This is a genomic window from Nocardiopsis ganjiahuensis DSM 45031, from assembly GCF_000341085.1.
GTDB lineage: Bacteria > Actinomycetota > Actinomycetes > Streptosporangiales > Streptosporangiaceae > Nocardiopsis > Nocardiopsis ganjiahuensis.
In genome coordinates this window covers 1-48,963 of the sequence record NZ_ANBA01000037.1, presented here as the reverse complement: position 1 = coordinate 48,963, position 48,963 = coordinate 1, and the positions used below count along the sequence as shown (strand labels likewise).

The window sequence follows — 48,963 nt, the reverse complement described above, 5'->3', positions numbered from 1 at the left end:
CGCCATGGAAAGCCACCTCCCCACCGGAGAACTCGGCCTCGCCGAAGTCCACCTCCCCGCCGGAAAAGTGAGCGCCGGCCAGGTTGCCACCGTCGAAGACGGTGCCGGTGAAGTCGTAGTTCTTGCCCCGCCATCGGGTGTGCTCGCGCAGGTGGTTGCCGATGATGCGGATGACGGTGTGCCGTACCTCGCGGAAGGAGGTGAACTCCAATGCGCGCTCGCGGTGCTCGGCCCTCTGTTCTGGGGTGGCGTCCTCGGGCAGTTGGTCGGGGGCGGGGGTGTAGGGCATGCGTAGGTAGGCGCAGAGCACGTCGATGACCATCTGCACCTCTTCCTCGGAGGGTGCGTCGTCGGCCAGGTGGGCCAGGGCGTGGACGGCGCCGAGGCGCACGGCAGCGTGCTCGCTTCCCAGCTCGGTGTAGGCGGTGGTGAAGCGCTCGTTGAACAGCTTGGTGACCTCACGCTCAGATGTCCGCTCGGCGCGTTCCGCGTCGGCCTCGGTGGTTCGTTGGCGCCGGTAGGCGATCATCAGCAGCGCGACACCGCCCAGGCCGGCGACGACGGCGAAGGCTCGGGTGGCGATGGCGTCCAGGTTCTGGGGGGAGAGCCGGCCGATGTCTTCCAGGCCGGGGGAGCCCAGGACGAGCCAGACCAGGAGGACGATCCCCGCGACTGCGGCGATGGTGACCGCCCACGCGGTGAGGATCAGCCATCCCAGCCACACCGACTTCTTCTCTTGGGCTCCGGAACGGGCCAGGGCGGCCGTGGCCGCGAGCCCTGCGGCCAGGAGCGTGCCCAGCAGGATGCGTCCCACGGGTAGGGCCTCGGGCAGCAGACCGGCCAGGAACGGCAGCAGCGGCCAGGCGGTGATGGTCAGGGCGGGCAGAAGTAGAGCGGCCAGGGCGATCGCGATCCGTTGGCGGGGGGTGGGTGAGCGCACGATTGCCACGCTAGAGCGCCCGAACCTGAGGCGGGCGGTGGTTGCCGCATCCGGCCAGCAGCCACGCACCGTGACCGCACACTCGATCGGTCACGACAGGACCGTTTCATGGTTCCATTCTCTAATTCTCGACCATTCACCCCAAAGGACATTTTTCACTTCTCCTAGGCTTTCTCCAGGGCTTCGACAGAAGGCCTCGCCGGCAGTGGAGGAAGGGGAGAGGTGAGCCAGCCTGCGTTCGTCCGATGAGCATCGGCGTAGTCGACCGGCTCACCTCCCAGTCCGGCTCTTCCTGGATCGCCTGTGCCTCGAGGAAGGAGGCACAGGCCACCTGCTCGGGTTGGGACGTCGCGGAAAAGCTGATTACCGGCGTGCACATGGTGGTCGAACTCTCGCCTCGCCCGCTGCCCTGAACAGGGCATCGCTCCCAAGACCACAAGCTCCGCGCCTGGAGCCCTTCGTTGTCCGGCCGCAGTCCCGAAGGCACTGAAATTCAGGCACACCGGGACCTACCGATCAGGCACTATCGGAGCAGGATCCGGTTCCCGCTGGAACCATCGACCCAAGTGGAGTGATCGTGAAGTCGAGCGACTTCTTCGTGGCGCGACCCGTTGAGGCGGCCGCGGACGACCCGTTCGCCGCGCCGTGGGACTCTCCCCGGACCGTCACCGAGCTGAACGAAGACCTCCTCATATCGCTTCGCCACGGCCCGATCGAGGGCACCGATGACATCCGTGCGGCGCTGGCGCTATTGGATCTGGTGCGCGGCGAGTTGGAGGCCTTCGGCACCAACAGTGAGGAGGTCCTGACCAACCCGGAGATCGAGAACGCGATCCGGACTCTGGAAGCGATGACGCGCCGCGTGGGCGTGGATCTCAAGGTGCCCTTCCGGGACTTCGCCAAGTTTCGCACCTACTGGCTCCGCAACGATGGGTACGGCTCATGGGAGGCACGGCGGCAGATCCTGGACGAGCTGTTCGAGCCGCCCCGTGAACGACTCATCGCACTCGACGACGCCCGCCTCACCCCGATCCTGCCTGAGCGGTCGCTGGCGAACCTGAAGGATCCAGCCGCGATCCAGGAACACCTGCGGCGGATCCAACGCGCCATCGCAGATGACCCAGCCCAAGTCCTCGGGAGTGCCAAGGAGTTGATCGAAAGCACGGCCAAGATCGTGCTCGACGCGCGCGGCCTTCCCGTGGACGATCGAGCGGACTTCCCCGCGCTGGTCAAAGCCGCACAGCAGGCTCTGGGGCTGCATCCGTCAGCACACGTTCCAGGGCCTGACGGGCACAACGCCGTGAAGCAGATCCTGGGGGCGGCCTCCAGCATGGCCAACGCTGTGGGAGAGCTGCGCAACCGCTACGGCACCGGGCACGGGCCCGTAAGTGCACGGGCGGGGCTCGGCGCCCGTCATGCCCATCTGGCGGTGAACGCGGCGACCACCTGGTGTCAGCTCATGCTCGACACCCTCGCTGATGAGAAAGCGCCTTGGCGCAACCAGACACCAGAGGCTCCAAGCGCCTGAGAAGGGGAAGGGTTGGGCCACTTAGCGCCTGAGAAGGGGAAGGGTTGGGCCACTTGGAGTGGCCACCGGCTGATGATCAGTGCCCGACCGCCTTCGCCTCTTGCCAGCCCGTCCTTTCGAGGGCGGGCTTCGGTGTTTTTGGGACACAACATCCCTGGCCATCGCATACTCGATGACGAAGAGCCTCACATCGGGGGTGGGCTGTGGGCCGTGTCGATCCCGAGAAACGCGCATCGGCGACCGCGCGGTTGCGCCAGCTCGCCGACACCGGACACCTCACCTCCCGGCACGTGCGGCTGACGGCCGACGGGTGCGGGGTGAGCGAGCGCACCGTGTGGCGGTGGATCGACGCCAAGACCCGCGAGGCCGACGGCCGCGAGCGCCCCGGCTACCAGCTCACCGAAACCGACCGGGAGGCCTACACCTTCTACCGGGGCAACGCCGCGGCCGTGTACCGGGCTCGCCGCGCAGTGGTGGAAGGGAGCATCCCGCCGGCGGGCGTGCCGGTCCCCGACTTTCTCACCCAGGGCTGGCAGGGAGCGCAGCCCGTGGCCGAACGCACGCTGCGACGCGCCTTCGCCGACCAGGTCCCCCCGGCCGAGACCGCGGTGCTGCGCTCAGGGGAGAACGCCCGCCGCGACGCCGACGTGTACCTGTCCCGCCCGCCCAGCAGCCGTAACCAGGTCTGGGAGATGGACCACAAGCAGATCCCGGTCCTGGTCATGCCGCCCCGGGGTGCGGCGGTGCGGCCGTGGATGACCACGATCATCGACGACGCCACCCGCGCCCTGGTCGGCTGGGCGATCGCGCTGACCCCGCACTCGGGCACCGTGCTGACCGCGATCCGCATGGGCCTGGTCGAAGACGCCGAGCGGGGCCCCTTCGGCGCCGTCCCGGCGCTGGTGCGCATCGACCGCAGCCTGGAGTTTGCCGCGCGCCCGGTCACCGACGCGTTGAAGGCCCTGGGAGTGGACGTGCACCGGCTGCCCGCCTACACCCCGCACCGCAAGGGCAAGGTCGAGCGGTTCCACCGCACCCTCGAACAGATGCTGCTGTCCACGTTGCCAGGGTTCACCGGCGGCCCCCGCGACGCGGCCGGGCGCCTGCACGGGCCCCTCGACGACCGGCCCGCGGCCCGCGCAGCGGCCGAGACCGCCGACGTTCGCCCGATGGGCATCGACGCCCTGGTCGAGCGCGTCCAGGGCTGGGTGGGCTGGTACAACACCGCCCACCAGCACTCGGCCCTGGGCAGGCGTGCTCCGGCCCAGGCGTGGGAGGCCGATCCCACCCCGCTGGCCCGAATCAGTCCGGAGCGGCTGCGGCACCTGCTGCTGGCCGAGGAAGAGCGGGTGGTGGGCAAGGACGGCATCCGCTGGGACCGCATGTCCTATCTGGCGCCCGAACTCCAGGGGCGGCGCGGCCAGCGCGTCCAGATCCGGTACATGCCGCACGACAACCGCTCCATCGAGGTCTACGCCAGCGGCGAGTACCTGTGCACCGCCTACCCGCAGACGCACCTGACCCCCGAGCAGGTCGAGGAGTTCCGCCAGGCCCAGCGGGAGGAGACCCGGCGGCTGCGTGCCGCCCAACGTCGCAGTGCCCGCCGCTCCCGCACCGAGCTGGCACCGATGACGGGATCCGCTCCCGCGGCCGAGTCGCGCCTGCTGCCCGCCGTCGACGGCGACGATCTCGCCCGCCGCCGGTCCGAGCGCCGCCTGGCTGAACGGTCCAGCACCAGCCTGCTGGGCCTGGTCGATCCCACCATCCATCCCGTGGTCGAGGAGAACGAAGAACGGTGAGCGCACCCGCCCACTTCATGAGCCTGACCGGAGCGTCCACGCTCAACACCCGCTACTTCCAGCTCGCCCGCCACGCCGTAACGCACCTGGTCGCCCACCAGGCCACCGGCGTCATCTACGGTCCCGCCGGGACCGGCAAGACCTTCGCCGTCCACTCCGCGCTGGCCGAGCACGTCCATACTCAGCCGGTGGTGTTGGTCTTCCCCTCCCACCCGACCATGCGCGTGGTCGCCGACGAGCTGCTGTTCTCACTGACCGGCGAGCGCGCACCCGCGCGCCGCAACCGCTTCCAACTCATCTCCTCCCTGGTCGACCACCTCGCGGGGGCTCCCCGCCTCGTCGTGGTGGACGAGGCCCAGCGCCTCAACAGCGACTGCCTCGAACTCCTACGCCACCTGCACGACCACCCCGACACCCGCTTCGCCCTGCTGTACGTGGGCGGCAACGGCTGCTGGGAGGTGCTGTCCGCCGAGCCGATGCTGCGCTCCCGACTGTTTCGCATGGTCCCCTTCAAACCCCAGCCCCGCCAGGACGTGGTCGCCCTGATGCGTGCCTACCACCCCATCCACACCCACGCCCCCGAAGAGCTGCTGCTGGAGGTCGACGACACCTTCGCCCACGGCACCCTGCGCGACTGGGCCTCCTTCACCCACACCGCCGCGGCGCTGTGCGCCGAACAGGGCACCGACACCCTGAACGAGGCCGTGCTCACCAACGCCTACGCCCTCCTGGGCGGGGGCGCCGGTGGATGAGCGCCGCCGCGTCGTCGTGGTGCACAACCCTCGCGACGACCACGTCCTGGCCGCCCTGAACTGGACCACCGGCCAGACCGTGAACGCCATCGTGGTGCGGCCCACCCCCGGCGCCACCGACCAGGCCACCCTGGTCCACGACCTGATGAGCGCCCTGGGCAAGAACCCCTTCACCACCGAGGCACCCGCAAGCGTCGCCGACAGGTGGGGGATGTGCCACGCCTGGATGGCCGCCTCCGCCATCCGGGACGTGGTCGTCGACCGCGTCGAACGCCTCCCCAACGCCCACCTGCCCCGCCTTGCGCGCCTGGCGCACCGGGTCGGCGCCTCTCTGTGGCTGATCTGGAGCGCCCCCGACCCCGAACGCGCCGCCTGCGCCCTGGACGCGGCCCTGAACCAGGTCGACGCGCCCGCCCAGATCCAGGACCCGTGGCACATGTACCGGGACCTGGACGAGCGCCAACGCCGCTACCGCCTCCAGAGGGCGGCTCTCTACAGACACGAACCCAAACCGTGGCCGGCGTTGCCTCGCGTCGACTTCCCCCGTTTCCTGGCCACCTGCCGCCGTGCTCTGCCCGAGAGGCATCTCGTGCGGGTGCTGGCCGAGTACCGCGACGCCCACACCAGCGCTCGACAACGCTGGCAGGACGAGGTCGATCCGGCCACCGACCCGCACATCCAGCGTGCCCAGGTGGCCGCGTGGCTGCGCGATGATCTCCTGCTCGGCGTCACGGACGCCGAGCAGGCCCTGGTCCGGTTGCGCGCGGCCCAGGCCGCGCTCCTGCCGCTGGGGCTGCTGCTCAACCACCATGTGCACACCGCCGCCGTCGACCCCGTCCCTCACCTGGTCCCCGCCCTGACCAGCCAGTTGTGCCGGGCCATGGGGCGCACCCACCACACCGCCCCGCCCGCGCTGTTGGTCCTGGCCCTGCACCTGGGTCACGACCCCGGCTACCTCAGGGTGCTGCGGTGCCGCGACGTGGCCGTCGACGGTTCCACCGTGACCGTCACCCCCTGGTTCCACGAGACCTACCGCAGGCCGCCCTACGTGGTGAAGGTCCGCCCTGGCGACACGGCCCTGGCCGAGCTGGCCTATGCGCCCGTGCGCCTTCCGGCCTTCGCCCGTCCACTGCTGGCCGCGCACCGTGCTTACCGGCACACTGCAGGAGGGCGCAGCACCGTGCTGCTGTTCCCCTCGCCGCAGTCGTCCAAGCGGCCTGCGGCGCCGGTCGCGTTGCGCAACGCCGCCCATGAGCAGGCCCATCACCTCAAGGTCCACTCCCCTTGGGTCAAGCCCACCGGTGCCCTTCCGGGTCCGGAAACCACCTGGCTCCGGCACCGTGCTCTGACCGTGGACCAGCTCACCGACCCGCCCCACCCGAAGGGGCGCCGGGGGTGGGACTGGTGAACACCCATCTGATCGCGATCCGGCTCGCCCAGCGCGGCCTGACCCCGCACACCATCGCCGACCTGGTCGGCATCCACCCGCGCCAGCTCACCCAGGACACCGCCCGCGACCTGTCGGACCTGCCCGCGAGCGCGATCATCGAACTGGCCCGCCAGCTCGACATCGACCCCGACGACCTCGTGCCCGGCCTGAACCCGTCCCCAGCGCCGCCGCTGATGGCCGTGGATCTGGTGCTGGGGGCGCTCGCCAACGCCCCCACCCCGCTGACCACCGACCAGCTCGCGGCGGCCCTCCAGATCCCGCCTGAGGAGGTGCGCGTGGCGCTGGAACGCATCGGCCAGGACCCCGCGGCCGCGTCCCCGCTGGCGCTGCGCCGGGTCGGGGCGCAGGCCTTCCGGCTCACCCCCCGGCTGGACCTGATCACCGCAGAGCAGTACGAGCGGGTGCGCGCGGTCCCGGACGAGCAAAGCCCGCTCAGCGTGGCCCAGGCCCGCGCGCTGTTCCGCGTGGCGGCCGGGGAGCCGGTCGAGGCTGACTCCGCAGCGGTGCGCGAGCTCCAGGAGGCCGGTCTGCTCACCGACCAGGTGCCGCCGGAGCCGTGCGAGGACCTGGCGTTCGCGCTCGACCCCGGGGAGCCGGAGGTCACCGAGAGCGAGGAACGGCCGGACTACTGACATCCCCGTGGCCGATGTCCACTGACAAGTTGGTGGCCGATCCACTGACATCTTCGCGGCCGTCAACAGCCGCCACCGCCCCGAGCGACCGCGCACCGGAGCCCGCGGGTAGACCAGTGGAACCGGTGAGCCTTGGTATCTCGCAGAGATACAAGAGCTCACCAGAACCAAATACATCAGTGACGATAAAGTCCGCCGTATGGACCACACCCCTGAGCACCCCGCAGCAGACGGCCCTCCGGAACCCGAGGACACGGTGATCGAGACCGTCCGCGAGAAGCTGATCCGCCGTACCTGTGAGTGGTGCGGCAAGGAGATCTCACCCCGGGCCAAGGGGAAGGGGCGCAAACGGCGCTACTGCTCGCCCGCGCACCGACAGCGCGCCTACGAGGTGCGCACCGCGCGCGAGCGCCAGGAGCGCGACCAAGAGGCCGGCCTCGCCCGGCGCGAGGAGGAACCCGTCCGCGAGGTCATCGAGCGCACCGTCGTGCGCACCCGGCTGGTACCGGCCAGCCCGTGGGAACGCCCTGGGATGCGATCCGGCGGCCAGCTCTACCCGGGCATCGAACCCAACCCCGAACCCGAGCACCAGGAGGACCCTGGGGTTCGTCCCCGGGAGCTTCAGCGGATCCTGGTACGCACCGCGGCCGCGATCGCCCAGGGGCAGATGTCGATTCGCGAGGTGGAGCGGATCATGCGCGGGGTGGACGCGGTGCGGTCAGCGGGGGACCGGTTCTATGACCAGCTCGGTAGTGGTAAACGTCACTGACGGAAAAGGCAAGTACCCAGGTATCTGCGATCCGTCGTCTTCGGCGTGTCGCCGACGAAGGGCACCTCGGTGAGCGCCTGGTGGTACCCGGGGCTCGCCGCCCCGGGGCCCCGCTATCCCGGCCGGGAACCCGGCGCCCACCCGACGTGCGCAACTACTGGTTGCAGGCGCCGGAACCCCGTCCGGTCCAGAGGCTGGGGCCGTGGGTTCTGCTAGGTCCAGAGCGGGTTTGCGGGGGTGTGAGGCGAGCGAGCGTTAGTTTTCGTTACCCGGTCTAACCTGGTCATATGGCGGATCAGCGGACACCAGCGGCCGGATGGGAGGGCCTGCCGTCCCCGGGCGAACCCGGTTGGTCCGGGTGGTGTCGGCATTGGTTGGCGGTGCACAGCTCCACGACGCTCAACCAGCAGGCCGCCGCCGTCGACCTGTCCCAGCGTGCCCACGGCCGACTGCTCTGGCGGCACCTGGTCGACCGGCTCCTGGTTCTGGAGGCCGACCTCGGACAGGAGCAGACGGACGGGATCACCGACCGGGCGCTTCGGGCCCGCGAGGGCGAGCGGCTCCAGGAGCTCGAGGAGACCCGCGAAGCGCTTCGCATCCTGGAGCTGATCGGCCCGCACCTGCCCGGGGCACCCGGCCGGTGACCGGGGTGGGGGGTCACTCCCCCTCCCCCGCGCCCGGGAGAGTGCTGCCGCTGCCTCCGTGTACGGGTCTGGGGATTTTCAGCGGGCATCCTGGGGAGCATGACCGAGCATCCCGAACCGGAGCACCTCACCGGCCCCGACATCGAGCACCTGGCCGCCACGTTGCGCCGCCGCCGCGAGCAGTTGGCCGGCGCCACCGGGGTGCGGATCGGGCAGGGCAGCGTCGTGCACGGGTTGGCCACCCACATGTGGGCCGGGGTGGCGGTGCCCGCGGTGGCCTGCCACGCCGCTGTGGATCCGCTGCGGTTGTCCCCGGCGGCCGGGCCGGTGACGTGCCGCCGGTGTCTGGGCAGGGCCCGCCAGGAGCAGGGGCAGGTGCCGGGGCAGACCAGCCTCCTGGAGGAGTAGGCCCATTCGGTGAGGATCGACTCGGAGTGGAGTTCGACCGGTCGACGTGGTGGTCGACCACCCGGTTCAGCGGATATTTCTCCGGAAACGTGGCGGCGTTTGAACCGGGTCACCTACGTGGCTGTCGAGGGCCAGGCCGTGAGCGATCCGAACGCCCCTCCCCAGCTACGCCTCGTGCGCGGGATGGTTCCTGGCGCGGGCCGGTGACCAGCGCAGTGTTCCCAGGCCGTTCCCCGCGGAGGTCCGTGTTGCCCCCCCTGGTTGCTTGGTGGCGTTGAAACTGGCCGGTAGCCAGGGCTCTCCGCACGGGGTTTCCCGAGGCACACCGGTGGCCAGCCCGGTTTCCCCGCACGGTTTCCTCGTCGGCGGAACCGGAGCGGCTGCCCTGACGGCGTAGATCATCCGACCCGGTGAGGACGACCGGATTTGCTAGGGTTCCGCCAGGTTTTCGCGGGGGTCGAGCTGCTGCCTCGCGCGCGTGCGTAGGACCGGGTCGACCGATCGACCTCCCGTGGAAAGCTGGGCCGACCACCCCAAGCGTTGGAGGCCCCCGTGAAGAAAGACCTGTTGCAAGCTGCGATTCTCGAACTCTCTGAAGCACTGCAGCAGTTCGCGCTCGCCATCAACGACCAGGAGGAGTTCGAAGCTGCCCGGGTGAGGGTCCACCAGGCCTTCGAAGGGGCCTTCGCCTGGGAGAAGAAACGCCGCGGATGGCTCAACGAGCAGCACATCAGGATCGACTCGATGCTGGACGACCCCGACACCATGGCGCGGCTCAGGCGAGAAGCAGGCATCCCTGACGACGCCCCCTGAAACCCGGCCTCCAGCCCCGCACCAGCGCTCGGTGCGGGGCCGTTGTTCGTTGCGGGGTTACCCCGGGGCCATGTCCACGAACCGGGAGTAGTGGCCCTGGAAGGCCACGGTCACATCGCGCGGGAACCCGTTGCGGTGTTTGACCACCATCAGGTCCGCCTCCCCGGCCCGAGGAGACTCTGGATCACGCATATCGGGCCGGTCGATGAGGATAACGGTGTCTGCCAGATGAGCGATCAGGTCGGACTCACGCAGATCGTCAAGGGTGGGTGAGGGGTCGAACCGCTGCAAAGGCGCTCTGTTCAGGTGCGCGGTAGCCACGACCGGCACGTTGAGTTCCAGGGCGAGGTCCTTCAAAGCGCGGGTGATGTCGGAGACCTCCCGCTCCCGAGTTTCCCGATCCCGTCGAGGCTTGAGGCTCTGCAGTCCGTCAACCGCGACCAGCTCCGCCCCGCTCTCCTCAGCCAACTGGCGCACCTGGAGGATGTCCACACGTCTTCCTGCTTGAAGAAGCAGCGGCGAAGACGCGACCCTCCCCATGGCCACCGCAAGCCGTGCCCAGTCGGCGTCGGTCATCGTGCGAATTCTCATCACGTGCAGGGGGACTCGGGCTTCGGCGGAGAAGATCCGGTCCAAGACCTGTCGGTGTGAACTCTCCTGGTCGATCCACATCGTCGGAACGGCGTGGCGAAGCGCAGAGGAGCAGGCGATGTTGCCCAGCAGCGTGGACTTACCCGCGGAAGGGCGTCCTGAGATCACGGTGAGCGTGCCCGGTTCCAGCCCGGTGGTGAGTTTGTCCAGGTCCTGGAACCCGGTGAGCGCGTTGGGCCGCGGCGCCTTGCGTGTGCCCTCCAGCAAGTCGAGGTAGCCGGGCAAGGCGTCGAACATCCACTGAGCGTGCTCGGAGGCGATGGGTGCGGGGGTGAAGATGACCTGGCGGGCGTTGCGCTCAACGTTCTTGGTGTCGGCGGCTTCGGTGAGCTCGTGCAGGTAGATCGCCCCGCCGGCCTGTTCGGATTCCTCCCGAGCTATCAAGTCATTGTGAACGGCGATGGCATCGACCGGCTCGCCGCGTTCATACAGGCGCATCACGCTGGCGTAGATGAGCTGGTGGGCCGGTTCGCTGAAGCACTCGGGGCCGGCGCCCATGATGTGTGCGGCAGCCTCAATACTGTCCTTGGACAGCAAGGTGGCTCCGAGCACGGCGCGTTCGACCTGGACGGCGGGGTGGGGAGGGTCGGTCATCAGAGCTGCTCCATTCCGTCGCTGCTACTTCTTCGGCAAGTCAACGAACTGCGACCGGGCCAGGAGTGTGCCTAGGGCAACTGTGCCCCGGGAGGCGCCCGCAGGCGTCAGCACCTGGATGTCGGCCTCCAACGGCCGATCATCGGGGTCGTAGAAGTCGGGGCGGTGCATCAACAGGACCGTCTGGCAGGCCCGGGCCAGGGAACGACGCACCCCGAGGTCGGCGATCTGGGGTGCGCGCCCGTACTCCTGTGAGGGAACCCGGTTGAGCTGGGAGAGCACCAGGATGCTCATCTGCCGGGTACGGGCCAGGGAGGACAGCATCACCCCGTACTTGGCCAGTTCAGCCTCCTGAAGGTGATCAGGATCGGTGAGCGAGTCCACGTCATCGACGACCAACAACCGAGGATCGGTGTCTTTCGCCTGCTCCACAACACGGGACACGGGCCCGCTCACCTCGGAACCAAAGGTCAAGGGCGCAGCAGCAAGACGGTCCTTGGCTGCATGGACCCGTTCCATCTCCGCATCAGGGACAGGGCGCTGCTCCAAGACGGTGTTGTCCACACCAGCGGTTGCAGCCAGCATCCGCACCGCCAGGGCCTCCTGCCTCTCGTGCCCGGAGAAGTACAGGGTGGGCACTCCCGCCAAGGCGGCGTTCCTGGCCAAATCCACAGCCAGAGCGGTCTTGCCGATGCTGGTCCAGGACGCCAGCAAGGTGACCGTCCCGGCCTTGAGGGTGGGCACCAGCTCGCGCAGGCCGGCGTAGGGGATGTCGACGCCGGTGAAGGTGGGGGTACTCATGGCCTCTTCTCAAGGGGGTTGGTCGACGGGCCTCCAGGATGCCCCCTCCCTCCACCGGGCACGTCGCATTCCCTACAAACACACCCCCAGGCGAGGGCGGCCCCGCGCCAGTGGGTGGTGCGGGGCCGCCCCCCATGTTCGTCCTCAGCCCGCGGGCATGTCCCGGAACCTTTGGTAGTGCAGCTGGTGGGAGAGCAGCACGGTGCCGCCGGCCGGGCCCTCCCGGTTCTTGGACACCACCAGGTCCACCTCCCCGGCCCGCTCGTGCTCGGGCTGGCCACGGTCGGGCCGGTGCACGATCAGCACGCTCCCGGAGTCCTCCTCGATGGAGCCCGAGTCCTTCAAATCGGCCGAGGTGGGCACCGGGTCGGCGCGGTGTTCGGGGCCGCGGTTGATCTGGCAGACCGGCACCACCGCGATGTTGTGGTCCCGGGCGATCTCCTTGAGCCCCCAGGTGAACTTGCTGACCTCCTGGGCACGGGTTTCGATCCGCTCGGTGGAAGCCATCCGGCCGATGTGGTCCACGATCACCATCTTGGGCGGGGTGCCCTTGCGCTCCAGGGCCCGGATGCGGGCCCGGATCTTGCCGACCGTGCACGCCGAGGGGGTGGAGATGTGCAGCGGGGAGGCGGCCACCCGCTCGCGGGCCGCGGTCAGCTCCTCCCACTGGCGGTCGGTGAAGGACTTGTTCTTGAACGCGCTGTAGGAGATGCGTGCCTCGGCCGCGTAGATGCGGTTGAACATCATCATGCGGTCCATCTCCAAGGACACGTACAGCACTGTGTGCCCCTGGACGATGGCGGCGTGGCGGGCGAAGTCGCTGGCGCACACGCTCTTGCCCACCCCGGTGCGGCCCGCGATCGTGGTGAGCTCCCCCGGGGTCAGGCAGGGCATGACCTCGGCCAGGTCGGCGTAGGGCGGCACGACCAGCGTGCTGGGGTCCAACGGAGCCGACAGGTAGTCCCAGTACGCGGAGTCGTCTCCGACCACGATGGTGTCGTCGTCATCGCGTGCTTCGGGGAAGGCCGCCTTCTCCATGTCCTGGACGGCCTGGGCGGCGATGTCCTCGAGGTCGCCTTCAGCGCTACCGGCCATCTGGGTGGCTCGCACCCCGGCGGCCGCGATCGCCCGCAGCCGGGCCTTGTCCGCGACGATCTTGGCGTAGTAGGTCGCGTTGGCCACCGTGGCGACGGCCTTGGTGAGGGTGTGCAGGTAGCCGCCGCCTCCGGTGGCGGTGGACTGGCCGCGTTTGGTCAGCTCGTCGTTGACCGCGATCCCGTCATGGGGTTCGCCCTGGTCGGCCAGGGCACAGATGGCCTCGAAGATCATCTGGTGCGCGGGCCGGTAGAAGTCCAGAACGTGGACGAGCTCCTGGACAGCGGCCACCACCCGGGCATCACCCACCAGGGCTGCGCCCAACACGGCCTGTTCAGCGGCGATGTCGCAGGGGATGGGTTTACCGGTGTCGGGGTCCAGAACGGGTCCGGGCAGAGCTGTATCGGTCATACTGAAGGTTCCATTCCTGTTCAAGGGGTGGACGCGGCGGCGGGCCCGGGGTTGGTAGCCGGTGGGCCCGCCGCCTTTTCGTGTGTTCAGGGGTCAGCGCGCGCCGGAGAGCGCAGCGATAGCCGGGTGCGCGGCCAGGTCCGGGCGCTGCTGGGCAGCGTCGGTTCCGAGCGAGGCGTACAGGTCCACGATCTCCTTGGCATCGACCCCGCCGGCGTTCAGGTCGATCCGGCAGGCCTGGCACGGAGAGGGAGCGCTGTGCCAGACACAGGAACCCTGCCTGGTGATCCGGCGACGATCCTCGGACGCCTCCGCACGGGGCTGAGGCGCACGCTGGCGGCGCAGCAGCCACAGTCGGTGCTCAAGGTCGCCTTTCTCAGCCATGCGGCGGATCAGGCCGCCCAGGGACTTCTTGGCTTCGGGGCGCAGGATCTCGACGAGCTCCTGGGCTTCCTCGCGGGTGGCGTCGGTGACTTCCACGACCAGGTCCACCGGGAGCACACCCCGTTGTGTTCCAGCCGAAGGCGATCCCTCCTCCTCATCAACGGAGGCATCAGGGGACGGTGTGGTGCCAGATCCTCCTGAGGAAGAAGAGGAAGACAACAAGGAAGAAGACAAGGGAGGGTCGACTTCTCGCAGGTCACGCTGCGTATCGTGGTTCGTTTCTGAACCAATCTGGTTCGCTTCTGAACCAGACTGGTTCGTTTCTGAACCAATGTCGTCGCCCTGGTTAGTTTCTGAACCAGACTGGTCAGAGGTGGTCTTGGGCCAGGTGGCCGTGATGTCGAGGCCGGACGGCCCGAACCGGGGAGAGTCACCCTCTGTGACAATGGCGAGGGCGTCGTGGCTGTTGCGGGCGTATCCGCACTCGTGGCGGGGGTAGCGCCAGATCGACATCGAGACCCCGTTCAGCTGAGCCTTCTCCCCGCTGGAGAACGTCAAGGGGTTTCCGTCCGGGTCGGTGATCTGCCCCAATGACGCGAGGGCGCGCAACAGTCGGAGAAGGCCGCTGCTGGAGATGGTCTTCGGGTCCTGGTCGAGGCCGACAGCACCGACGTAGATCATCTTCTGGAGCGCGGCCGGGGTGATCTTGCGGACTTGGGTGTACTCCAGGGTGAGGTTGGTCAACACCCTCAGGAGGGTCCGCTCTGGGTGGTTCAAGTGGGGGCAGGTGTCCACCCACTGCAAGGCGCGGCCCGCGTAGTAGCCGTCGCCTTCGGTGCGCGGTGCATGCAGTTTCATCGGCTCGGAGGCCATCGGGTCTGCTTTCCAGGCAGTCCGCGCATGCCGAGGTCAACTCGCGGCGCCTGCACCTGTGAGGGTGCCCCCGAGGGCCAACTTTTGCCTTTATTCGGCTACAGTGGGCCCGACAATAAATCAGGGGTTGGACTACGCGAGTTGCCTACGGTTTTACGTAGACAGCCAGTTCATCGACTCTTCACGAAGGTCCGGGCGGCCACCCGGGCCTTCGTCATGTCTGGGGTGGATGGGGTCGTTGGTCTTTGGGTGCTTCGAGAGTACAGGCCGGTGACGCCACACCCGGTCTGTCCACAGCGCTTCCCGTCATAGCAAGCCCTGGGCGACGATCGACCGGTGTGCGCGGTTAAGAGAGCCGGCCGTAGGCCAAGGCCGCATCGTCTCCGGACTTGTACCGAGGCCACCGGACGCCGTCGGGGTCGCTCGCTTCGACCTGTCGAACTCGGGCGAGTACTGCGTTCACATCCTGGTCTGCCAGATCCAACAGGCCAGACCACGACGTGTCCTCGTAAAGTTCAGCCAAGCATGAGACGCCGTCACTCATCGCAGCCCACCGCAAGACCCCTTCTATCGGCCAGCTCTGCTCCAAAGCATGGTTGGCGGCCTCGGGGTTTGCGCCTGCGATCCAGTACCCCTCTGGCGTGTTGCGTATCTGCCGCTGGGCCTGAACGAGGTTCGCCAGGCGCTCGACCTTGTCCGGGCCCGGGGAAGCGGACAGGACCTCTTCACGCTCGGCCTGGAAGAGCTCGTCCACTCGATGGTCGACGAGCACATCAACGCCTGCTTCTGTATCCACGACCACGGGTGAGTCAGCCAACACCAGGGCATCCAGGGTTTCCTGGCCAACGCGAACTACGGCCACCGTTGATGACGGAGTGCCGCCGTGGCCCAGGTCGCAGGTGTGGGCATGTTTGAGTGCGGTCTGCTCGATGGACTCTCGAAGAGCTTCTCGCAGGGACTTGGCCGGATCGGATGCGTGGACCAGCAGCTCTTGCCCCAGTTCGTGCACATACCAAGGGGTTCCGTGGACACACCCACCAACTCCTTCAGGTGCGGAGAGGCCATCGAGCACCACAGCCAGATGATCTGTGGCTCCGACCCAGTCTTCGTTCAGCCGGTGGGTATCCCCAGGCTGCGTGACGGTGCTGATCATTCGTCGTCCCCCTGACGAAGGTAGATCGGGGCGACTCGCTCGGACTTAGTTACCTTGAGCGGCGTGTCTTCGTAGTCGCAGCGGATGAGAGTGCTGAACAGCTTGGTGGGGCCGACCTCCGCGTAGATCTCGTTGAGGTTGTTCGTGAGCCAGTGGGTTACCCCAGTAGCTCCGATTGAGTGGATACCGGCGATGTAGGTGAAAGAGCCCTTGCCATCAAGGCGAGGAAGGCGGCCAAGGTAGGCGTAATCGGCCTTGACTCCCTTGTTCATGGGAGAGCGGAAGACCTCCTGGGTCTCCCGATTTTCCAGGTACCAGCCCTGATCGTCATTGTCGAAGCCAAGGCGGGTGTCGCCCGCCAGAAGCTGGGCGACCACTGGAGAAAGCCTGGGTCCGCAGACCACGATCAAGCTGCTCCGGTTTGTGTCAAAGACGCCAGGGGGCTTGATGGCCTCGAAGCTGACCTCGAGCTTCAGGTCTCGGGCCAGGCGTCCCAGGATCTCGTAGGCCGCCAAGTCTTCGGTGGCTACTGCCGGCCCCGATTTGCCGCTGTCCTTGGGGGCCTCGATCTTCTCGCCCATCGCGATGGTGACAGTGCCGCGGCCGAAGAACGCTCCAGCTGGAGAGGGGCCGTTCTTCCCAATCTGCTCGATGCGCTGGCGGGATACATCAAGGTGGTCGGCGATCTCACGGGGCTTCCAGCCGTCGGCTTGTAGGGCCTCCACGCCTTCGCGGCGCAGCCGCTGAAGTTCGTTGGTTGCTTCCTGGAACCGCGACAGTTCGTGGTGCGCGGTCTTCGTCTTGGCCAGGGGATCAGCGATCTGCTGGATCCAGTCGAAGTCGAAAACGTCTGGTTCGTCCATGGCCTCTCCTCGTAGTAGCGGTTCGCAATACCTATTTCTAACACACTGGCAATGGGGGTTGCGAGCTTGGCCGCACCCCTCTACTGTTGGCCTTAGCGAGAGATGCAAGGCCCCTTGCTTATCCATCCGCAATGGGCCTTGTTGCAGGGGTGGGCCCTGCCAGCTATCAGGAGAGGGAGCGCAGATGTCGTCGAAGCAGTCGATGCTCGCCCAGGTCATCCAGATCACCGGCGCCACCAAGACCGACATCCTCCGCGTGGCCACCCAGGGCGGCGCCACCGCTCGTGACTGGGAGATCGCCGAGGCGATCGAGGCCGGCGGCGGCCGCCGGGCCGACGACATGATGTGCCAGCCCGAGCACCTCTGGCAGGCCGAGCACGAGCGCCTGCAGAACGCGCTGTGGCACCAGACCCGCGACGAGGACATCGAGTTCTTGCGCCACCACGCCGCCCAGGCCGGGATCAAGGACGTTGAGCTGCTGCTGCCCGCCGTGATCGAGGAGACCCCCGAGCCGACCGCTCCCACGAACCCGGCCGCGGTCTACGACCCCGAGGTCGTCATCTACCCCGAGCACACCAGCCCGGAGGAGTCCCGCGAGCTCATCGAGCACCACCCCCACACCGACGACACCGACGAGCTCCTGGTCGACGGCCCCGACGACGAGCCCGGCACGGCCGCCTGGAACGAGCTCAAGCACACCGCGGTATGGGCTGAGGCTGCCCGCCTCACCGAGCAGGACCCTGAGATGGTCACCCGCACCATCGCCCGCTGGAAGAGCGCCCACCAGGCCATAGAGGGCCTGTCGGCCCTGCTGAAGGCCCGCCGCCCCCAGCGCCCCCGCGTGTCGCTGGCCGCCTGAATATCTACGCCGTAAAGCTCCCATCTCTTGTCCCACCTGCGAAAGGACAGCTTCGCCATGTCTGAAATCACCGAAAACCCCGCTGTCGAGCACTCCGGGCCCATCACCCAGACCGACCTGGACGAGATCACCACGGTCGCGGAACTGGCCTCGGGTTCGTGCCGGGTCGTCTACAGCACGGCGCTGTGCCGCTCCGGAGCCGTGCTCCAGATCGGCTACGACTACCGCAGCGCCGCCCTGGAACTGGTCCGGGCCGCCGGCTACACCGCCCGCCCGGTCGCCGGCTCGATCGTGGTCACCGGAGCCATCGATCACCTGGTGCTGCTGGAGGCCCAGATCGCGGAGCTCACCGCCAAGCGCGACGCCGTGGCCGACGCCCGCCGCGCCGAGGAGCTCGAGGGCGCGATGGGAGGCCCGTTCTGATGGCCCGCACCGAGTGCCTCGACGCCCTGGACGAGATCGACCTGGCCGACACCACCCGATCCGGCGGGATCCGCGCCCGGGTGGAAGAGGCCGCCGGCCTCATCCGAGACGAGATCGAGGCCGCGTCCACCGGCCGCCCCGCCGACGTCATCGAGATCACCACCGCGAACAGGAGCGCCGCATGATCCGCCTGACCCACCGCCGCTGCCGGGACGAGGCCTCGGGCCTGGCCGACACCGCCGCCCGCCAGGCCACCCTCGCCGAGGGCCTGTACATCGAGAACGCGAAGCTCACCGCCCGGAATGAGGACCTGGCCGATGGCCTGCGGGCCACCGAGCACGCCCTGGACGAGGTCGTGGACGCCTGCCGGTCGCTGTCCTACGGGCTCGGAGACGAGGTCAACATCCCCGACGCGCTGCGCTCCCGGCTGCGCGACGCCGCCCAGCTCCCCGAGGTCCTGCACCGCCTGGACGAAGCCCAGGAGGAGAAAGACCGGATGGCCCGGGAACACGATGCCCAGCGCGAGGCGCTGCTGGTGGCCGCGCACGAGGCCGGCACGCTCGCTCGTACCTGGGCCCTGATGGCCAGGGCCGGTCACACGGTCGCCAGCTCGGGCGGGCCGGGGGCGCTGCTGAACAGCGTCCACACCACGGCCTGGTGCGGGTTCTCCTCCTGGCCCTGCGAGGAGGGCAGCTGCGCCGAGTCCACCCGCACCCTGGCCTGGCACCCCGACCACCCCGACCAGGCGCACCTGGCCTGCGAGTGCGGGCGCATCTGGCGGGCCGGGGCCGAGGCGGTCCAACGCACGAGGCGGGAGCAGGCCGACGCCGAGCGGTTCGGCACCTCCTACCGGACGCCGCTGCCGTGGCAGCACAGGTCTGGGGTCCTGCTGGAGGCCATCGACCGGGCCCTGCCCACCCCGGCCCAGATGTGCCGCGAACTCGCAGCCTGACCTCGCCCCTGGGGTGCCCGTCCTCACCAGCCCGGCTGGTGGGGTCCGGGGGACCACCAGGGTCCACACGAGCGCGAACAGGAGCGACCACACATGAGCTTCAGCATCGGCAAGGACGTCGTCATCTCCGACTCGACCATCGACCCGGGCACGGACAAGGACGGCCAGCCCCGCGACGTGAAGGTCGGGGACGGCACGACGATCTCCGGATCCGCGATCGGCAACGGCGCCACCAAGTAGAGGCCCCGCCCCCACCCGCAGTGAGCCCGCCCAGGGATTCCGGCCCCGGGCGGGCTCTGCACATCCATCCCCACCTGCGAAGAAGGAGATCGAACGATGTACGACAACGAGCCTACCTACTACGACCCGCTGGACGCCCTCGAGGACGCCCTCGCCATCGCCGCGCACTCCCCGACCTTCTGGGACGCCGACACCGGCGAGCAGACCAGCGTCGACCCGTGGGAGCACCCCTCCTGGGAGGTGCACGAGGACCTGGCCGCCGGCTGGGACGACCCGGCCGAGGCCGCGCTGCTCCTGGAGCAGACCGTCATCGACGACGCCCGGCTCACCCCGCTGGCCGACACCCCCACTGGCCGCCGCGAGGTGCACCGCATCGACGAGGTCCTGGTCGACGCCCCGGTCGGTGAGGAGCTCTTCCACGAGCAGGTGCTGGCGCTGGTGCCGGTGGCCACCGACGGCTCCTGGCCCGCCGACGACACCGGGTGGGAGGTGGCGGCGGCATGAGCGCCTGGATACGCCACCTGAGCTGCCCGAGCCAGACCTGCGCGTGCGGCCACCAGATGATCTGGTGCGTCGTGGCCGGGGGCTGGGTGTGCGGCTACTGCCCCAACCGGGCGTGATGCCCGTGAGTGCCCTGATCATCGTCGCCGCCGTGATCGCCGTGGTGGCGCTGCCCGTGCTGCTGCTGGCCGCCACCGGCGGCCCCACCGTCATCTACGCCGACCACCCGCTGCCCCAACCCGCCCGATGCTCCCGACGCGCCCCGAGGAGGGCTGACCGATGAAGCTCATGTGGAAGAAGACCGCCAACCCCGCCCACTCCGAGCCGCCGCTCGAGGCCGCCGCCCCGCCGGCCCCCGCACCCGCCCCGGAACCGGTGGTCGCCGACGACCAGACGCCCGAGCCGACCCCGCCCGCGGCGGCCGCCGCGGGCGAGCCGGGCGGCATCGACTTCACCCGCGTCATCGCATCGGTGGTCACCGCCGCATCGGCGGTCTTCACCGTCTGGTCGGTGTGGGACCTGGCCCGCCACGGCGCCGAAGAGGGCCAGGCCGCCCCGCACGCGGTCGGCCTGGGGGCCGGGATCGGTGTGGAGGCCGTGTGGCTGTGGTTGCTGGCCATCGAGTGGCAGCAGGCCTCCCGCACTGGCCGGGTGAACCCGGTGCTGACCCGCACCGGATGGGTGCTGGCCGCTGGGGCCTCCGTGGTCCTGGTCGTGCACGGGGTGATGACCTCCTGGCCCATGGCGTTGCTGGCGGTGCTGCCGCTGGCCGCCAAGGCCGGGTGGCACTGGCTGACCGCGCTGCGCTGCGAGCAGACCCGCACCCGCCTGGAGGCCGAGGGGGCCGCGGCCCGCGAGGCCGCCCTGGCCCAGCGCCGGGCCGAAGAGGAGGCCCGCCGCGAGCAGGCCGCCAAGGAGGCCCTCGAGAGCAAGCTGTCGTCGGACCTGACCGAGACCCAGCGGGCCGAGCTGGCCGAGCTGGAGCGCGAGGCCGCCTACGTCTCGGCTAAGACCGAGAAGGAGTTGGCGCTGGACGCCGCCCGGGCGCACGCCGAGCAGCAGCGGGTCCTGGCCCAGATCCGCCGCCAGGCCGAGCAGCAGATGACGGTGGACGAGGCTTCGGCTGACATCGAGGTGCGCCGGGCGGAGCTGCGCACCCGGATCCACTTGGCCACCCCGCTCTACACCGCTCAGGAGCTGCCCGCCGCCGACCACCACGAGCAGGTGCCTGACGACCCCTCCGGGTTCGGCGTGGCACCCGTGGCGGGGTTCGGTGCCGGGCTGAGCCAGGCCCGCGCCCAGGGTGGCGGAATTGGCCGCCAGGGTGGCGGGATTGCCCCTGACCTGCAGGGACGCCCCTCCCCGACCGTGGGGGGTGGCGGAATTGGCCGCCAGGGTGGCGGGACTGGCGCTGACCAGGCAGAACGCGCCCCGCACCACGCCGCACGCCTCGAGGTTGGGCGAGACACCCGCCAGCGGGTCCTGGAGGAGATCCGCTACGCGGGCGTGGGGGTCTCCAACGCCGAACTCTCCCGCCTGCTGGGGATCGGCCGCACCACGGTGCGCGATCACCGCAACGCCCTGCGCGAGGCCGGGCACCGCGTCTACCCCGACTCCGAGTAACCGATCCCGGCCCCCGCACTGCGGGGGCCGGCCACCCGCCCCGGCGGGTGAGCACACCCACCCCGCACTGGTCGGGGTGGGTGTGCTCACCACTCCGGGGGTTGTGCCGCTACCGGTGACGCACGGCGAGAGCGCCTGCGAGCCGTTTGCGAGCGACCCCATGTCCATCACCCCCTCACCCGAAGGAGGACCCGATCCACCACCGATCCCACGCTCCCCGCGCCCCTCCCGGGGCCAGCTGACCAGGGCCGCCACCCCGAACGCCGGGGTGGCGGCCCCCTTCACCGCCAACTCGGCCGCTTGGGCGGCCTGACCTGCACACACACCACAGAACAGGAGGGGCCGATGGCCCTGCCGAACGAGAGCCGTCGCGCCCCTGCCGGGCGCGGCCGCCGACCCCAGGACGCACCGCCCCTGCACGCGGTGCCCACCACCGACAACGCCCCCGAACCGGGGGTGGCGGGGCTGCCCGAGGCGGTGGCCCGCGCGGTCAAGGCCGCGCCCCCGGCCCCGGAACGGGACCAGGAGCCGGTCAAGGCCGCACCTCCCCCGGCCCCCGTTGCTGAAGAGGCCGACCCGAGCGCGCCCCCGGCCGGGCCGCAGGCGCCCGTTCCGGCGGGTGAGGACCTGGCCGTGGCCCAGGACGGGCGCACCGCCGCTGACGTGGCCCGCTCCCTGACCTGGTTGGGGGTGACCTACCGGCCCCCCGACATCTGGCGCCAGCGCCAGCCCAGCCTGCGCGAGGAGTTCGACTTCGTCATGGCCGGCGCCCACCTGCCCGAGCAGGGCCCGTGGCGGCTGCTGGCTCGCCTCTACGCCGCTCCGGCCATGGCGCTGATCGGGGTGTTGCACGCCCTGATCTGGATTCTGCGGTCCCCGGCCCGCCACGCCACCGCCTGGGCCCTGGGCCTGCTGGTGGTCGTCTCGGCCGCTTTCATGCTCTGACCTGCACCAACAACCAAGAAAGGAGCGGTTCTGTGTTCACCATCGGTTCGATTTTGTGCCTGGCCCTGTTCTGGGTCTTGCGCAAGAAGGTCCACTGGCTCATCTCGGGCTTCTTTGCCGTCATCGGCGGCACGTTCTTCGCGATGAGCTTCCTGGGGGGTTGGGCCACTGACCTGGTCCTGTGGGTCGTCGGTTTCTTGCTCTCTCTGATCCCCGACGCAGTCTCGTCCGGCACTGCCATCGCCGCGATCTGCGCTTTCTTGCTGGTTGTGGCCGGAGCGGACGTGTGGCGCGACAAGCGGCTGGACGAGCACGGCCAGTGGGCGGCGATCTGCCTGCCGGTGCTGCTGCTCGCGGCCGGTGGCGCGATCGGGGGCGTGGGCGGCGACGTCGTCTACAACGTGGCTGGTGCGGGCACCAACATCTTCGGCCCCCTGCTGGGGTGGTGACCTGTGGAGATGCTGATCCTGGCCATGGTCATCGCGGCCGTGGTCAAGAACGCCGCGGTGGACACGGTGGCCATGGCCACCGGCAAGACCCCGCCCAGCCACGCCTACCGGATGGCCAAGCTCCGGGCCCAGGAGGCCGAGGCCAAACGCCGTCTGGCCTCTGACCCTGACCACCGGGGCGGGGCCAAGATGCTGCTGCGCCACTGGTACCTGGACGCGTGTGAGGACGTGGACCACTGGCGTGCGCACCGGCACAAGACCCGGCCCGAGCGCCAGGCGGCCGCCCGCGCACGGCGCCGCGAGCGTGAGCGGCGCATCCGCGAGTGGGCGGCCCAGTACGTGCCCACCGACGAGGACGAGTCCGCCGCAGAGCGCGAGGACGAGGACATCATCGACGCCGAGATCGTCGATGAGGAGCCCGAACACGCCAAAACCCGGCGCCGGTCCAGGACCACCACGACCACCACGACGGTGACCGAGGAAGAGAGCACCACCCGCCCCGCAGGGGATGAGGTGGCGGTGCTCACCCCCGATGAGGAGAGCGTCAAGCCGCCGCTGCCGCACCGGCGCATGGTGCTGATGACCATGCTCGCCAACTCCGGCTATGCCCCCGACACCGAGGCCATCGCCCAGATGAGCTCCGAAGAGGTCGACGGGGCCATCGCCGCCCTGGTGGCGCACGAGCGGGCCACCCGCTCCACCGCACACCACTGACCCACACCGATGAAGGGCCGGCCCGACCCGGGCCGGCCCCGCTTCACCCAACCCCGAAAGGACAACTCCATGGCGAACATGGGCAACTCCGTGGCCACCAACGGCAACTCCACGCTGCGCTACTCCGACGCCTCCGGGCTGGACGCCCACGCCCAGACCATCACCGGGATCGGGTCGCTGGTCCAGCAGGGCAACCAGATGCTGGAGATCGTCGAGGGCCAGATGCGGGCCGCGGACATGGGCGAGGAGGTCACCTCCGAACTCGCGGTGCTGCGGGACCTGGGCACCGCCTACATCTCCCAGGCCATCAAGGCCCGCGCCAAGCTCGAGGAGGTCAACCGCAACGTCCAGGAGGCCTACGAGGCCACCCGCGGCCAGGCCGCGAACAAGGACTACCAGCTCGGCGGTCGCTGACCCCGACCCCGCTTTCGGGCCGCCCCGCACCTGCGGGGCGGCCCCCTTCATGCCCGTATTCGGTGACTGAACGTGATGAGACAGCGGTGAGACGTTCTCTCACGATGTCTCATCACGTTTGTCCCCGACTGCGAAGAATCCACCGATTTTTTGGTGAGACAAACCCCGGCCACGGGCCCCGATCCGGGGCCCTGGGGTGGGAGTGAGACATCGACACAACCCGCCCCTACCCCGGGCGTGGGCACGCACAGTAACCGATCGGAAGGAGGGCCGTCGTGGCCCGCAAGACCAAGAAGACGACCCCGACCACCCCCGCCCCGGGGACCGCCTCCCTGCCGCCCGAGGTGCTGGCCGCCCTGGGCCAGCCCCGCCAGGAGAGCGAGCGCTCCTTCAAGAGTGAGGGGGTGGGCGCGATCATCACCGCCGGGTGGAAGGCCGTGTTCTGCCCCGGGGAGGGGTCGCTGCGCCGTCACATGGCGGCCCAGTTCTACCCATGGAAAGTCGGCGCCGTGGTGTTGGCCGCCGGGGTGCTCGCCTCCCAGGTGGCGCAGGTCTCGGCCACGCACGCCATGGTGGTGGCCCTGGCCACCGGAACCGGCGCTTGGGCGGCGCTGCGGGTGCTGCGCACCGTCAAGGCCCGCCAGCACAAGGCCACCCGCCTGGCTTCGGAGTGGGCTGAGGTCGACCCGGCCCACGCGCGGGTGTGTGTGGCCGCGGCCGGGGTGTGGCTGCTCGCGGTGATCCTCATCCAGCCCGCGGGTCTGGCCGCCTGGTGGTGGGCGGGCCTGGTCGGGCTGCTGGCCCTGCTCGCCCTGGGATCGCGGTTCTGGGCTCACCACCGCATTCCCCGGGTCCTGGCCGCGGTGGATGAGTCCGGGCCCGTGCCGCCGGCGCCGCCGGGCGAGCACGCGGTGGCGCGCAAGTGGCGCACCCGGGTGGGCAACTCCTCGGGGTCGCTGCCCGGGACCAAGCTCACCGACCTGGTCGAGGAGACCTACGGGGTGCGCGGGCGCCTGCACCTGGTGCCCGGGCGCCAGACCCTGGACAGCGTGCGCTCAGCCCTGGGCTACATCGCCAGCGCTCTGGGGGTGGATGCCGCCGACGTGCTGGTCGAGCACGTGGAGCCCACCGAGGAGGACCCCAAGCCCGACTCCTCGATCCTGGACATCAAGGTCGTCACGGTCGGGATGCTCACCACGAAGGTGCCCCTGGAGGGTGAGCGCCTGGTCGTGGACGGCGAGGACGTCTCGATCCGGATGGGTCCCTACGCCGACGGTGACGGCCAGGCGCTGTGGCGCCTGTACACGAGCGACTCCATCTGGGGCGGGTTTGTGGCTGGCTCCACGGGTTCGGGCAAGTCCGGGTTGATCGACGCTCTGGCGCTGGGCATCTGGCAGACCAAGAACACGATCGTCATCTACATCGACCCCAAAAACGGCGGCAGCTCGCCGCGGATCTTCGACCGGGCGCACTGGTCGGTGGGCAAGGACCCCAAGACGTGGGAGGCGATCCTGGACGGGCTGATCGAGGTGATCGAGGCCCGCGGCCTGGAGAACTCCGCACGCCTGAAGGTCAGCGGGTTCACGCCCACCAAGGAGCGGCCCGGGATCGTGGTGATCGTGGACGAGTGCCACGTGGTCATCGACGGACTCAACGCCCAACGCTGGGGCCGGGTCGGCCGGGAGGGGCGTTCCGCCGGGGTCCAGGCCCTGTACGCCTCCCAGATCTACGGGCTGCAGACCTTCGGCGGCGACGACGCGGTGCGCTCCAGCGCCACGGCGGGCAACACCGTCGCCCTGCGGGTGAGCCGCAACCAGTCGAGCATGATCAACGACATCCCGCTGGACCCCAGCTCGCTCCCCAAGATCACCGGCGTGGGGCTGGTCGACTCCGGCCGGGAAGTGCCCTTCAAAGCCGCCTGGGCCCCCAGCGAGACCACGGCCGCGCTCATGGACGCGGCCCTGGAGCACGCGCCCACCGAGCTGGACCCGCTCGCGGCCGGGGCCTTCGACGCCGGATCCGGCGGCCTCTACAGCCGCCGCCACGAGATCGCCACCCAGCAGGTCGCCAACGCCGAGGAGCGGCTGCGCGCCTACGAGGGCGGCCGGGTGCCAGCGGCCCGCCAGAGCAGCGACACCGAGGTGGCCCTGCCCAACATCACCGGCCCGACCCTGTTCGAGATCCCCAGCATCGACCCCGAGCTGCTGCGCGAAACCGACCTGGGGTTGGGCATCCTCGCGGCCGCCAACCGCGACCCTCACCAGGAGCTGCTCGCGACGTGGTCGGGCGCGGCCCGCGCGGTCCTGGCAGCGCTCCTCGAAGAGGGGGTGCTGCGCCGCGGCGAGATCGAGCAGCACGTGATGGAGGCCGAACAGTGCTCGCGGGCCACGGTCGCCCGCGCCATGGAGGACCTGGCCGAGTCCGGCGTCATCCAGGCCCTGCCCAAGCGCAAGGGCTGGCAGATCGCCGCCTGAGCACGCTGCGTCACCGCCGGGGCGGGTGAGACACCACCACCGATGTCTCACCCGCTCCGTGCCTTCCTGCGTGTTTTCACCCGATTTTCGGGTGAGGCAAACCCCGCCCCGACCCCCCAGAACCCGGGGCCGGCCACCCACCGAGACAACGACACAACCCGCCCCACCCCCGGAGCGGACATCACCCACGGTAAGGAGCAAGACGCATGGAGAGCGGAATCGTGTTCGCCGCCCTGTTGGCCGGCCACTGGGTCGCGGACCACTGGGCCCAGAGTGACCACCAGGCCACCCGCAAGGGCGAGTGCGGCTGGGAAGGGCGCCGGGCGTGCGCCGCCCACACGGGCGGGGTGGTGCTGTGCCAACTCCTGGCCCTGGTCCTGGTCGCCGTCGCGGGCCACCACGAGGGAGCCCTGGGCGCCCTCCAGCTCGCCGCCGGGCTGGGGGTGAACGCGCTGACCCACTACTGGGCCGACCGGCGCCACACCCTGGAAGGTCTGGCCCGGGTGCTGGGCAAGCACGGCTACTACAGCCGGGGCGGGGCGCCCCACCTGGACCAGGCCTGGCACATGGGGTGGCTGCTGCCCAGCGCGCTGATCATCACCGCGCCCAGCGCGGTGGGGGCGCTGCTGTTGGCCGCGGCCGCCCTGGTGGTGCTGGCCCTCTTCGATCAGTTCGCGCGCATCGGCCGCTGGGAGATGAACCGGACCAGGCGCCCCCAGGTGGTGCTCTACCACCGCTGACCCGGGCGCTGGCTCTGCTCACCCCGCAACCGTTGGTTGCGGGGCGTGCGGGGGGACCGCCCGGTCCACCTACCGCGTGAGGAGAACATCGTGACCACCACGACCACCACCGCCCGAGCGATCACCCTGCCCCTGGGCACCACCCCCGACGGCCAGCCCCTGTCCTGGCACCTGACCGACGAGGACGGCCGCCCCCAGCACGGCCTCATCGTGGGCCAGACCGGGTCCGGGGGCAGCACCGTCCTGGCCCGCCTGGCCACCAGTGCCCGTGCCGCCGGGGTGCGCTCGGCCATCATCGCCCTGGACCACCCCCTCGACCCCGTCTGGGACCAGGCGCCCTGGAACGCCGCCCGCTGCACCGACGCAGGCGACCTGGTCCACGACCTGGACGGGCTCCTGGGCCAGGTCGACCCCGACCCGGCGGTGGGGCTGGTCCTGGTCGACGGGGCCCGCGCCCTGCGGGCCGCGCCCGGGCAGTGGGTCTCCCTGATCCGCCGGGCCACCCAGCTGGGAATCTCGATCGTGGCCCGGGTGTACCACCCCGGCCTGGCCGAGTTCGGCGACGACGTGCTGCGCTGCCACCTGGCCGTGCACGGCCAGTACCTGGCCCTGGGTCGAGTGCGGGGCACCACCGCGGCGGTGGCCGCCGACCTGCTGCCCGGCTACACCCCGCCGGAGCGGGACCAGCTCCCCGGGCAGGGCGTCTACGGCCACGCCGGAACCACGACCGCGGTGACCGTCACCGCCTGACCCGGGCACTGCCTCTGCCCACCGACCCCCGCGAACGGGGCCGGTGGGCGGGGGGACCGCCCGGTCCACACACACAAAGACCCGCCCCTGAACAGTTTGTCGAACCGGGACCGGGGCGGGCCACTCCCAAAGGAGCACCCCCAGTATGACCACGAAGACCATGAAGCGCTGCTGCGGCACGAGCGTGGGCGTCCTCATCACCGACGCCCAGGACCGGCTGCTCATGATCACCCGCGGCTGGTGGCCCAAGGGCACCGCCCCCGTGGCCGGCCACGTGCGTGACGCCCACACCGACGTCGCGGCCGCCCTGGTCGCCGAAGTCGAAGAAGAGGTCGGGCTGACCGTCACCGGGTCGGGCCTGCTGTGGGAGGGGCACCTGCCCAACCTGTGCGCGTCCCTGCCCGCCACCCCGCGCCCGGGGCACTACTGGCACCTGGCCAGGGCCACCGCCGAAGGCACCGTCACCGCCGCCCCGGGCGAGACCAAGGGCGCTGCCTGGTACACCCCGGACCAGGTTCGGACCATGGCCCGAACCACTCTGGCCCACTACCGGTCCGGAGGCGTAGCGGCCGACCAGCCCGACGCCTCCCTCGAGGCGGTCTGGCTGCGGCTGCTGTTCGAGGCCGGGCTCCTGCCCTGGCTGAGCGAGGACGACCTGGCCCTGGCCGAGAAGGCGTACAGCACCGCGCCGGGTGAGTACTGGCTGGGAGGGCGGCCATGACGACCTGCGCCAACCTGGCCTGCGAGCGGGACCCGGTCAACCGCCTGCGCTACCAGGCACCCGAGCGGGAGCACGTCTACGAGCTGTGCGAGACCCACACCGACCACGCCCACCGCTGGCTCGCCGGCCGCCCGCACCTGGCCCTGACCGCGGTCTCCGAACGCCTGGTAGCCGAGGTCGACCAGCCCGCCCTGTTCTGAAAAGGAGAGAGCACAGTGACCACCCACGACGTCAAGACCCTCCCCCAGGTGCGCCGCCACCTGGGGGCGGTGGGGCTGCGCCGTAGCCCCACCTGCCCGGAGGTGCGGCGGCTGCGGCACGAGATGGAGCAGGCCCAGCGGGAGTACCGACCCCCGCGGGCCCGCCTGACCACGCCCCCGGCCGCGCGAAGCAAACCCCGCGTCTCGCTCGAGGAAGCGCGCCGGATGGCGGCCGAGTGGGCCGCGATGTGCCGGGCCCCGGACCGGCCCGAGGACCCCGACGCCTGAACACCCCCGCCCGCCCCACGCTGGGGCGGGCCTTTCAGCACTTCCCCAAACGCCGCCCCGGCCGTGCGCCAGGGCGGCATCCTGAACCCACAACTCCAAGGAGAGGCCATGACCACCACCGCCACGGACACCGCTACCGAGACGACCATGGAGGTCGTCCTGGACCAGGGCGCCCACAAGCACCTGACGTTCCTCCGCCGCGCCACCGGCTGGGAGGTGCACACCTTCCCCGGCGGGTTCCTCGTGCGCAGGTTCGACGGGTGCGACTTCGTGTTCGTCAACGGCGCCGACGACATCGTCGCCTCGATGGCCTTCACCGAGGGCGACCCGGTCTACTGGGCCGACAAGCTCACCGCCGGCGACGCCCGCTCCTGGAACTACGTCTCGTTCGCCGAGTGGCTGCTGGACGAGGCCCACCACGAGCTGGACCTGGACTACGCCGAGATCGACGAGCTGCTGCGCACCGCTGACCTGAGCACCGAGCGCCGCTCCCGCGAGGTGCTCGCCGACGACTTCGAGGGGCTGGCCTTCCCCGACAGCACCATCGACCTGTACTACTCCTGGGACGACCGGTTCCTGTCGAGCTTGCACGCGGCCCGCCAGGGCCTGGCCCTCTACGCTGACCGGCAGCACTGACCCCCCGAACAGGAGCCTGCATGAGTTTCGAGCACCACAGCGAGTACCGTTCCGCGCGCAAGATGGCCGAGCGGCTGGCCGGGCACGCAGCCGACCAGGTCGACCGTGACCCCGCCCGGGCGGCAGTCCTGGCGTCCACCGCCCAGGTGCACGCGACCCTGGCCCTGGCGGCCGCGACCAAGCTCGCGTCCGAACCGAGCGAAGACGACGCGTAGGCCTCGGTCGAGGTCGAGAATCTGAAAAGGCCCCCGAGCAACCACTGGTTGCTCGGGGGCCTTTTTGCGTTCGAGGTCAGGGTGAGCCGGGGTTGAAGATGGCGTGGGTGCCCACCCGACGCCAGATCACGTGCGGCTTTCCGGGGAAGCGCTCGTCCCCGTACTCCCACGTGGCCCGCCCGTCAGGGGCCCAGGTCATCTCGTAGACCCCCGGGGCGCCCTGCACGCCCTTGACCCGCAGGCCGGGCCGGAACTCCCCCTTCTGTACATCGGGCGCGAACTCGCCCGTGACCACGCGCCGAAAGCGCGCGGCCTGTTCCCTGGTCAGCTTCTTGAAGTCCGCCTTGAAGCGGGGGGTGGTAGCGAACGTGGCCAACTACTCTTCAGCGCTCCTGTTCAAGAGCGTCGAACATCGACTCCGCGTCCTCGAACTCCTCGGTGTGGCCGGCAGCGATCTGCTCGCTGGCCTCCCGTTCACCCCGTTGCCACTCCCGGTCCCAGAACCAGGCCTGATCGGCCGGGACCATAGTCATGCCACGCAGCACGACTTGGCCGTCCTCACCGATATCGAACTCGACCTCGTCGCCTTCGCGGATGTGCAGCGCCTCGGTGACCTCCCGAGGCAGGGTGAGTTGGTTCTTGCGACGCATCACCGATCGCCGTCGACGCCTTCCTTCTGTCTTCTTCATGGGAACTGCTCGTCTCTCTGAGGGGATGGCGGACTATCCGAACCTGACGTTTCTCCGGGGTCTCCTGGTCCCGGAGAGATTCGCCGGTAGTCCACGCCTGGTGGATGCGCGCGCATGAACTACCGCTTCCAGCATGAGGCAGAAAATCGGAAAGTACAACTTGCCGACAATGCGACGCCCCCGCAACCGATGGTTGCGGGGGCATCCTTGTGCCCTCCTCACGAGACGCATCGTCTCGTTTATCGGCTGGCGTGCGAGAAGGTTGACTTATCGGAAGTCAGAACGGGCCGGAAAAAATGTCAGGAACTCCTGACAATCCTTCTAATGTCAGCTACCGTTGACATTAATCAGCACGCCCCGACGACACCGAGGAGCACCCCGTGCCCGAGAACATCACCCCCCGCGTGTGGCACGAGCAGAGCGTCGCGCTCCGTCTGGACCTGCACCAGGCCCTGGACCGTGTCCTGGACCTGCTCACCACCGAGCTGTACGGCACGGTCCCCAGCTCCGCCGACCTGTTCGAGCAACCTCCCGCCGCCCGGCGCGACCACCACCTGGCCCGCCTGGCCGCCATCGACATCCTCACCGAGGAGCTGGCCCACCAGAGCAAGGAGAACGCCTTCGCGGCCGCACGCATGGACGGCGCCCCGGCCACCTACGCCGACCTGGGCCGCGCGGTCGGGATCGGCCGCGAAGGCGCCCGGTCCCGCTGGCCCGGCGCCGTGGCCGACGCCAAGGCGGGCCGGCCCCGCAAGCAGGTCACCGTGCGCCTGACCGGTGGCCCGGCCGAGTGGGACGGGGCGGAGATCGAGTTCGACCGGGCCGAGGTCCACGACCGCGCCCTGGCCGACGTGGGCGGCCACCTCATCACCCCCAGCCACCAGATCCCCGAAGGTCTGCCCGACGACGCCCGCGCCCACTACGCCCCCGACGCCGAGGACACCCGCACCGTGTGGACCTTCCAGGGCTGGGTGCCCTCCTGAGTAAACACCCAGCAGAAAGGCCCCCTCTCTGAGGGGGCCTTTCTCTTCACCTATCCCAGTGTGCACCGGGAGCAAATTGGGTGTCCAGGAAGCCGGATATTGACTTCCGGGTCAACCCCACATAGAAGGAGGTGGCCCGGCGCATCCTGTGAGGATGTTCCGGACCACCTTCGTGGGGAGCATTGAAGGTTCGTCCGCCGTTACCTGCTGTCGATCACCCACTCCAAAGCCCTGCCAAGGAGCCACTTGAGCAGCACAGACAGGGAGATCGAGACCAGGCAGAGGGAGCCGCGGCGCCGAGGATTCTTGGGCATGGAAGAACTCCGATCACAGATGTGTGGATCCCAGAAAAATCTGGACAAGAGAATGCTAGCGCTTCCCGCGCGTGCTCGTGTCGTCCGTTTTACCGCGTTGGAAGTCCCTCTTCCAACGAAGTCAATATTCGGCTCCCTGGCCCCCCTATTCAATTTCATAGAATGGCTTTGCAGGGAAACAAATTCGGGGATCTGCCCAGGGGGAGTGCAGCGCCGCTGGCTTCTCCTGGTCGCGTATCGGCGCCGGTCTGGGAGGGTCGACAAGGTAGGCCGCAGAGGGGCAACGAAGGTCTTCCGTCAGCGCCAGGTCCAGGTTCTACGGGCGGGGCTCTTCGTCAGCGCCACGGGGCTGACGCATCAGGCGCAGGACGTGGCGAGCCCGACGGCGACGGTGGGCATCGCGCGACCACACAGCCGGGACGACCACGAGTAGGACGAGCAGCAGCAGCGGCCAGCTGTCGGCGGTGCCCAGGAGGGCGACCACCAGCTCCAGGGCCGGTTCGGAAAGGGTGTGTGCGGGCATCGGGGGTTCCTCCATCACGGGGTGGGCGGATCGGGATGGGATCAGCCTGAGCCCGCTTTGGGAGGGCGGGGACGGTCCCGGACACCGGTGGCCAAGATCGGCCGAACACTGACAGTTCCGGGTGCTGGGAAGCCCGTGCTGGCAGGATGTCTGACAGTTCCGGACACCCCCAGGACCACCCCTCGTCCCCTCTTCCGCACAGGAGCTGGTGTGCCCCAACCCTGGAAGCGCCCCGACCTGCCCCCGGGCCCGCTCGGTGAGCTCAACCGCGCGCTGCACGAGTTGCACCACCGGGCCGGCTGGCCCTCCTCCCGCGAGATCCGGCGGGCCTTGGACGCCAAGGGGGTGCCCATGTCCCACACCAAGGTCCACGACACCCTCACCAAACCGGACCTACCGACCAAGGGTGCGGTCGAGATGATCACCGAGGTTCTGGCCGAGGTCGTCCGCGGCGCTGACGTCGAAGCCGAGGTCGCCCGCATGCTGGGGCTGTGGCAGAACGCGGCACTGGAGGACCGGTCCCCGGAACCAACCGCACCGGAAGACCCCACAGAGGAGAACTCCCGCGCTGTGCGGGATGTCGGCGAACCGAAGCGGGAGGAGTCCGCGCAAGAGGAGAAGCCGCCTTCGGCCGTTGATCACCCTCACCAGGACGGGGGAGCCCGCAAGTCGCAGAACCCGCCCCGCAACGAGAGTCTGCTGGATCGACTCCGCCGTGCTTTTGAGGAGGATGACGACGAGGACCTGGACGAACTTGTCGAGCTGCTGCAGGACCTGGGCCAGGACGAGGAGGTCTTGGAGGTGTGCCGAGTCGCTGCGGAGGCGGGCCAGACCCGGGCCATGCTTGTCCTGGCTGCCATGGACGACGACGCTTCTGAGTCTGAGCGGTGGTACCGCCGCGCAGCCGAGGCCGGCGACACCGGTGCGATGTCGAGCCTGGGCCATCTGGCGAATGAAGCCGGGCGTCTTCAGGAAGCCGAGCGGTGGTACCAGCGCGCCCTCAAAGTCGGCGACACCGATGTGCTGAGCGATTTGGGAAGGTTGTCGGAGAGGACGGGGCGTCTTCAGGAAGCCGAGCGGTGGTACCAGCGCGCCCTCAAAGTCGGCGACACCGGGGTTCTGTGGGACCTGGGCAACTTGGCTAAGGACAGGGGCAAATTCCAGGAGGCCGAGCAGTGGTACCGCCAGGGCGCCGAAGCCGGCGAAAGCTACGCCCTGGAATGGCTGGGCCGCCTGTTGGAGCAACTCGGCCGTTTCCAAGAGGCCGAGCAGTGGTACCGCCGAGGCGCCGAAGCTGGCGACACCGATGCCAGGGAGAGTCTGAATGCTCTGGCGAAGAAGGCCCTCGATCGCGAGGAAGCCGCGGAGAAGTACCGCAAAAGTGTCGATACCGATGACTCCAGCTATTGGTCGCATCGGGCCTTTTGGGCTAAGCAGGCCGGTCTGCTTGAGGACGCCGAGCAGTGGTATAGCCAAGGAGCCGAAGAAGGAGACACCCACGCTATGTGGCACCTGGGCCTCCTAGCGGAGGATGCCGGCCGCCTGTGGGAATCCGAGCGATGGTACCGGCGCGCCCTCAAAGCAGGCGATGACAGCTCCCTGCACTACCTAGGTCGTTTGGCCCAGAGGAGGGGCGACCTTCAGGAGGCCGAGAAGTGGTACCGCCAGGGCGCCGAAGCCGGAGACACCAAAGACTTCTACTACCTGGGTCGCTTGGCCAAGAGGAGGGGTGATCTTCAGGGGGCCGAGCAGTGGTACCGCCAGGGCGCCGAAGCCGGCGACACCAGTGCCATGAGCAGCTTGAGCCGCCTCTTGGAGGAGGATGGTCGTTCCCAGGAAGCCGAGCAGTGGCGGCTCCGACGCGAGAGGGCTGAGGATGACGATGACGCCGAATCGCCGTCCCCACCTGAGAAGGCAACGGGTGAAAAGGGTGGCGCCAGCGATCGGGGCCCGGTCACCTTCTGGCAGCAGATCCGCGACGCGTTCGGTGGAGCCTGAGCGCCCTGCGGCCGCTCACAAGATAAGCCGGAAAGGGGCAACGGCCAGGTCCGGTAGGCCGAGGACAACCAGCCTCTCGCCCCCAACGTCAGAACCATGACGCCGCCCCAAGGAGATCCCCCATGCACCGACCCCGATTGCTCGCCGCGTTGATTCCCGTCCTGCTCGTCCTCGGATGCGGACCATCCCAAGAGGACATCGACGCTCAGATCAACCAGGCAGTCAGCGAAGCCCTCGAAGCCGCGGAAGAGTCCGAAGATGACCAGCGCCCAAACCTGATCGAGATCACGGGCATGGATGTAGGCCAGTACCTGATCGACAACCTCCACGGCGTCGAGCTGGAAATGCCCAGCCGGTACTTCTCACCGAAGGACTGTGAGCCTTTGGAGCTGGGGAGCGTGTTCTACGGCAACACGGACTCTGAATGCAATCGTGCGGTTGAGCTCGGTGAGTTGGCTGTCGTGGAGTACGCGACGGTGATGTATGCCGAGCAGGTCACAGAGGACGCTGAGAGCGATGACGTGTCTGACTTCACGCTGGAGCTTCGGGAACGTCTCGGGCCACGGATTCGGCATGATCGGTTCATGCTGCGTTGGGATGGGTGTGACGGTCAGACGTGGAGTGAAGGGGACTGCGAGTATCTGGTGGAGGATGGGACGGTGGCGAAGTCGGAGCGGTTGTTCAGAGAGTTTCTGGGGGCCTGAGGGTTCTGGGGATCGAGGAGGAGCGCTCCAGGATCTAGCGCCAAGCCAGCCTTGACGGGTCACCGGCCGCACGGCGCTTGCCACGGTCCTGGGCACCCTGGCGGCTGATCCCGAGCACCGCCCCGACCTGGGCCCAGGAAGCCGCACCCCCGGGGCGCCGGAGTCGCGGGCGGCGGCGAACGCAGCCGCCTCGGTTTCCTCCCACAGCCGGCGCATGTCATCCAGAAGTCCGAGCACGGCCAGGCGTCCGATGCGGTCCAGGTCCGTATCGGCCTGGGCAGCGGCCACCAGGTCGGGGGAGGGCAGGGTGCGCAGGCGCATCGAGAAGGAGTCCCGGTATCGGGCGCGGAAAATCCAACGGTAACCCTGTGTTCTTGCAGGTCAGGGGGTAGACCAATCCGACCATTCGGAGTGGTCTAGCGGTCTGGTGTGGTTCGTCCCGGTATCGCACGGTTCTGACCGCCGATAAATGCTCTTACCAGTGCGGCCAGAGGGTCATCCAGACGCTTCCCGTTGGATTTTCCGCCAGAACTACCGGGACCCCTAGGAAGCATCGGGATCCGGGTCTTCTCCTTCGGCCTTGGCCCACCACGAATCGGGCAGGCCAGGTGGTTGCTGCCCCGAAGTGCAGCTGAAATCGAGCGTACCTCCGGTGAATTCTGCCTTATCGAAGACCACTGTTCCGCTTCTAAAGTGAGACCCGAGAAAAGAAACTTTTCCGCTAGCGAACCAAGCTCGGCTGAAAATCGTCTTCCCGCCGGTGAACTGGGCCTGGGTGAAGGTCACCAACCCTCCTATGAATTGGGCCATAAGGAAATTCACCTTTCCGCTGGTGAACTCGGCCCTAGTAAAGCCCACTTCCCCGCTGCCGAAGTGGGCTTGGACGAAGCTCGTCTCCCCGCCGGTGAACCGGGTTTCGGTGAAGGTCACCGACCCGCCAACAAAGCGAGCCCAGTCGAACATCACCCTTCCGCTGGTGAACTGAGCTCCGGTGAAGGTCACCGACCCGCCAACGAAGCAAGCCTTGATGAAAATCACCTTTTCGCTGGTGAACTCTGCCCTGTCGAAGGACACATCCCCGCTGTCGAAGTGAGCCTCAAAGAAGGAGACCGACCCAGCAAAATTGGCCTCGTCAAAAAACACCTCTCCACCCCTGAAATGGGCCCCATCGAAGGACACCTCCCCGCCAACAAAGTGGGCCCCATAGAAGGAGAACAGGCCACCGATGAACCGGGCCTGAGTGAAAGAAACCAACCCCCCGGTGAAGTGGGCTCTGGACAGGCTGCCGCCATCGAAGACGACGCCAGTGAAGTCGTAGTCCTTGCCGCGCCAGCGAGTGTCCTGGCGTAGGTGGTTGCCGATGATGCGAATGATGGTGTGGCGCACCTCGCGGAAGGATCCGAACTCCAGTTCGCGCTCACGCTGCTCCTCACGCCGGATCTTGGAGGCGTTCTTCGGTAGGGCCTCGGGTTCAGCTGTGTAGGGCATGCGCAGGTAGGCGCACAGCACGTCGATGACCATCTGCACTAGGTCCTCGCGCCCTTCGGGGGCGTCGTCGGCCAGGTGGGCGAGCGCGTGCACACCGGCCAGCCGGACCGCGGCGTGCTCGCTGCCCAGCTGCTGACTGGCGGTGGTGAAGCGCTCGGTGAACAGCTTGGTGACCTCGCGCTGCTCGCCGTTCTCGGTGGTGCGCTGGCGCCGGTAGGCGATCACCAGCAAAGCGACACCGCCCAGGCCAGCCACGACAGCGAAGGCGCGGGTGGCGATGGCGTCCAGCTGCTGGGGGGAGAGCTGGGGGACTGCGTCCATACCGGGCGAGTCCAGGATGAGCCAGACCACGAGCACGATCCCAGCCACTGCGGCGATGGCCAACGCCCAGGCGGCGATGACCAGCCACCCCAACCACACCGGACTTCCCCGGCCTCCCGAGCGGGCCAGCACGGCTGCGGCCACCAGGGCGGCGGCCAAGAGCAGCCCCCACAGGATGCGACCCAGCGGTAGGGCCTGGGGCACCAGGTCGGCCAGGAAGGGGCCCAGCGGCCAGGCGGTGTAGGTGAGCGCGGGCAAGGCCACCGCAGTGATGGCGATCGCAGTCCACTGGCGGGGGGTTGGTGAGCGCATGGCCGTCACAGTAGAGCGCCCAGCCTCTCGAGGGAGCCGGGGTTGCCGCATCCGGACAGCGACCACACGAGCGCTAGCCGGGGCTGACCGGGGCGCGAGGAACATCGGAACCAAAACCGGCGCTACCTAAAGCCCACCCCGAGGAGGATTCCTTCCGGATTTAGCGCTACGTAAAAGCCACGTGGGGTTTAGGATGAACTCATGCGCCGACGACCCGAGAGGACCCCCTGATGGCCCGCGGCACCGCCCCGCCCCTGGACCCCGAAGCCCTACGCGACGCCAGGCTCGCCGCCGGACTCAGCCAGGCCGCCCTGGCCCGCGCGGCGGGCACCGACCGCCGCCAGGTCATCCGCTACGAGAACGGCGCCGAACGCCCCGAGATCGGGAGGCTGGCCGCGCTGGCCCGCGCCTGCTCCGTGACCGTCGCCGACCTGGTCGACGAAGAGCACCTCCCACCCGGGTTGGCCGGCCTGCGGGTGAGCGCTGGCCTGACCATGGCGGCCGCGGCCGCCGCCCTGGGCGAGCACATCGACCCCGCCACGGGCATCGCCACCAACCGCGCCAGCCTGTCCTACGCCGAACGCGGTCGGATGCCGCTGTCCTGGCAGCCTGCGCTCAACGGCCTGAAGGTGCGCCTGTCCATGGCCGACGTCTACGACACCGACGCCGACACGGTCCGGGAAGCGTGGAATGGCACCTTTCCCGACGACCCGCACCGGCCCGGGGTGTCCCGTGAGGGCAGCGACCAGAGCGCGTCCGGTTCCCTAAACGCCACCTCGAATGAGGCCGCTCCCCAACCCCCACCCCCTCCCCTGGCGGAGACCGCCGCCTTGGTGTGGGGGACCGACCGGCCCGCGTCCCAGGAATGGCGCATCCGCGCCCGCATCCGCGAGGCCGACGGCTCCGAAGTGGAGGCGGTGGCCACCGGCATCGAGGGGAGCCCGCCCGTGGTGGGGTGGTGGACCTCCCACCGGGGCCTGTCCCGCACCGTGTACGGGGAGGTGGTCCAGGCCCTGGAGTGGACCAGCCCGTGGCGGTCCATGCCCGAGGCGGCTCCTCTCCTGCCCGGCGCCCGCCCCGCCCGCCCCGGCGACGCGGTCGAGCTGCCCTTCGACGGCGACGGCCAGGAGCACGAGCAGGCACCCGATGGCGCCCCGCAGGAGGACGTGCGCCTGGAGCGGGTCGCCGCCGAGCAGGCGGAGGTTTTCGAGGTGGGCGCGGCCCGGATGTGGCGGGTCCTGCACAGTGGGCGCCTGGCCGGGTTCGTGTGGCGCGACGCCGACTACCAGCAGTGGTGCGGGGCCCGCGCGGCCGCTGACGGCGGCCTGGGGGAGATCGCGATCCTGAGCCCGCGCTTCCACCACACCCGCCAGAGCGTGGTGGAGCACCTGCTCGACCCCACCGCCGCCTACATCTGCGGCATCACGCCCGCGGCCGTCGACACCCCGGCCCCGGCAGCGCCCGAAGCCGTGTCGTGGTCGCGGTGGAGTCCGCTCTCGCAGTCGCTCTGGGAGCACCTGCTCCGCATCGCCGCCGCCGGGCCGACCGGAGCCGTCGCCGGCGGGGAGGAGGCCCACTGGCAGGAGCGCCTGGGTGAGGAGTCGGGCCGTGGATTCCTCGCGGCCACCGGTCAGAGGTGCTGGCTCACCGAGGCCGGACGGGAGCACATCCTGGCCCACCGCGAGGAGTACGCCCACATGTACCCCGAGGTCGGCCAGCCCCGCTCCGTGCGCCAGCTGAGCGCCCAGAGCGTGTTGCGCGAGGAGCCCGCGAAGGGGAGCACCGCCAAAGAGGTCGACATGAGCGCAAAGATCGGCCCCGGCTGGACCCTGCGCCGCCAGGGCCCAGCAGAGGGACACACCTGGATCCTCATGCACCAGGGCCAGGAGCGCGGCACGGTGCGGCGCTACCGGCCCCGCAACCGAGAGCTCTCACTCCACCGCGAGGAGGTCCTGTCACGGGGCTGGGAAGCCCTGGCCGGAGACTCCCAGCGGCGCATGCGGCGCTCAGCCACCGACGAAGGAAAATTCGGCCGGCGCAGCTCGTTTCTGTGGCGCTCCCGCGATCTGGCGGCCTGGGGCATCGCCACCAACCCGAAGTTCGCCCAGCCCAACCCGTCCTGGGCGCGGCGGCCCCGGAAAAAGCGTCAGGGCGACTCCTGGCCTGCTTCCCCCATCTGAGCTGCGCACAAAGCCACCTTTCCAGCTTTGTGTCTTTCTGCCTCTGTGGCTTTTTGGCTTTACACCGAAGCAGACACGTCCCAGCGTGCGAGCGCGGCCTGGAGGTGCTCAGCCAGGCCCCCCTCACCACCTCCTTCTACGCCGAGGTCCAGCAGACCTTCGTCGAGTTCGCTCTCCCTATACGACGTTCTCTGATCCATCTGGGGGCCACACCTCAGGAAGCGGAGGACGCGATGCACAACGCTGTGGTCGCTATCTGCGACAGTCGCCCTCAGATGGAACGCCCCGCGGCCTACATGATGAAGGCAGCACGCAACCAGTGGCTGACCATGCTGCGCTCGAGCTCTCGGCTCACCGAGCTGAACGGCGAGGACGTTCCGGTGGTCGCCGACTGCATGACGAAGACCCCTGAGAACCAGGCTCTCTCGCACGATTACCAGAACCGAGTGCTGGTGGCGCTCAAGCAGTTGTCTGTAGCCCAACGTGAGGCCTTCGTGCTACGCGCGGACGAGAGGTTCTCCTACAGCGAGATCGCTGAGATCACCGGCCGCAAGGAGAGCACCGTGCGTCAGCACTACAAGCGCGCCGTGGCAGAGCTCAGGTCGCTCCTAGAGGAATGAGCGAGGAGATGGTGATGCCAGACCCCGAGTCCCTGTACACACAGGCCGCCCACGAGAACGAGGACCAGTGGGCCCGTCAGCTCGCTGGAAACGAGGGCCCTGTTCCTAAATCCGAGCTTGAACGGCTGTTGAGCGACCTCCTCGAACGGTGGGTTCGAGAACACCCTGAGAAGTCCAGCAGCCACGGCGATGCTTGGATTCGGGCCGAGCCCTCCTGACGACGACCAGCCCTTCACACCAGGCAGCGTGGAGGGCTTCGCCATGTCCAGCGTGGGGAAGACTGCCTGACCGCGGTGCTCCACGGGCTTCCCATGCACCACGTCAACCACGGAGCAGCTGTGGGGACCTGCAAATCATGCTCGCGTTCGCCAGCTCGTCAAGAGTGAGGAGCATGTTCCTGAGTCTGAGGTGGAACAGTTGTTGGCTGAGCTGCTCGACCAGTGGGTCTGTACTCAGCAGAACGTAGACGTGCGGGTCGAGCAAGGCAGGTGGCGCTACGAGGCGCCGTCGTGAAGGCCCATCCTCGAGGTTGAGGAGCAGCAGTAGGCCCCCTCTGGAGCGAAGCCCTCGCGTTGCGGGGGTTTTCTGCTGTCTCCGGCAGCGGAGGGTTTTACGCGGTAAAAAGTGGGCGGCGCGAACAGGATGAGTTTCACTCTCCCTACTAGGCGTTAGTAAGGTAACGCCCATGGCATCACCAATCCCCGGTGACAGGGAGAAGGTCACTTCCAAGCTGCCCGGACAGCTACGAGCCCGGGTGAAGGTACGGGCCGCGGAGTACCGGCTCGACATGCAGGACGTGGTCTTCCACGCACTCCAGGCCTGGCAGACAGCCGTGCCTCGGGCCACGGTGGACACCTCCGGGGCCCCGCCGTTCAGCACCTGGCTGCCGCCGGGCGTCTACGAGGACTTCAAGGCCCGCTGCATTGACCGCGGAGTCTCCTACATCCAGGGCCTAGCTCAAGCACTGGAGCTCTGGCTCGCCGACCACCCTTCCCCACAGGAGGAGCACGTGGCAACCATCCACCCACGGCGCAGGATCATGGCCAACCAGAAGGGCGGTGTGGGCAAGACCTCCCTGACCGCCGGCGTAGGCCAGGCCTATGCCGAAGGCAGCGAGTACGGCGGCCCCGGCCAGCGGGTGCTCCTGATCGACTTCGACCCCCAGGGCCACCTGACCACCCAGTTCGGCGTGGACAACCTAGGTCTGGACAGCGACAGTCTGGTCAAGCACATGACCGGCGAGGCCAAGGGAGACCTGGCCGATCTCGTCGTGCCCATCACAGACGAGCGCTTCGGCGACCGGCTTCACCTGCTGCCGGCCTGCGCCGACGGGTTCGTGCTGGACGTGAAGCTCTCCACCATCCGTGCTCGCGAGGCCGCGTTGGAACGGGCCCTGGAGCCGCTCGAGTCCGCATTCGACGTCATCGTGATCGACTGCCCGCCCAGCCTTGGGCTGGCCATGGACAGCGCCATCTACTACGGTCGCCGCCGTCCGGAGGAGAAGACCGGCGCTTCGGGTGTGGTGATCCCGGTACAGGCCGAGGACTCCAGTGCCGACGCCTTCACCCTGCTGACCGGACAGATCGAGGACCTGCGCCAGGACATGCGGTTGGAGATCGACTACCTGGGGCTGGTGGTGAATATGTACGACAGCCGCCGTGGGTTCATCGCCACCTCCTCGCTGCAGGCGTGGGAGGAGATCGGCGATCCGGCGGTGATCGCGGTGGTGCCCGACCGCAAGGAACAGCGCGAGGCCGTGCGTAGCAAGCAAGGGCTGCTGGTCTACGACCCCAAGTGCGCCCAGGCCGTCGCCATGCGCAAGATCGCGGGGGCGCTGTCGTGAGCAAGGCCGACAAGTTGGGCCGCTCGGCCTCCTTCGGTGCCGCCGGGCGCGCCACCAGCGCGCGCCGCCAACTCATCTCCCAAGCCGCCGGCGAGGCCCCCGCGGATCCGGCCCGGGTGCCGCTGGAGCAGTTGGTGGGCAACCCTGAGAATCCGCGCGAGTCCCTGGGGGAACTGGACGAGCTCGCACACAGCTTGAAGGAGCACGGGCTGCTGCAGCCTCTGCACGTCATCCCCCGACACGCCTATCTCCAGGTGCATCCTGAGCACGAGGCTGCGGTGGGCGAGGCGGTCTTCGTCGTGGTCAATGGCAACCGCCGCCTGACCGCTGCACGGCAGGCCAGGTTGGAGACCGTCGCGGTACACGTGCGCACGCCCCGCGGGGAGGAGGACGAGAGCGAGATCGCGCTGCGGGCGGCAGTGCTGGCCGAGAATATCCACCGCCAGGACCTGCACCCCTTGGAGGAGGCCCGGGAGATCAACAAGCTCCTGGGTCACGGCCTGAACCGGTCGCAGGCGGCCGCACTGCTGGGCAAGTCCAACGGGTGGATCACCCAGCGCCTCATCCTGCTGGACCTGCACCCGGACCTACAGCAGGCGCTTAAGGGGGGAGCGTTGAAGCTGGCCCAGGCCCGCGAGCTGGGCAAGCTTCCCCTCGAGGAGCAACTGCCCGCGCACCGGGAACAGCAGGAGGAATTTTACCGCGTAAAACCCGAGCGCTCCGCCCCCCAGGATGGCCCTTCTCCAGAGTCCGTACCGCCGCAGAAGCCTTCACCGGCCCCACAGAAGTCTGAGCCCACGGGTAAGAAGCGCGCCTCCTCGCGTCCAGAGCAACTGACCTTGGACCTGTCCTGGGATGAGCCAGAGGTACTGGCCGACCAGGTCTACAAGGAGCTGGCCTCCGGACTCGGGCCAAAGGAACTCCAGCGCTTCGCCCATGCCTTCCTGAAACACCTGTGACGAGGAAGGGCAACGGCTGCCCTCAGGAGGTCCGCATCACGTCGTCAATGGTGGCCCGGTCAGTGGAGCACCGTGCCCAGGGCGCCGGGTCGAGTAGCTGGCCTCGGCCGGGTGCTGGAGCCACTTCAGACATCGTGGACATCGACCTGGGAGGCTTCCAGCTCTAGCAGGTCCTCATGGACCTCCTGTAGCTCGGTCACGCGGACTTTCACCCGCCCGGCGGTGAGCTGGTCCCCCTCGTAGTGGAGGGGGTCCCAGCCGGTGACGATCACGCCGTCCGTTCCGAAGTTCTTGTCCACGACGAATCCGAGGTTCTCCAAGGCCGAACGCATTGCCGCAGGTGCCTTGGTGCTGTGGTCGATGGCGTGGCTGTGGAGGAACCCGCGGATGACCACCCCTCCGCGGGTCAGCTTGGCCTCGCTGATCTGAACCTTCTCGAGCGACAGCAGAGAGGAGTCCATGGCGTGCAGGGCCGACAGGCAGATGCTCTTGATCTCCGGGACGTCGACCGCAGTGACCCGGACCTGGCGGATCCGGCGTGCTTGCACTTGCTGTTCACGACGGTCGATGAGGACCTGGTTCTCAGCGGCCCGGCGGCGTTGTTCTTCTTGGAGGGCGAGTTGCTGCTCGGGGGTGGGGCGTCGATCGAAGAGGCCCACGGCGGCTCCGTTCGTGGTCTGGGGGTGGCTGCACGCACCGCTTCGACACGTTCCCGGCCCGGGGAGGGAGCAACCCTTACTAAGGGCCCTGGTGCGGTAGAGAACTTCTGGGATCTCTACGCCGTCAAGATCCGCGCCCTGAATGGTCCGGTGAACCAGCAGCTTCCCTATGTGCTTTCGGCCTTGACCCACCCGGCAGGGATGTCGTCGATGCCCGAAGTGACGTTCGCTCAAGGCCTCATGATTCCAGCCGGCTCCCCCAGCACCACCAGGGGCCGGGTATGCAACCAGTGGTTGCACACCCGTTCTTGTGGCCGGACTCAACCGAGGCCGTCGTGCTCCTGGTCCTCGATGGCGGGCAGCGGCGCGGCCCTCCAGTGGTCGGGGAACTCGTACAGCAGCTCCCAGTCCCGCTCGCCGCTGCGCACGTGCCAGGCATCCGGCGCCAGGTCGTCCTCGCCGGTCGCGGGCCGGTGTACGAGGATCCGGTCGATCTGGTGACGGGCTCCGTCATCGTCCACCCAGGCCACCGGGAGGTAGTCGGCGTCGCTCTCCACGCCCACCAGCTCGTGGTGCTCACCACGGCGCTCATCAGAGGCCTGCGACCAGTAGGGCACCCACCCCTGGAAGAACCACAACCCCGGGGAGAGCGGCTCGTTGCCAGGTTCGTAGGCCGCGCGAGCCCCGGGGTCGGGGTGGCCGGCGGGGACGCAGGAGCTGACCAGGTAGCCGCCCAAGGCGGCGCGGGGCCCTGCGAGCTCTGCTTCGGTGACGTGGGTCAGCACCTGGCCGTCCCAGTCGGGCGGCCCGCCGATCAGGCGCACGGTCGGGGCCGTGGAGGAGGTGGTCTCGCTCATGGAACCGAGCCTGCCACGGCCGGGCGCGGCCAGTGGGCGGATTCGCCTGACAGCCGCTAGGGGCACTTCTTGACCGTCCGAAATCACATGCTCCAGGTTCTTTGACGTCGAAAAATCCTGTTCCCTGGGTGGTGGGGAGGGGGTCCTGCCCCCTCCCCACCACTAGGAACTCAGAGCATCGGCTTAATCAGCTCCCTCCTGACTCTCACCTTGACCAGGGTGGGGGCCACAGTCATGGCGGGCACCAGACCTCAGGAGGAAGAGGACGGCCGTGAATACCGCGCCGCCCGCGAAGACACCTTTGATCACAGCGTGATACGGATTGTCTCCACCCAAGTACCAAAGGAGACCGGCACCGATTCCGCTGAGGCAGGCTGTGAGGAAGGCCAGGTAGAGGCGCAGGTCAATGCCCACAGGAGCGTTCACCGAACCCGCACCTCCTGTACGCGCGGGTTTGGTACAGTAAGGCGCTTCCACGCTGAGCCAACATTGACAGTGAGGAAGTTCCTCTTTTTTGAGGCGAACGACCGGCCTTCTCCGATCTCCACATCTCCGAAGGCCGGTCGTTTTTTGTTTCCTTCACCCCAATCTTGGGATTCTCCCGGTTTTCCGGTAGTTGTCAGAGCAATTGACATATTCATTCGAGCTTGAATTATCTTTCCCGACCGTGAGGTAACGGTCGTGGGTTTCGGTCAGAGGCGCCCCTCGGCATGACCGGGGGCGAAGGGGTGACTGCCGCCCTGGCAGCAACGACTGACCGGATGTGGCCTTCAGGCACCGGCATGACCACGCAAAAGGCGGGTTCGGTGGTCGCCAGCTCCACCTTCTCCCATGCCCCATGGCGTTCCGCATGCACTTTTTGTCCCGATATGTGGGTGTGCCTGAGTGCCCGGTCCCACTCCCTGCTAAGCACGATAGTGGCCAGGAAAGCCCTTAACCGCAGGGTTTCCCGGCTGGAGACGAAAAAAGACGGCCCGAGATCCATTAAGATGCGGGGAAGTAGACGGATCTAGACAAGGAATGCCGTGCCCTCTTGGAAGCGGCCACAGGGAATTAAGGGCCCTTTGGCCACGCTCAAAGACGAGCTCTACCAACTACACGTGGACTCGGGGAAGCTCTCGGTGTCCAACGTCACCAAGGAGGTCAACCGAGGCCGCGGCCCGGACACCATCTCCCGGGCGACCCTGCACAAGGTGGTCACCGAACCGCGACTCCCCGACCGGGCCACCATGACCGCCTTCATCCAGGCCCTCGTCCCCTTGGCGCAACCACCCCGGGACCTGGGTGAGGAGACAGGGCGCTTCATCCAGCTGTGGAAGAAGGCCAGCGAGGACATGCCTCTGCCCGTGGAGACCTGCCCCCACACCAACACGACCTCGATGCCGAGCCGCAGTCGGGTGATCCGCGATGTGAGCCCAGAGGTACGGGTGGAAAACCTGGAGACACTGCTGCGCACGGCTTTGGGCGGGGTGGGGACGACCCGCCACCGTGTGGACGAGGCCAGGGAGAAGGCGAGCAAAGAGGGCTCGGAAATGATCTGGCGAGCGCGAAGCGAGGCCGAGCAGATCCTGCGCCAGGCCCGTGAAGAGGCACGCCAACACGAGTCCAAAGCACGGTTGGCGGCTGAGCAGCGGGAGGCCGAAATCGAGGAACTCAGGCAACAACTCCGGCGGTTGAAGTCCCAACACCACACCCTCCAGGACACCCTCCACCAGTTGTCGATGCGCAAGACCGACACCGAGATCGAGATCAGCAGGGCCCAGCGCGAGACCTTCGACCGGCTCGACGAGTTCGATCACGACCTTGCACTGATCGACGACGTTCCTGAGGCCGAACCCCTCCCGGATCTGGGACCCGTCTCCTTCGAGGAGACGTCTCGCGTCGTCTACCTGCCCAGCCCTCGCGCCCACCCGGCCGAGATCATCGAGCCCGCCAAGGCTCCCTCCGGCCCCAACCCCCCGTTCTCCTGACCTCAAACTCATCTCACAAGCATATGCATGTGCATCTGCACGTGCATCTAAAGGAGAGAACTCCTCGCTGACCTACTCGCCGCCACCGGAGGGCGGTGAGTCACGTGACGTCACTGGCCATCCGCGTGACAAAAACACCCCGGCAACCAAAGGTTGCCGGGGTGTTCGTGTGTCCGGGGTCAGGACCCGGGGTGCCCACGGAGCCGCTGGCGGAGCACCAGTGCGAGTTCCTCGCAGCGGGCGCGTCCCGGCCCGGCCTGGGTCGCCGCGGCGACAGCGTCCAGGACCTCCAGGACGTCCTCGGCCTCCTCCCGCGAGAGCAGGGCGGGGGTCCCGGCCGGAACAGCGAGGCGCTCGTCGTCGACGACTTCCGCGTCGTGCACGTGGGTCGCGGCCGCCGCTGCGACCCACTGCCCGCCGCGCGGCCCCAGACCGCCTCTGCGCTGTGCCACCACAGCCTCCTTGCCGTTCTTCCGCTCCCGGCAACCAGTAGTTGCCGGGGGTATTCGTGTGTCAGGTCGGGGGGAGGCGTCCGGGCGCCGGCCCTCCGGCAACATCCACGGGTTCGACGGGGCGTTGCGGCCGGGGCCCACCCCAGTGCGCAGCAGCGCCCGACACCGGCCGGGTCAAGGCGCCCCGGATCGCGGCCTCCAGCCCGCCGCGCCCCCGCGGCTGCGGGGTGGAGCCCGCGTCCTGCTGGTGCTGTTCATCCTCTGGGTGCATGAGGCCAGTCTGTCGAGCCTGGGGGCCGTCTGGGGGGCGGTTTCGAGGTTGACCCCGCACTAGACCTGGCGCTAGACCCCGCGGTGGTCTTCCTGCAGCTCCCCAAAACCCAGGCGCAAGGAGTTGCGCCACCTCCCCCTTCCAGCACCGATGCGCAACTCCCTGCACCCCTGACACTTTCCGAGGCCCCCAGCGCAACCTCTTGCACCCCATTACGTCACTGATGAATCACACCGAGGCACTACGCAGTGATCCCCGGCCGAACACCTCTTCCACGCCTCCGTGCAGACGCTCGCCCCGACATCGAGGCGGTGTGCCCTGCCCGCTGACCACCCCGGCCCCTGCGCGTCCGGGGACGCGGGCAGGGTGCACCGCGATCCGCCCCAGACAGAGGGCCGCTGTTGACGGCCGCGAAGATGACAGTGCTTGCGGCCACGGGGATGTCAGTGATCTCCGACCCCGCGTCCCGAGAACGCACGAGCGTGATGGCAGCGCCCGGCCGTCAGGTGTCCGCTACGGGGAGGCGGTCGTGCCAGGCCATGTGGCGGTCAAGGTGCTGGTCTCCCTTGAGGGCGGATCCGTTCGGCGGTGTGACGCGGCCGCGGTGAGCCGTGCCCCGGGTCATCTCGGCGCTCCGCTGGGTGTTGCCTTCGACGAGCACCCGGCGCAGCCGGTCGTAGGCGCTGAGCGCCGCGGCGATGCTGTCCGTGTCGCGCAGGGCCTTCGCCAGCACCACCGCGTCCTCCAGCGCCATGGACGCGCCCTGGCCGGTGGCCGGCGAGGCGGCGTGGGCCGCGTCGCCGATGACCAGCATCCTGCGGGTGTGCCAGGTACCGCCGACCGGCAGGTCGTAGGCGTTGGTCACCATGGCAGGACCGTCCGTCGCGGCGACGATGTCGGCGGCAGGGGTGGTGTCGGCTCGCAGGGCATCGAGCAGGTGCCGGCGCCAGTGCTCGGGAGGGACCCCGTTGATCTCGGTGGTCGGCAACTCATCCCCGGGCAGGCGGGCGAACCAGGAGGTCTCGCCCTCGGGTGAGACCGCGTAGCCGAAGGACGACGCACTGCCGCGGATCATCTCGATGCGCTCGGAGGTGTGGGGCGGATCGGCGCGGGTGGAGTACCCGTAGAAGATGTTCTGCCCGGCGTAGCGGCGCGGCACCGAACCGGGGTCGATGAGCGGCCGGACGACGGATCCCAGGCCGTCGGCGCCGACGAGGAGGTCGCCTTCGACGGTCTCCCCGTCGGAGAAGGTCGCCGCGACACCGCCCGCCGTCTCCACGGCGGAGGCGAGCCGCCTGCCGTGCCGCACCTCGATCCCCCGGCGCCGGGCCTCCGACCGCAGTGCGCGGCACAGTGCGGCGCGGCGCATGCAGCGGTACCGGCTGAGCGGGTCCTCGGCCCGGCCGAGCGGGGACGTGGCGATCTCCGCTCCGCTGCCATCGGTGAGGCGCATCGCGGTCAGGCGGAAGCCGTGCCGGGTGACCTCCTTGTCCGCGCCGAACTGCGCCAGGGCCGTCATCCCGTTGCCGGCCAGGGTCAGGAAGGCGCCGATATCGGCCCCGCTGTCAGGGTGCGCCTCGTAGACCGAGACCCACGCGCCCGCCTTGTGCAGCGCGAGAGCTGCGGCGGTACCTGCGATTCCGCTACCGATGACCAGCACGTCGACCATTCGCCCCTGCCTTCCGGGTGAGGTTCGGACCGGAGCGGTTCCCTACCCAGTGCGCGGTCGACATCTCAGGCGGCACATCGACTGATCGGCCATTGTGGACCCCACCGGTCGGCTAACGCGCTCCCTGGCGAGAAGGACGCCGGGCAGTGGCCGCGCTGTTGGGGTTCGGCCCGGCGCCGCACCTGTTGACGGACGCGAAGATGACAGTAGGCGCGGCCACGAGATGTCAGAGATTAGGTGCATCAGCAGATGCGTCTGGGTCTTCCTGTTCATCGTTTTGACAGCTGCCACTGGTGGGGCAACACCACCACCCCTGGTTCTCCGCGCGCGATTGCTTCGAGCAGTCTGGGTGGACACTTGCCTAGGGCTGCACTGAAGGACACTTCCCCGCCAGAGAACCCGGCCTGGTGGAAGGACACCTCCCCGCCGGTGAAGTGGGTGCCACGG

Annotated in this window: 53 protein-coding genes and 2 pseudogenes; 39 read left to right on the top strand and 16 right to left on the bottom strand. The window is 68.8% G+C overall.

Annotation, left to right across the window (positions count from 1 at the left end):
• Positions 1-940 (bottom strand): annotated as a pseudogene (locus tag D458_RS34680) (pentapeptide repeat-containing protein); the annotation flags it as partial.
• 245 nt (positions 941-1,185) lie between these two features.
• On the opposite strand from D458_RS34680, the gene D458_RS36865 reads away from it, so the two are divergent.
• From D458_RS36865 to D458_RS0132180, 10 genes are all read left to right on the top strand, one after another.
• On the top strand, positions 1,186-1,353 hold the full coding sequence (locus D458_RS36865; protein ID WP_017590844.1) for a hypothetical protein: 168 nt from the start codon (positions 1,186-1,188) through the stop codon (positions 1,351-1,353).
• A gap of 164 nt (positions 1,354-1,517) precedes the next feature.
• Positions 1,518-2,468: an abortive infection family protein gene (locus tag D458_RS0132220; protein ID WP_204366945.1), complete on the top strand. Its 951-nt coding sequence runs from the start codon at positions 1,518-1,520 to the stop codon at positions 2,466-2,468.
• Between the two features lie 203 nt (positions 2,469-2,671).
• Positions 2,672-4,267, top strand: a complete 1,596-nt coding sequence (locus tag D458_RS0132215) for a Mu transposase C-terminal domain-containing protein (RefSeq protein ID WP_017590842.1) — start codon at positions 2,672-2,674, stop codon at positions 4,265-4,267.
• Positions 4,264-5,019 (top strand): ATP-binding protein, encoded by a 756-nt coding sequence (locus D458_RS0132210; protein ID WP_017590841.1) that lies wholly within the window; start codon positions 4,264-4,266, stop codon positions 5,017-5,019. Before D458_RS0132215 ends, D458_RS0132210 begins: the two co-directional genes overlap by 4 nt.
• Positions 5,012-6,427: a hypothetical protein gene (locus tag D458_RS0132205; RefSeq protein WP_152521310.1), complete on the top strand. Its 1,416-nt coding sequence runs from the start codon at positions 5,012-5,014 to the stop codon at positions 6,425-6,427. Before D458_RS0132210 ends, D458_RS0132205 begins: the two co-directional genes overlap by 8 nt.
• A complete protein-coding gene (locus tag D458_RS35060) occupies positions 6,424-7,101 on the top strand; it encodes a hypothetical protein (protein WP_152521309.1) in 678 nt (225 codons plus the stop codon). Before D458_RS0132205 ends, D458_RS35060 begins: the two co-directional genes overlap by 4 nt.
• Before the next feature lie 199 nt (positions 7,102-7,300).
• Entirely contained in the window at positions 7,301-7,870 is a 570-nt protein-coding gene (locus D458_RS0132195; protein ID WP_017590838.1) for a hypothetical protein, read from the top strand.
• Positions 7,871-8,250: 380 nt separating this feature from the next.
• Positions 8,251-8,514, top strand: coding sequence for a hypothetical protein (locus D458_RS0132190; RefSeq protein WP_239648124.1), 264 nt, complete (start codon positions 8,251-8,253; stop codon positions 8,512-8,514).
• Between the two features lie 99 nt (positions 8,515-8,613).
• Positions 8,614-8,922 (top strand): hypothetical protein, encoded by a 309-nt coding sequence (locus tag D458_RS0132185; protein ID WP_017590836.1) that lies wholly within the window; start codon positions 8,614-8,616, stop codon positions 8,920-8,922.
• Between the two features lie 552 nt (positions 8,923-9,474).
• Positions 9,475-9,735 (top strand): hypothetical protein, encoded by a 261-nt coding sequence (locus D458_RS0132180; protein WP_026119895.1) that lies wholly within the window; start codon positions 9,475-9,477, stop codon positions 9,733-9,735.
• Between the two features lie 57 nt (positions 9,736-9,792).
• Here the strand turns inward: D458_RS0132180 and D458_RS0132175 are convergent, their stop codons facing one another.
• From D458_RS0132175 to D458_RS0132150, 7 genes and pseudogenes are all read right to left on the bottom strand, one after another.
• The gene (locus D458_RS0132175) at positions 9,793-10,623 is read right to left on the bottom strand and encodes a DnaB-like helicase C-terminal domain-containing protein (protein ID WP_449406597.1); all 831 of its coding nucleotides are present in this window, start codon (positions 10,621-10,623) and stop codon (positions 9,793-9,795) included.
• A gap of 54 nt (positions 10,624-10,677) precedes the next feature.
• A pseudogene (locus tag D458_RS38260) lies at positions 10,678-10,980 on the bottom strand (DnaB-like helicase N-terminal domain-containing protein); the annotation flags it as partial.
• A 24-nt stretch (positions 10,981-11,004) separates the two neighbouring features.
• On the bottom strand, positions 11,005-11,781 hold the full coding sequence (locus D458_RS0132170; protein ID WP_017590833.1) for a DnaB-like helicase C-terminal domain-containing protein: 777 nt from the start codon (positions 11,779-11,781) through the stop codon (positions 11,005-11,007).
• 144 nt (positions 11,782-11,925) lie between these two features.
• On the bottom strand, positions 11,926-13,287 hold the full coding sequence (locus D458_RS0132165) for a replicative DNA helicase (protein WP_017590832.1): 1,362 nt from the start codon (positions 13,285-13,287) through the stop codon (positions 11,926-11,928).
• Between the two features lie 93 nt (positions 13,288-13,380).
• Positions 13,381-14,544 carry a hypothetical protein gene (locus tag D458_RS0132160; protein ID WP_017590831.1) on the bottom strand — a complete coding sequence of 388 codons (1,164 nt, stop codon included), beginning with the start codon at positions 14,542-14,544 and terminating at the stop codon, positions 13,381-13,383.
• 346 nt (positions 14,545-14,890) lie between these two features.
• Positions 14,891-15,697: a hypothetical protein gene (locus D458_RS36655; RefSeq protein WP_026119892.1), complete on the bottom strand. Its 807-nt coding sequence runs from the start codon at positions 15,695-15,697 to the stop codon at positions 14,891-14,893.
• Positions 15,694-16,560, bottom strand: coding sequence for an RNA polymerase sigma factor (locus D458_RS0132150; protein ID WP_017590828.1), 867 nt, complete (start codon positions 16,558-16,560; stop codon positions 15,694-15,696). Before D458_RS0132150 ends, D458_RS36655 begins: the two co-directional genes overlap by 4 nt.
• A 184-nt stretch (positions 16,561-16,744) precedes the next feature.
• On the opposite strand from D458_RS0132150, the gene D458_RS0132145 reads away from it, so the two are divergent.
• The 20 genes from D458_RS0132145 (at position 16,745) to D458_RS0132050 (ending at position 29,704) form a co-directional block, all read left to right on the top strand.
• On the top strand, positions 16,745-17,419 hold the full coding sequence (locus D458_RS0132145; protein ID WP_017590827.1) for a hypothetical protein: 675 nt from the start codon (positions 16,745-16,747) through the stop codon (positions 17,417-17,419).
• Between the two features lie 57 nt (positions 17,420-17,476).
• On the top strand, positions 17,477-17,842 hold the full coding sequence (locus D458_RS0132140) for a hypothetical protein (protein WP_017590826.1): 366 nt from the start codon (positions 17,477-17,479) through the stop codon (positions 17,840-17,842).
• Positions 17,842-18,027 carry a hypothetical protein gene (locus D458_RS0132135; protein ID WP_017590825.1) on the top strand — a complete coding sequence of 62 codons (186 nt, stop codon included), beginning with the start codon at positions 17,842-17,844 and terminating at the stop codon, positions 18,025-18,027. The genes D458_RS0132140 and D458_RS0132135 overlap by 1 nt, the downstream gene beginning before the upstream one ends.
• Positions 18,024-18,794: a hypothetical protein gene (locus tag D458_RS0132130; protein ID WP_017590824.1), complete on the top strand. Its 771-nt coding sequence runs from the start codon at positions 18,024-18,026 to the stop codon at positions 18,792-18,794. Before D458_RS0132135 ends, D458_RS0132130 begins: the two co-directional genes overlap by 4 nt.
• A 93-nt stretch (positions 18,795-18,887) precedes the next feature.
• Positions 18,888-19,034: a hypothetical protein gene (locus D458_RS36860; RefSeq protein ID WP_017590823.1), complete on the top strand. Its 147-nt coding sequence runs from the start codon at positions 18,888-18,890 to the stop codon at positions 19,032-19,034.
• Between the two features lie 96 nt (positions 19,035-19,130).
• Entirely contained in the window at positions 19,131-19,538 is a 408-nt protein-coding gene (locus tag D458_RS0132120) for a hypothetical protein (protein ID WP_017590822.1), read from the top strand.
• A gap of 121 nt (positions 19,539-19,659) precedes the next feature.
• Entirely contained in the window at positions 19,660-19,818 is a 159-nt protein-coding gene (locus D458_RS37120; protein WP_169556937.1) for a hypothetical protein, read from the top strand.
• A complete protein-coding gene (locus D458_RS0132110; RefSeq protein WP_026119891.1) occupies positions 19,815-21,158 on the top strand; it encodes a winged helix-turn-helix domain-containing protein in 1,344 nt (447 codons plus the stop codon). Before D458_RS37120 ends, D458_RS0132110 begins: the two co-directional genes overlap by 4 nt.
• Before the next feature lie 345 nt (positions 21,159-21,503).
• The gene (locus D458_RS0132105; RefSeq protein ID WP_026119890.1) at positions 21,504-22,103 is read left to right on the top strand and encodes a hypothetical protein; all 600 of its coding nucleotides are present in this window, start codon (positions 21,504-21,506) and stop codon (positions 22,101-22,103) included.
• A 32-nt stretch (positions 22,104-22,135) separates the two neighbouring features.
• The gene (locus D458_RS0132100) at positions 22,136-22,552 is read left to right on the top strand and encodes a hypothetical protein (RefSeq protein ID WP_017590820.1); all 417 of its coding nucleotides are present in this window, start codon (positions 22,136-22,138) and stop codon (positions 22,550-22,552) included.
• A 3-nt stretch (positions 22,553-22,555) separates the two neighbouring features.
• Positions 22,556-23,266, top strand: a complete 711-nt coding sequence (locus D458_RS0132095) for a hypothetical protein (protein WP_017590819.1) — start codon at positions 22,556-22,558, stop codon at positions 23,264-23,266.
• Between the two features lie 69 nt (positions 23,267-23,335).
• The gene (locus D458_RS0132090) at positions 23,336-23,680 is read left to right on the top strand and encodes a hypothetical protein (RefSeq protein ID WP_017590818.1); all 345 of its coding nucleotides are present in this window, start codon (positions 23,336-23,338) and stop codon (positions 23,678-23,680) included.
• A 275-nt stretch (positions 23,681-23,955) separates the two neighbouring features.
• Positions 23,956-26,154 carry a hypothetical protein gene (locus tag D458_RS0132085; protein ID WP_017590817.1) on the top strand — a complete coding sequence of 733 codons (2,199 nt, stop codon included), beginning with the start codon at positions 23,956-23,958 and terminating at the stop codon, positions 26,152-26,154.
• Between the two features lie 206 nt (positions 26,155-26,360).
• The gene (locus D458_RS35045; protein WP_017590816.1) at positions 26,361-26,894 is read left to right on the top strand and encodes a hypothetical protein; all 534 of its coding nucleotides are present in this window, start codon (positions 26,361-26,363) and stop codon (positions 26,892-26,894) included.
• 90 nt (positions 26,895-26,984) lie between these two features.
• Positions 26,985-27,644, top strand: a complete 660-nt coding sequence (locus D458_RS0132075; protein ID WP_017590815.1) for a hypothetical protein — start codon at positions 26,985-26,987, stop codon at positions 27,642-27,644.
• A 145-nt stretch (positions 27,645-27,789) separates the two neighbouring features.
• A complete protein-coding gene (locus tag D458_RS0132070) occupies positions 27,790-28,365 on the top strand; it encodes an NUDIX hydrolase (protein ID WP_017590814.1) in 576 nt (191 codons plus the stop codon).
• On the top strand, positions 28,362-28,565 hold the full coding sequence (locus D458_RS0132065; RefSeq protein WP_017590813.1) for a hypothetical protein: 204 nt from the start codon (positions 28,362-28,364) through the stop codon (positions 28,563-28,565). Before D458_RS0132070 ends, D458_RS0132065 begins: the two co-directional genes overlap by 4 nt.
• Positions 28,566-28,580: 15 nt before the next feature.
• On the top strand, positions 28,581-28,853 hold the full coding sequence (locus D458_RS0132060) for a hypothetical protein (RefSeq protein WP_017590812.1): 273 nt from the start codon (positions 28,581-28,583) through the stop codon (positions 28,851-28,853).
• A 108-nt stretch (positions 28,854-28,961) separates the two neighbouring features.
• The gene (locus D458_RS0132055; RefSeq protein ID WP_017590811.1) at positions 28,962-29,489 is read left to right on the top strand and encodes a hypothetical protein; all 528 of its coding nucleotides are present in this window, start codon (positions 28,962-28,964) and stop codon (positions 29,487-29,489) included.
• A gap of 20 nt (positions 29,490-29,509) precedes the next feature.
• Positions 29,510-29,704, top strand: a complete 195-nt coding sequence (locus D458_RS0132050) for a hypothetical protein (RefSeq protein ID WP_017590810.1) — start codon at positions 29,510-29,512, stop codon at positions 29,702-29,704.
• A gap of 76 nt (positions 29,705-29,780) precedes the next feature.
• Here D458_RS0132050 and D458_RS34665 read toward each other — a convergent pair whose 3' ends face one another.
• Positions 29,781-30,080, bottom strand: a complete 300-nt coding sequence (locus tag D458_RS34665) for a hypothetical protein (protein WP_017590809.1) — start codon at positions 30,078-30,080, stop codon at positions 29,781-29,783.
• 7 nt (positions 30,081-30,087) lie between these two features.
• Entirely contained in the window at positions 30,088-30,354 is a 267-nt protein-coding gene (locus tag D458_RS0132040; RefSeq protein WP_017590808.1) for an AbrB/MazE/SpoVT family DNA-binding domain-containing protein, read from the bottom strand.
• A gap of 419 nt (positions 30,355-30,773) precedes the next feature.
• Between D458_RS0132040 and D458_RS0132035 the strand changes: the two genes are divergently transcribed.
• Complete coding sequence (locus tag D458_RS0132035) at positions 30,774-31,376, top strand: hypothetical protein (RefSeq protein ID WP_017590807.1); 603 nt, start codon at positions 30,774-30,776, stop codon at positions 31,374-31,376.
• 630 nt (positions 31,377-32,006) lie between these two features.
• On the opposite strand, the gene D458_RS0132025 is transcribed toward D458_RS0132035, so the two are convergent.
• Entirely contained in the window at positions 32,007-32,213 is a 207-nt protein-coding gene (locus tag D458_RS0132025) for a hypothetical protein (protein WP_017590805.1), read from the bottom strand.
• Positions 32,214-32,423: 210 nt separating this feature from the next.
• On the opposite strand from D458_RS0132025, the gene D458_RS34660 reads away from it, so the two are divergent.
• Together D458_RS34660 and D458_RS0132015 are read left to right on the top strand one after the other, a co-directional pair.
• Entirely contained in the window at positions 32,424-34,211 is a 1,788-nt protein-coding gene (locus tag D458_RS34660; protein WP_017590804.1) for a tetratricopeptide repeat protein, read from the top strand.
• A 122-nt stretch (positions 34,212-34,333) separates the two neighbouring features.
• Positions 34,334-34,915, top strand: a complete 582-nt coding sequence (locus D458_RS0132015; RefSeq protein ID WP_017590803.1) for a hypothetical protein — start codon at positions 34,334-34,336, stop codon at positions 34,913-34,915.
• A 543-nt stretch (positions 34,916-35,458) separates the two neighbouring features.
• Here D458_RS0132015 and D458_RS34655 read toward each other — a convergent pair.
• Positions 35,459-37,036, bottom strand: coding sequence for a pentapeptide repeat-containing protein (locus D458_RS34655; RefSeq protein ID WP_017590802.1), 1,578 nt, complete (start codon positions 37,034-37,036; stop codon positions 35,459-35,461).
• A 230-nt stretch (positions 37,037-37,266) separates the two neighbouring features.
• On the opposite strand from D458_RS34655, the gene D458_RS35040 reads away from it, so the two are divergent.
• From D458_RS35040 to D458_RS34640, 5 genes are all read left to right on the top strand, one after another.
• Positions 37,267-39,216, top strand: a complete 1,950-nt coding sequence (locus tag D458_RS35040; RefSeq protein WP_017590801.1) for a helix-turn-helix transcriptional regulator — start codon at positions 37,267-37,269, stop codon at positions 39,214-39,216.
• Between the two features lie 29 nt (positions 39,217-39,245).
• Positions 39,246-39,836 carry an RNA polymerase sigma factor gene (locus tag D458_RS35035; RefSeq protein ID WP_338037053.1) on the top strand — a complete coding sequence of 197 codons (591 nt, stop codon included), beginning with the start codon at positions 39,246-39,248 and terminating at the stop codon, positions 39,834-39,836.
• Positions 39,833-40,054 carry a hypothetical protein gene (locus D458_RS0131995; protein WP_152521305.1) on the top strand — a complete coding sequence of 74 codons (222 nt, stop codon included), beginning with the start codon at positions 39,833-39,835 and terminating at the stop codon, positions 40,052-40,054. Before D458_RS35035 ends, D458_RS0131995 begins: the two co-directional genes overlap by 4 nt.
• 467 nt (positions 40,055-40,521) lie before the next feature.
• Positions 40,522-41,679, top strand: coding sequence for a ParA family protein (locus D458_RS0131985; RefSeq protein ID WP_026119889.1), 1,158 nt, complete (start codon positions 40,522-40,524; stop codon positions 41,677-41,679).
• Positions 41,676-42,638, top strand: coding sequence for a ParB/RepB/Spo0J family partition protein (locus D458_RS34640; RefSeq protein WP_017590796.1), 963 nt, complete (start codon positions 41,676-41,678; stop codon positions 42,636-42,638). The genes D458_RS0131985 and D458_RS34640 overlap by 4 nt, the downstream gene beginning before the upstream one ends.
• A gap of 125 nt (positions 42,639-42,763) precedes the next feature.
• On the opposite strand, the gene D458_RS0131975 is transcribed toward D458_RS34640, so the two are convergent.
• Both D458_RS0131975 and D458_RS0131970 read right to left on the bottom strand, forming a co-directional pair.
• Positions 42,764-43,297 carry a hypothetical protein gene (locus tag D458_RS0131975; protein ID WP_017590795.1) on the bottom strand — a complete coding sequence of 178 codons (534 nt, stop codon included), beginning with the start codon at positions 43,295-43,297 and terminating at the stop codon, positions 42,764-42,766.
• A gap of 320 nt (positions 43,298-43,617) precedes the next feature.
• Positions 43,618-44,154, bottom strand: coding sequence for a hypothetical protein (locus tag D458_RS0131970; RefSeq protein ID WP_017590794.1), 537 nt, complete (start codon positions 44,152-44,154; stop codon positions 43,618-43,620).
• Positions 44,155-45,218: 1,064 nt separating this feature from the next.
• Between D458_RS0131970 and D458_RS34635 the strand changes: the two genes are divergently transcribed.
• Entirely contained in the window at positions 45,219-46,124 is a 906-nt protein-coding gene (locus D458_RS34635) for a DivIVA domain-containing protein (RefSeq protein WP_017590793.1), read from the top strand.
• A 179-nt stretch (positions 46,125-46,303) separates the two neighbouring features.
• Here D458_RS34635 and D458_RS0131960 read toward each other — a convergent pair whose 3' ends face one another.
• Both D458_RS0131960 and D458_RS0131950 read right to left on the bottom strand, forming a co-directional pair.
• Positions 46,304-46,576 carry a hypothetical protein gene (locus D458_RS0131960; protein WP_152521304.1) on the bottom strand — a complete coding sequence of 91 codons (273 nt, stop codon included), beginning with the start codon at positions 46,574-46,576 and terminating at the stop codon, positions 46,304-46,306.
• A gap of 773 nt (positions 46,577-47,349) precedes the next feature.
• Positions 47,350-48,516: an FAD-dependent monooxygenase gene (locus D458_RS0131950; protein WP_017590791.1), complete on the bottom strand. Its 1,167-nt coding sequence runs from the start codon at positions 48,514-48,516 to the stop codon at positions 47,350-47,352.
• Positions 48,517-48,963 lie beyond the last annotated feature (447 nt).

Excerpts from the sequence above, each read along its gene's own strand:
- D458_RS0132185 (WP_017590836.1), top strand. The coding sequence starts at position 8,614 with ATGACCGAGCATCCCGAACCGGAGCACCTCACCGGCCCCGACATCGAG.
- D458_RS0132050 (WP_017590810.1), top strand. The coding sequence starts at position 29,510 with ATGAGTTTCGAGCACCACAGCGAGTACCGTTCCGCGCGCAAGATGGCC.
- D458_RS0132065 (WP_017590813.1), top strand. The coding sequence starts at position 28,362 with ATGACGACCTGCGCCAACCTGGCCTGCGAGCGGGACCCGGTCAACCGC.
- D458_RS0132090 (WP_017590818.1), top strand. The coding sequence starts at position 23,336 with ATGGCGAACATGGGCAACTCCGTGGCCACCAACGGCAACTCCACGCTG.
- D458_RS36865 (WP_017590844.1), top strand. The coding sequence starts at position 1,186 with ATGAGCATCGGCGTAGTCGACCGGCTCACCTCCCAGTCCGGCTCTTCC.
- D458_RS0132145 (WP_017590827.1), top strand. The coding sequence starts at position 16,745 with ATGTCGTCGAAGCAGTCGATGCTCGCCCAGGTCATCCAGATCACCGGC.
- D458_RS0132040 (WP_017590808.1), bottom strand. The coding sequence starts at position 30,354 with ATGCGTCGCAAGAACCAACTCACCCTGCCTCGGGAGGTCACCGAGGCG.
- D458_RS35040 (WP_017590801.1), top strand. The coding sequence starts at position 37,267 with ATGGCCCGCGGCACCGCCCCGCCCCTGGACCCCGAAGCCCTACGCGAC.
- D458_RS0131985 (WP_026119889.1), top strand. The coding sequence starts at position 40,522 with ATGGCATCACCAATCCCCGGTGACAGGGAGAAGGTCACTTCCAAGCTG.
- D458_RS36860 (WP_017590823.1), top strand. The coding sequence starts at position 18,888 with ATGAGCTTCAGCATCGGCAAGGACGTCGTCATCTCCGACTCGACCATC.
- D458_RS0132070 (WP_017590814.1), top strand. The coding sequence starts at position 27,790 with ATGACCACGAAGACCATGAAGCGCTGCTGCGGCACGAGCGTGGGCGTC.
- D458_RS0132195 (WP_017590838.1), top strand. The coding sequence starts at position 7,301 with ATGGACCACACCCCTGAGCACCCCGCAGCAGACGGCCCTCCGGAACCC.
- D458_RS0132170 (WP_017590833.1), bottom strand. The coding sequence starts at position 11,781 with ATGAGTACCCCCACCTTCACCGGCGTCGACATCCCCTACGCCGGCCTG.
- D458_RS0132175 (WP_449406597.1), bottom strand. The coding sequence starts at position 10,623 with ATGTTCGACGCCTTGCCCGGCTACCTCGACTTGCTGGAGGGCACACGC.
- D458_RS0132105 (WP_026119890.1), top strand. The coding sequence starts at position 21,504 with ATGGCCCTGCCGAACGAGAGCCGTCGCGCCCCTGCCGGGCGCGGCCGC.
- D458_RS36655 (WP_026119892.1), bottom strand. The coding sequence starts at position 15,697 with ATGATCAGCACCGTCACGCAGCCTGGGGATACCCACCGGCTGAACGAA.
- D458_RS35045 (WP_017590816.1), top strand. The coding sequence starts at position 26,361 with ATGGAGAGCGGAATCGTGTTCGCCGCCCTGTTGGCCGGCCACTGGGTC.
- D458_RS34655 (WP_017590802.1), bottom strand. The coding sequence starts at position 37,036 with ATGCGCTCACCAACCCCCCGCCAGTGGACTGCGATCGCCATCACTGCG.
- D458_RS0131950 (WP_017590791.1), bottom strand. The coding sequence starts at position 48,516 with ATGGTCGACGTGCTGGTCATCGGTAGCGGAATCGCAGGTACCGCCGCA.
- D458_RS0132120 (WP_017590822.1), top strand. The coding sequence starts at position 19,131 with ATGTACGACAACGAGCCTACCTACTACGACCCGCTGGACGCCCTCGAG.
- D458_RS0132130 (WP_017590824.1), top strand. The coding sequence starts at position 18,024 with ATGATCCGCCTGACCCACCGCCGCTGCCGGGACGAGGCCTCGGGCCTG.
- D458_RS0132135 (WP_017590825.1), top strand. The coding sequence starts at position 17,842 with ATGGCCCGCACCGAGTGCCTCGACGCCCTGGACGAGATCGACCTGGCC.
- D458_RS0132110 (WP_026119891.1), top strand. The coding sequence starts at position 19,815 with ATGAAGCTCATGTGGAAGAAGACCGCCAACCCCGCCCACTCCGAGCCG.
- D458_RS0132140 (WP_017590826.1), top strand. The coding sequence starts at position 17,477 with ATGTCTGAAATCACCGAAAACCCCGCTGTCGAGCACTCCGGGCCCATC.
- D458_RS0132150 (WP_017590828.1), bottom strand. The coding sequence starts at position 16,560 with ATGGACGAACCAGACGTTTTCGACTTCGACTGGATCCAGCAGATCGCT.
- D458_RS0132160 (WP_017590831.1), bottom strand. The coding sequence starts at position 14,544 with ATGGCCTCCGAGCCGATGAAACTGCATGCACCGCGCACCGAAGGCGAC.
- D458_RS0132025 (WP_017590805.1), bottom strand. The coding sequence starts at position 32,213 with ATGCCCGCACACACCCTTTCCGAACCGGCCCTGGAGCTGGTGGTCGCC.
- D458_RS0132015 (WP_017590803.1), top strand. The coding sequence starts at position 34,334 with ATGCACCGACCCCGATTGCTCGCCGCGTTGATTCCCGTCCTGCTCGTC.
- D458_RS0132055 (WP_017590811.1), top strand. The coding sequence starts at position 28,962 with ATGACCACCACCGCCACGGACACCGCTACCGAGACGACCATGGAGGTC.
- D458_RS0132165 (WP_017590832.1), bottom strand. The coding sequence starts at position 13,287 with ATGACCGATACAGCTCTGCCCGGACCCGTTCTGGACCCCGACACCGGT.
- D458_RS0131970 (WP_017590794.1), bottom strand. The coding sequence starts at position 44,154 with ATGAGCGAGACCACCTCCTCCACGGCCCCGACCGTGCGCCTGATCGGC.
- D458_RS0131995 (WP_152521305.1), top strand. The coding sequence starts at position 39,833 with ATGAGCGAGGAGATGGTGATGCCAGACCCCGAGTCCCTGTACACACAG.